This window comes from Nocardia sp. NPDC058176, assembly GCF_042883805.1.
In the GTDB taxonomy this organism is placed as follows: domain Bacteria; phylum Actinomycetota; class Actinomycetes; order Mycobacteriales; family Mycobacteriaceae; genus Nocardia.
This window is the reverse complement of the sequence record NZ_JBHVVA010000003.1, coordinates 287,827-345,497: the sequence shown is the minus strand read 5'-3', so window position 1 is coordinate 345,497 and position 57,671 is coordinate 287,827. Positions and strand designations below refer to the sequence as shown.

Genomic DNA, 57,671 nt, shown 5'->3' with positions numbered 1-57,671 from the left:
CGAACTGGCCGAGGGTGGTGTGCTGGGTGTCGGGGGGGCGCGGGGTGGGCGCGGTCAGCTGATTGGGGGTGCGGCTGCGGCGCTCGGCGCGCGCGGTGAGTTCGCGCGGCACGACGACGACCACGGCGGTGCCGCCGATGGCCGAGGGCCGGTAGGACACGGTCAGGTCGTGTTTGCGGGCCAGGTGACCGACCACCGCGAGGCCGAGCCTGGTGCCCGACAGCGAGGCCAGGTCGGTGCCCTTGCCCTTGTGGTCGCGGCCGGTGACGGCGGCTTCGGCGCGGCGCAGCGCCGAATCGCTCATGATCAGGCCGCTGTCCTCGATCGTGATCACCACACCCGCCGGTACTTCCGCGGCGTAGACGTGCACCTCGGTGGTGGGCGGGGAGAAGTTGCAGGCGTTGTCGAGCAGTTCGGCGAGGGTGTGCATCACGCCTTCGGCGGCATGTCCGGCGACGCCGACCTCGGCGACCGCGCGCAGCCGCACGCGCTGGTATCCGGCGACGCGGCCCATGGCGCCGCGCAGGATGGATTCCATCGCAATCGGTTTCGCCCAGCGGCGACCGGTGCGGGCGCCGCTGAGCACGGCGATGCTGTCGGCGAGGCGCCCTGCCTGGGCGGTGCGGTGGTCGATGTGCAGCAGGTCGGTGAGCACCCGCGGGTCGGCGTGCCGGTGCTCCATCTCGCGCAGTTCGGCCAGCATGCTGGTGGTCATGGCCTGGATGCGGCCCGCGGCACCGGCGAAGGCGGCCAGTGCCGCCGCGCCGCGCCGCGCGTTCTCCTGGGCTTCCCAGGCGTAGGCGGCGGAGTGTTCCTCGGCCTGGGTGATCCGGGCGCTCGCCTCGGCGACGGTGGTGGCCAACTGCTGTTCGGCGCGTTCGGCGGCGGCGCGGGCGGCATGGGCGTCGGCGCGCTGGCGCAGGGCGACGAAGACCGCGGGGCAGCCGATCAGGGCGGTGGCGAGTGCGGCGGCGAGTACCGGAATGCCGATGTCGTTCGGGGCGAAGACCGCGGTCACCGCCGCGATCGCGACCACGGCCACACCCGCGCCGAACACGACATATCCCGCCGAGCCCCCGGATTCACCGCGCGGGACGAACTCCCCCACCGGTGCCATCGGCCTGACTTCCGCAGTACTCACAGGCCCCCAACCGCCGATCGCTACATCGAACACGCAGCATGACAGCACGTTTCGATAACGCGGCAGAGCATATCGAGCCCCCGCCCTGCCTGCCACTCCTACGGAAACGGTTCATCGCCCGTTCGAATCCCGGTCAGCGGGAGGTCGGATCACCACCGTGCCCCCACCGACCGGCCCAGCGCTGGTCACGACCGTGCACACCTCTATGTCACACCTGGCCCCGCCCCCTATCACCGGTGCTCGACGTGCAATCGATCACGCTGGTGCGAACCCGCGTGCCGCTCAGTCGAGCACGGCGGTCGCCTCCACTTCGACCAGCAGATCCGGCTCGCCCAGCGCGGCGACGCCGATGAGGGTGATCGGTTTGACCGGGTCGACGCCGAGCTTGGCCGCGGCCCGCGCCACACCCTCCCCGAGCAGGGGGTACTTGTCCGGGCTCCAGTCGACGACATAGATGGTCAGCTTCGCGACATCGTCGAACGAGCCGCCGATCGCGGCGAGCGCGGTGCCGATGTTGAGATAGGCCTGTTCCACCTGGGCGGCGAAATCGCCCGTGCCGACCGGATTGCCCTCGGCGTCGCGCGCCACCTGTCCGGCGAGGAAGACCAGCCGGGAGCCGGAGGCGATCGAGAGTTGCCGATACACCTCCGGCTGGGGCAGTCCCTCCGGATTCACCAGTACCACGGCCATGTTCGCTCCCCTTCTTCGACGGTTTCGTTCGAACATAGCGGTGGGGTCCGACAGGTTTCGGTCGCTCAGCCGAGCGCGTCCACGGCAAGCCTGGTCGCCTCGGCGATGCTCTCGTTCGAGGGGTCGGCGTCCTGCTCGGACTTGGTGGACAGCACGGCGAGCACGATCGGCTCACGACCGGGCGGCCAGGCGATGGCGACATCGAGGGCGGTGCCGTAGGCCGGGGTGCCGGTCTTGTCGCCGACCGTCCAGTCTGCCGGCACTCCGGCCTGGATGCGCTTGCCGCCGGTGGTGTTGGCGCGCAACCAGTCAGCGAGTTGTGCGCGTTCGGGCTCGGCCAGAGCCGTGCCGAGGACGAGTTCGCGGTAGTCGGCGGCGATGGCGGCCGCGGTGGTGGTGTCGCGGTCGTCGCCGGGGACGGCCGTGTTGAGTTCGGTTTCCCAGCGAGCGAGGCGGGTGACGGTGTCACCGAGGGTGCGGACGAAGGCAGTGAAGCCCTCGGGTCCGCCGAGTTCGCGCAGGAGCAGGTTGCCCGCGGTGTTGTCGGAGACGGTGATCGCGGCATGGCAGAGCTCGGCGACGGTCATTCCGGTCTCCACGTGCTGCTCGGTTTCCGGGGAGTACTCGACGAGGTCGGCGGCGGTGTAGTGGATGACCTTGTCGAAGTAGCCGGTGTCGAGCGGATGGGCCTGCAGCAGCGCACCGCAGGCGATGCCTTTGAACATCGAGGCGATCGGGAAGCGCTCGTCGGCGCGGTGCTCGATGGTGGTGTCGGTCCCGGTGTCGATCACCGACAGGCCGAGGCGAACGCCGTATTCCGACTCCAGCTCGGCGAACGGCGGGGTGGCCGCCACCGTGGTCGTGGTGTCGGGGGCGGCGGATTCGGTGCTGGTCGAGCAGGCGGTCACGGCCACGGTCGAGAGGGCCATGACGACGGCGGCGAGGCGCCTGCGGATCGGGAATACGCGGTGGGCTGGGGCGAAGGTGGTCACCGGTGCACCACACCATCGTGGCCCTGCTCGCGGCCAATACCCGGCCCCGGCGCGTCCGAGTCGCGTTCGATATCGGCACAGGTCGGCAAGCCCGGAACCAACCGAAAGGTCGGGAGTGGACCAGCGGATTTCCGGTCGATCGACGTGGCGACCGGGATCGCGCTGGTTCAATGGCCGTCATGGATCTGCTCCGCCATCTCCGGTTCTTCGTATCCGTCGCGGACGAGGGCCATTTCGGGAAGGCGGCAGCCGCGCTGCGGATGACCCAGCCGCCGCTCTCGCAGGGGTTGCGCCGGCTCGAACAGCATCTCGAGGTCGAGCTCATCCACCGCACCAGTCAGGGCGCGATGCTCACCGAGGCCGGGCGGCAGTTGCTGCCGCGCGCCCGGCTGCTCGTCGACGACGCCGACCGGCTGCTCGCGGAATCGCGGCGGATCGCCCAGCTCAGCGGGTCGGTGCGATTCGCGGCGACGGCGGCGGTGCCCGATCGACTGGTCGCCGCGTGTGTCACGGCGTTGCGGGTGGACGGCGCCGAGGTGTCGACGGCACTGGGGACGACGGTCGATCTGATCGCCGAGGTGCGCGCCGGGGTGTGCGATCTCGCGGTGATCGAGCATCCCGCGCTGGTCGATGGTGTCGAGGCCGGGCCGGTGGTGAAGTTGCCGCGCTGGCTGGTCGTGCCGGCCGGACATCGCACCACCACCGCCGAGCGGCCCACTTTTCCGATGCTGGCGGGCCTGCGGTTCGCGCATCCACCGCGCGCGGCCAACCCGCCCGCCTTCGACAGCATGCGTGATCTGCTGCGCGAACGCGGGCTCGACGCCCAGCCGCTCGCCGCGACCGAGGACCGGGCGGTGCTCGCCGCGGTCGCCGCGGGGTCGAGCTTCGGCGTGACGGCGACCCCGCCGACGCCGACGCCCGGGGTGGCGTGGTTGACGTTGGCGCCGCAGTCGGTGGCCCTGCGGGTCAGGGTGGTTCGGCGCGCCGATGCCGCGGGGCAGGCCGAGGCGCTGGATCGGGTGCTGTACCGGGAGCGGCTGCGATGAACACGCCACGCGACCTCGACGACGGTGTCCGCCGGGCGCGGCGAAGTGGTGGCACCGCCGTCGAGGCGCGCGGGATCACCGGCCGTGGCGTCGAGCAGCAGCGCATCCAGGGGAATTCGCCCGGTGACGCGGTGGGCCGGATTCGTGGCGTCTTCGCCGATGCCGGGTGCAGCGGGTGGTTGCATGCCCGGCGGTGTGATGATTCCGGCGCCGAGGTCTGCGTGAACGGGCGGGACCGGGTGGTGCTCGCGTCGGTGTACAAGCTGGTGCTGTTGGTGGCGTTCTGTCGGCAGGTCGACGACGGCACCATCGACCCGTCGGCTCGGCTCACCATCGACCCGTCCGAGTGCACGCCAGGTCCCACCGGTCTTGCGGCACTGCATGATCCGGTGACTTTGAGTCGCCGTGATCTGGCGACGTCGATGATGACGGTGTCCGACAACGCGGCCGCTGATGTGCTGCTCGGCGAGGTGGGTCTCGCCGCGGTGACCGAGCTGGTCGACGAACTCGGCCTGACCGAGACACGGGTGCTCGGCGGGACCGCGGATCAGCATCGAAGCCTGGTGCGCGACACCGACACTCACAGCACCGCCGAGGCTTTCGCCGCACTGGCCGACAACGACGAAGCCTGGACCGTGGCGGCCTACGACCCCTCCTACGCGAGCGCGACGACCCCGGAGGAGATGACCCGGCTGCTGCGGCGGCTGTGGACCGGTCACGTGTTGTCCACTGCGAGTGGCGAATTCGTTCGTTCGGTGATGGGTAGACAGATCTGGCCGCATCGGATCGCCGCCGGCTTCCCGCATCAAGGGGTACTGGTCGCGGGCAAGACCGGGACCATCGGGGTGATCCGCAACGAAGTGGCGGTGGTGGAGTTCCCTGACGAAACCCCGGTCGCGGTGGCAGTTTTCACCCGTGCGGCCCGCGCCGACCCGACGCTGCCGGTGGTCGACGCGGCGATCGGCGAGGCCGCGCGCATCGCCGTCACCGAGTTGCGCCGTCCCCGCTGACCGACGCGGACCGGGCCGGCATGGCTAGCATCGGTCCTCGTGTGGGGAGATATTTCCGGCTTCGGCCGTGTGAAAGTGATCGGCATCGTAGCGGGGGTTCTCGGTGTGCTGCTGGCGGTGTCGATTCCGCTGCTGCCAGTCCAGCAGGAACGCGCGAGCCTGAATTGGCCGCAGCCGCAATCGCTGCAAGTCAGCGCGCCGCTGGTGAGCTATGTGCCATCGACGCTGGACCTGAGCGTGCCGTGTACGGCATTGCAGGGTCTGCGCGGGGGGACCGTCCTGTCCACGGTGCCGGCGCAAGCGCCGCGAGCGGGGTCGAAGGGTCTGGTCGCGCGGGTCGAGGAACGGCCCGAGTCGGGACCGAATCTCGCTGTGGTGCTGCGCGATCGGCTATTGCTGAGCGTGCCGGTGTCCGAGATCTCGGGCGGGGTGTCCGGGGCGGGTTCCGCAACTGGGCCGACAGGTAACGGGCAACCGCCGACGGGCGCCCCGGGTGCAGCACAGCCTTCCGGCGACGCTGCGCCTGGCGAGAACACTCCACCTAGCGAGACTGCTCTGCCTGGCGAGACTCCCCCGCCGGGCGCAACTCCCCCGCCGGGCGCAACTCCTCCGCCCGGTACAACTCCACAACCGGGGGCAACCCCTCCACCGGGGGCGACTCCTCCACCGGGCGCGACCCCTCCACCGGGGGCGACTCCCCCACCGGGCGCGACCCCTCCACCGGGCGCGACTCCCCCACCGGGCGCGACCCCTCCACCGGGCGCGACTCCCCCACCGGGCGCGACTCCCCCACCGGGCGCGACTCCCCCACCGGGCGCGACTCCGCTGCCCGGCGCGACTCCGCTGCTCGGTGCAACTCCCCCACCCGGCGCAACTCCACCGCTGGGCGAGACTACTACTCCACCTGGCGCCTCGCCGCTGCCCGGCGGGACCAGTGCGCCCGGCTCAACTGCATCACCAGGCGGGACTGCTGTGGGTGGGTGCACGGCGTTGACCGTGACTTCTACGGCGGCGGGTACGACCGCTGAGCTCGTCGGGATGAGTCGGGCGGATGGGTCGCCGATGCGGACGACGGTCGACGGGGATGTGCGGCCGCAGGTGGTAGGCGTCTATACCGAGCTGGATCGGGGGCGGCTCGGGGAGGCGTGGTTGCGGGCCGAGATCGATACGCGGTTCTCGTCGAGTCCGAGTGGGTGGAAGCTGGCGGCGATCATCGGTGCGGTGCTGTGTGCGCTGGTGGCACTGATCTGCCTGCATCGCAGCGATATTCGCGATGGGCGACGGGCGCGACGGGTGTTGCCCGCGCGGTGGTGGCGGATCACCGGGGTCGACGCCGTGGTGGCGGGGACGCTGGCGGTCTGGCATGTGATCGGGGCGAACAGTTCCGATGACGGATACATCCTGACGATGGCGCGGGCCTCGCAGGAGGCGGGGTACACCGCGAACTACTACCGGTGGTTCCAGGTGGCCGAGGCGCCGTTCGGCTGGCCCTACGAAGTGCTCGCGCTGATGACCCGGATCAGCGAGGCGGGGCTGTGGATGCGGTTGCCCGCGCTACTCGCCGGGCTCGTGTGCTGGCTGGTGCTCAGCCGGGAAGTGTTGCCGCGGCTGGGTTCCCGGGTGAGTGGGAGCGCGATCGCCCGGTGGACCGCCGCGCTGGTGTTCCTGTCGGTTTGGTTGCCCTTCAACAATGGGTTGCGTCCCGAGCCGCTGATCGCGGTGGGCGTGCTGCTCACCTGGTGCTCGATGGAACGGGCGATCGCGACCCGCCGTCTCCTGCCTGCGGCCGTCGCGGTGCTCATCGCGGCGTTCTCCCTCGCGGCCGGTCCGACCGGACTGATCTGCCTCGGTGCGCTGCTCGCGGGTTCGCGGCCGGTCCTGCAGACGATCATCGCCCGCGCCCGAACCGGTTCCGGCCCAACAGTAGTGCGCTACGCCGCGCTGCTGGCGCCGATCGCCGCCGCGGGCACCCTGGTCCTGATCGTCGTCTTCGCCGACCAGACCCTCGCGACCGTGCTCGAAGCCACCCACGTCCGCCAGCTCATCGGCCCCGACCTGTCCTGGTTCGAAGAGCGCACCCGCTGGGACTCGCTGCTGTCGGTGAACCCCGACGGTTCCCTGGCACGACGCTTCGGCGTGCTCGCCATGCTCCTGTGCCTGGCCGTCGGCATCCTGGTGACCCTGCGCCGCGACGGCCGCATCCCCGCCACTGCCCGCGGCCCGGTGACCCGCCTCCTCGCCGTGGTCGCCACGGCCCTGCTGCTGATGATGTTCACCCCCACCAAGTGGACCCATCACTTCGGCGTCTACGCGGGCCTGGCCGCCGCCCTCGCCGCGGTCACCGCAGTCGCCCTGAGCCGCAACGTGATTCGCGCCAACTACCTGCGCACCCTGTTCGCGTCCGCCGTCCTGTTCCTGCTGGCGATCAGCTTCACCGGCTCCAACGGCTGGTGGTACGTCTCCGGCTACGGCGTCCCCTGGCCCGACCGCGCCCCCACCCTCGCCGGAATCGAGATCTCCACCGTCTTCCTGGCGGCGACGGGGCTGACCTTGTTGGTCGCCCTGTGGCAGTACTACCGCGCACCGTACCGAACCACGCACGTCCCACCCCGAACCTCGCTCGCGAGTCGGACTTCCGCGACGGCACAACCGAATGGGCCACCCGGCGAGGACACTTCGCATGTTTCGCCCGCAGCATCGAATGGCGAAGCCACAGCGTCGATCGATGGAGACGCCACGCCAATCGGCGAAAACGTCACCACCGACGGCGATGTCACGTCGACCGGGGCTGCCACCCCAGCCGATGGATCGCATCATGCCGACACAGCGGGCGCGCCTACCGGCGAGACCGAGCGCACGGAGGGGACGGTGACCGCCTCGAGGCTGAGCACAGGCGCCAGTACAGAAGCCCCGACCGCGACGCCGACAGCCCAACAGCCCGGCAAGCCTGCGGCGGTCGCCCCTGTCGGCTCATCAGGCTCGATTGCCTCGCGAACCGACGGCACAAGCGATCCGCTGGACACCGAGCCGACGATTCCACCGACCGACATCGCAGCAGGCCCTGCCGAGACCGCCGCGTCGAGCGTGGGGAAACGCACCGCCGCAGGGCATTTCCGCTTTCCCGCCGTCGCTCCATTGACGGTGGCCGCCGCGGCGATGGTCCTGTTCGAGGTGGGTTCTCTTGGAGCAGCCGCCATTTCGCAGTATCCGGCCTATTCGGTCGGACTCTCGAATCTGCGGACGCTGGCCGGGAATCAGTGCGCCATGGCCGATGACGTGCTGGTCGAGACCAACACCGCGGACTCGCTGCTGCGCCCCTACACCGGCACCGTCGCCGAGGGACTCGCGGCCGAGAACAACGGCTTCACCCCAAACGGCGTCGGCAGCCTCGCCCCCGACCCGGGCCCCGGCCAATCCTCGGCCCCACCTTCAGGTTCGGGCCCCGCACCCGGCGGCCCCGGCGGAGCACCGGGTGGCCCAGGCGGGCCAGGCGGAGCACCCGGCGGCGTCGGCGGTACTGCACCCAGCGGAGCCAGCGGCGCACCTGGCGGTCCTGGCGGCACCGTGCCCGGCGGACCTGGCGGTATAGGGCCCGGTGTTCCCGCTGGGCCAGGAATGGGTGGGCCCGGTGGCGCTGGGGTGCCTGGGGTCAATGGCAGTACGGTGGCGCTTCCGTTCGGGCTTGTGCCGGAGCGGACGCCGGTGCTCGGGAGTTACTCGAGTGGGATGCCGCAGCGGAGTTCGTTGACCACGCAGTGGTATCGGTTGGATTTGGCTGCGGCGCTGGCGGATCCCGCGTATCGGGTGTTGGTGCTCACCGTCGCGGGGCGGATCGAGGGGGTGGCGCCGGATGGGCGGGTGATGCCGGGGCAGCGGGTTCGGGTGGAGTTCGCGCGGCGGGATGAGGATGGGACGGTTGCCGCGTTGGGTGACGTGGTGCCGCCTTCGGTCGGTGGGGCGCCGGGGTGGCGGAATCTGCCGGTGGCGTTGGAGCGGATTCCGGTGGGGACCACGGCGGTTCGGGTGGTCGCGGAGTCGGCCGAGCCCGATCCGATGCGGTGGCTCGCGGTGACTCCGCCGCGGCTGCCCAAGCTGTCGAGCCTGAGCACGGTGGTCGGTGAGACCGATCCGGTGCTGGCGGATTGGCATGTGGGACTGGCATTCCCGTGTCAGCGGCCGTTGGATCACCGCCGTGGTGTCGCGGAGATGCCGATCTGGCGGATCCAGCCGGACAAGCTCAACGCGCAGGTCTCCGAGACCTGGCAGGGCGAGACCGGCGGCGGGCCACTGGGCTGGACCGGGATGCTCATGCACGCCCGCACCGTCCCGGCCTACCTCGCCGACGACTGGACCCGCGACTGGGGCGAACTCCAACGCCTCACCCGCTACATCACCGCCCCACCCGCAACCCTCGGCACCCGGGTGGTCACCACATGGGGCTGGACGAACGAGGGTCCGATCAGAACCGGCTGACCGGCGGGCACTGCAGCGCGGTGCTGGGCTGGGTTCGTCGAGGGCAAGAAGCCGCCGCTACCGAGAACAGGTAGCGGCGGTTTCCGTTGTGCCAGAGCCTACTTCGGTGGTGCCGCCGCAGGCGGCGGACCACCGGCGGGCGGTTCACCGCCACCGGGCGGCGGCGGTTGCGCACCGGCCGGACGCGGCGCGCCGACCTTGGACGCGATATCGGGCAGGATGCGGTTGGCGACCTGCTCCCAGTTGCCCCAGTTGTGCACGCCGATCTCGGGGAAGTCGTAGGTGACGTTGTCGTAGCCGAGTTCGTTGAGCCGCGCCTCGAACGAGCGGGTGTTGGCCAGCGCGATGGCTTCCAGCGGCATGCCCTGGATGATCGCGTCGGTCGAGGAGAGGTCCTGCTCGGCCGGTTGACCACTCCCCGCGGAGATGTAGAGGCGGGTGTTGTTCTCGATCAGCCTGTGCGCGAACCCGTATGGGTCCATCCGCTGCCAGGTCTCGCTGCCGATCGGCGCCATCGAGTCGATGTTGTAGCCGCCCGCGGCGATCATGGCGCCCCGCAGCGCCTCGCGCATTCCCGGCGCCGACATGTGCAGATAGCCCGACAGCGAACCGGCGTAGCCGAACTGCTCGGGATGGTAGGCGGCCAGCATCAGCGCGGCGCTGCCACCCATCGACAGACCGAACACGCCGTTGCGGGTCTTGCTGAAGCCGTACCTGGTGTGCAGCGCGTCGGGCAGCGTGGAGGTGAGGAAGGTTTCCCACACGTAGGTGCTGGTCTTGCCCATCGTCTCTTCGAAACCCGAGACGGCGGAACCGGAATCGGCGCTGGGCAGTCCGTTCGCGTCGGGGTTGACGCCGAAGAAGTTGCTCGGCCCCTGCCAGTCGACATAGAAGCTGGACATGCCGCCGACCGGCATCACCACATTGATGTTGAACTTGGCCAGTGCGGCCGGGATCTTGGTGTATTCCTCCCAGCCGTTGAGATCGGCCTCGGCGCGCTCACCGTCGAGCAGGTACACCACCCGTTCGGTGTTGCCGTCGGCCGCACGCAGGATGCGGGCCTTGACCTGTCCCATACTGGAATCGACGTACACATCGATGCCCGCCGGGTCCGGTTCGTAGGGCCCGGGCGCGGCCATCGCCGATGCCCCGAACGGCAGCAACGCGACCACCACGGCGCCGACCACGGTGCGCCGCAACCGGCTCGCTCTGTGTCGGCGCTGCGGCGCCCCTCCCCCGATTACGCCACGCATGATCTTCGTTCGACCCTTCCGTCTGTGCGGCCACGCCGCTTCCCCACGCCCTCCGCCGCGGTTCTGACGACCTGCGGACGGACCCTGCCGGGCAGCATAGCGCGATGCCGAACCGCAGAACACATCGAATTGTGATGTGAGACAGGTCGCTTCGCGGCCCAGCGGTCAGCTGCTCGGGGCGATCCCGAGGACGCAGAAACCTTGCGCGACGTGGATCAGCGTGAAGGTGACCGATGTGGAGGTGCCGTCCACGGCGGACGTCGGCGCGTCGATCCGCACGACCGAGTTCGTCGAATCGCGCACGGTGAGCGCGTGCTCGTCGAAGCGCCGGATGCCGGTGAGCGCGGCGCCGGGATCGGCGGCGTCACACAGCAGCGGATAGTCGGTCTCGACATCGGCCGGATTCACCGGGTCACCGACGACACGGCTCAGGTACCGCTCCACGGTGTAGCGGGCGTGCTCGTCGCCGAGCCGGTCCATCGTCCGATCGCCGACAACCGGACACCCGTAGTCGGACTGTAGTTCGTTGGGCGACAAGCTGACTCGGGTCCGATCGTTCTGCCACACCGCGCCGTACAGCCCGGGAATCCCCGGCCGGGCGACGGCGTCGACGATCTCGTCCACCGCGCCGTACATCCGGGGGATCTCCGACGGCGGGTGCGTCCAGCAGTTCCGGACGAGAGTCTCCGTGTTTCCGGCGACGACATCGGCGAGCCAGGGCCGCAACGTATTCGCGGCATCCGGATTGTTCGGCACGGCACCGATCGTGACCGGGCTTGTCGTGGTCGACGACGTGGCGGTGGTGCCGGGGTCGAGGTTCGATGGCACCCGATCACCCCTCACGAAGGTCACGATCACCGCGACCGTCGCCGCCACAGCAAGCACCCCTGCACCCACCAGAATCGCGCGTTTCCTCGTCGACCCCGCCACCGACGACCCGGCCGCAGACGACCCGGCTACCGACGGCCGAGCAGACTCCGATGGCCGAGTGGACTCCCGGGTCGGAGCGGAATCTGCAGGATGCGGCGAAGGGCCTGTCGGCGACGACAAATCCGCCGTGGTCTCGTCACTCCCCCGCGTCGCCGCGAACGCCGCCACGGCAGCTTCGGCGAGCGCGGCACAGGTGGGAAACCGGTCGGCCGGGTTCTTGGCCATCGCCCGCGCGATCACCGCGTCGAGGACGGGTGGCAGTGCCGGATCGGCGAGGGAAGGACGCGGTGGGGGTTCGAGCAGGTGTGCGCTGATCTGGGCGGCCGGGCCCTCGCGGGGGAACGGCACGAATCCGGTGAGGAGTTCGTAGAGCGTGCAGCCGAGGGCGTAGATGTCGGTGCGCGCGTCGAGGGGGCGGCCTTCGAGTTGTTCGGGTGCGGCGTAGGCGAGGGTGCCGAGGACCGAGCCCGCCGAGGTGAGCGCGGTCGTCTCGCCCATGCTGCGGGCGATGCCGAAATCGGTGACCAGGACCGCGTCGGTGCCGTCGTCGGCGCGGGCGACGAGCAGGTTCGCCGGTTTGATGTCGCGATGCAACAACCCCTGCCGGTGCGCGTGATCGATGCCCCGGGCGGCCTTGCGCACGATCCGCACGGCGCGCTCGGCGGAGAGCACCGTCAGGCCCTGCCGCAGCAGCTGGGCGGCATCGGAGCCGTCGACGTACTGCATCGCGATCCACAGCCGGTCGCCGTCCACGCCGCGGTCGTAGATCTGCACGATGTTCGGATGCTGCAGCCGGGCCGCCAGATCGGCTTCGCGTTCGAACCGCGCGCGAAAGGTCGGATCGGCGGCGAGGCGGGTGTCGAGCACCTTGAGCGCGTCACGGCGCGGCAGCCGGGGGTGGCGTGCCAGATACACCGTGCCCATTCCGCCGCCACCCAGTGTGCGTTCGATGCGGTACCCCGCGAGGGCTGCCCCGGCACCGAGCTCCATGACCGTTCCCCCTTCGACCTCACGACACCGGATCAGGCTATCGGCCGTCGCCGCCGGATTCTCGGCGATCCTCCTCCCGGAGCCGGACGCTAGGCTGGGTGGTCGATTCGTGGTCGCACCCCTGGGCGACCCTGCCCAGGACGGAACCCCGTGAAGCTCGCTGTGCAACTGCTGTTGTTCTTGCTGGTCCCCGCCGTGATGTTCGCGGTGCCGTGGTGGACGCTGGTCGCGGCGCCCACCGGCGGCAGCGGACCGCTGTTCCGGATCGGCACCGCGCTGTGTGTGCTCGGCGTCATCGGCCTGCCCCTCGCGATGTTCCTCGGCCACGGGCCGATGCAGTCCGATCCGGCGTCGATCATCGGTGACACGGCGCTGGGCGTGCTGTGGGTGGTGTTCTGCTGGTCGGTCATCGGCGTGTTCGTGCGCGGCGTGCTCGCGGTCACCGGGGTCGACGGCAGGCTGGCCGCGAAGATCGTCGCGGTCGGCGTGGCGGTGACAGCGGTCTCGCTGAGTTCATGGGGCGTGTACGAGGCGCGCAAGGTGCCGCAGGTGCGCACGGTCGAGGTCGCGATCCCCGGCCTGGACGACGGCATGGACGGGCTGCGCATGGTCGTGGTCACCGACACCCACTTCGCCGCGCTGGACCGGCAGCGCTGGTCGGAGCGGGTGGTGGACGTGATCAACGCGCAGAAGCCCGACATCGTCGCGCACGCGGGCGATCTCGCGGATGGCTCGGTCGCCAAGCGCAGCGCGCAGGTCGACCCGCTGGGCAAGGTCGACGCACCGCTGGGCCGGTTCTACATCACCGGCAACCACGAGTACTTCGGTGACGCCCAGGGCTGGATCGACCACATGGCCTCGCTCGGCTGGCAGCCCCTGCACAACGAGCACCGCACCGTCACCCGCGGCGAGGACCGGCTCGTCATCGCAGGCATCGACGACCCGACCGGCAAGTCCCTGCCCGGCCACGGCCCCGATCTGCCGCGCGCGCTCAACGGCGCCGATCCGGACGTGCCGGTCGTGCTGCTGGCCCATCAGCCCAAGCAGATCGTCGACAGCGCCGCCGCCGGGGTGGCCCTGCAGATCTCCGGGCACACCCACGGCGGTCAGATCTGGCCGTTCCACTACCTGGTCCGGCTCGATCAGCCGGTCGTCGCCGGGCTGAGCCGCCATGCGGCGAACACGCAGCTCTACACCAGCCGGGGTACCGGGTTCTGGGGTCCGCAGCTGCGGGTCTTCGCGCCGAGCGAGATCACCGTGCTGGTCCTGCGGGTGGAGCGCAACGCCTCCTGACCAGCACGGCGGACCGGGTCAGCGGTGCGGCTGGGTGACCTCCGGCGGCAGCGGGTCGCTCATCGCGACGCCCGAGCCGGTCCAGGTGTAGGTGATCGTGGCGGGGCCGCCCTGGGGTGCGGCGAAGGGTTCGTCGCCGACGAGCCACTTGTACTCGACGGTGACCGCGTTGTTGTTCGCCCCGGCCACATGGGTGAAGGCGTAGGCCTCCGAGGTGGCCGTGCCCAGGTAGGCGCCGTCGTGGAAGAACATGATGTGAATCGGGGCGCCCGCGGAGTTGCCGCCGACGGCGCGGACCCACAGCAGTTGTCCGCAGTCACCGGGCTGATCGGGCGAGGCCTGCACCGCGACCCAGCCGCCGCCGAATCCGGCGAGAGCGTTCTGCACGCCGGTCGAGGCGGGATCGATGCAGCGATCGGGGCCGCTGATGTCGTTGCCGGGCTGGGGGCCGGGGTTTCCGGCGGTCGGGCCGGGGTTTCCCGCCGTAGGACCGGGGTTTCCAGCGGTGGGACCGGGGTTTCCGGCCGTCGGTCCCGGATTTCCGGCCGTCGGGCCGGGCTGCTCGGCGGCCGGGGCTTCGGTCTCCGTGCCGGGCGCGGGCTGGGCCGAGGTGCTCGTCGCCACGCGGGACGTGGATGTGCCGGTGGCCGAACCACTCTCGTCGCTGCAGCCGACGACCAATGCCGCGGCGACCGCGATCAGCGCACCCATTCGCACGGTCTTCTTCATGATGTCCTCGATTCTGTATCCCCCGCGCACAGCGCGCGTACTGCTCACTCCATCGGGACGCTCGACGGGGCCGTTAGGCGATTTTCCGGGATTCGCACCCTAGGGTGCAGAATCATCACCCCCTGACCACCCGCACCGGAAAACGACGAATCCGGCCGGGGCACACCGATATTGACGCGCCCGCGGGACAGCCACGACGGCCATACATAGATCTGCTAGGTTATGACCTAGTGGTTCTAGGTATAGGAGTGCGATGCGGATCGACAAAGACCTCGTGGCGGCCTCGGCGACGCCGCTGGTCCTCGGCATCCTCGCCGAGGGCGAGTCCTACGGCTACGCCATCCTCGAGCAGGTCAACCGGCTCTCGCGCGGGCGCATGCAGTGGACCGACGGGATGCTCTATCCCCTGCTGCACCGGCTGGAACGGCTCGGCCACGTGTCCTCGACCTGGCGCGTGTCCGAGGGCGGACGACGGCGCAAGCACTACCTGATCACCGAATCGGGGCTGGCCGCGCTCGCCGAACGCCGCGCGCAGTGGACCGTGGTGGCCGAGGCGCTCGATCAGGTCTGGCGCACCGCCACCGAGGGGCCGACCACGGCGAAGGGATGGGCGTGATGGACACCGAGCTGCAGGTCCACATCGAGCAGTGGCGCGGTTACGTCCAGCGCCACCAGGCGATCTCGGTCGCCGACATCGACGAGATGGAAGACCATCTGCGCGAACAGGTTTCGAGCCTGCGCAACGCCGGGCTGAGCGATGACGAGGCCTTCCTCGTCGCGGTCAAACGCATGGGCAGCTTGGACGCCATCTCGCGCGAGTTCGCGCGCGAGCACTCCGACCGGCTCTGGAAGCAGCTCGTCCTGCCGCCGGAGTCCGAAGGCGATGCGCGGCAAGGGCATCGGGAGTTGATCGTGGTTCTCGCCTTCGCCCTCGGCGCGGCGATCACGGCCAAGATCGGTCTCACCCTGCTCGACGACGCCGCGCTCGGACTCAACCTCAGCCTGTTCGTCCTGCCGTTCCTCGCCGGGTATTTCGCCTGGAAGCGGCAGGTGAGTGTGCGGATCGGCGCGGCGCTGGTGGTGCCGTTCGCGCTGGCCGCGCTGGTGCTGAACTTCTATCCGTTCGAGCCGGGCGGGTCGACCGAGGTGATCGCCGCGATCCACGCGCCGATCGCCCTGTGGTTCGCCGTCGGCCTGGCCTATACCGGCGGCGACTGGCGCTCGGACCGGCGGCGGATGGACTTCATCCGGTTCACCGGCGAGTGGTTCGTCTATCTCACCCTGCTCGCCCTCGGCGGCGGGGTGCTGATCGGGCTGACGGTCGGCGCGTTCGAGACCCTGGATCTCGACATCGAGCACATCATCACCGACTGGGTGCTGCCCTTCGGCGCCGCGGGCGCGGTGATCGTGGCCGCGTGGCTGGTGGAGGCCAAACAGAATGTCGTGGAGAACATCGCGCCCGTGCTCACCCGGGTGTTCACGCCGCTGACCATTCTCATGCTGTTCGCCCTGCTCGCGGCGTTCGCGACCACGCGCAGCGTGATCGACGTGGACCGCAGCCTGCTGATCCTGATGGATCTGATCCTGGTGCTCGTCCTCGGCCTGCTGCTGTACTCGATCTCCGCGCGCGACCCGCTGACCCCGCCCGGCTTCTTCGACCGGGTGCAGCTGGTGCTGGTGATCAGCGCGCTGGCCGTCGACGTGGTGATGCTGGCCGCCATGCTCACCCGCATCGCCGAATTCGGGTCGAGCCCGAACAAGATCGTCGCGCTCGGGATGAACGTGGTGCTGCTGGTGAATCTGGTGTGGTCGGTCCGGCTCGGCATCGGTTTCCTGCGCGGAGCCCGCTCCTTCGCCGATCTCGAGCGCTGGCAGACCCGCTACCTGCCGGTGTACGGCGCGTGGGCCGCCGCGGTGGTCGTCGTCGTTCCGCTGCTGTTCGTCTTCGCCTGATCGGTGCCGGTGAAGGTGGCGCGGTAGTCGTTCGGGGTGACGCCGAGCAGGCGCCGGAAGTGGACGCGGAAGCTGCTCGGGCTGGTGAAGCCGACATGGCGGGCGATGCGTTCGACGCCGTGCTCGGTGGTCTCCAGCAGTTCCTGCGCGTGCCGGATGCGCACGCCGGTGACCCATTCCATCGGGCTCTGCCCGGTTTCGGCATGGAAGCGGCGGTTGAGGGTGCGCACGCTGGTGTGCGCGGCGGTGGCGAGGTCGGCCAGCGACAGGTCGCGGTGGGCGTTCTCCTCGATCCACACGAGTACATCGGCCAGTGAATCCGTGGCGTAGGTGGGCGGATTGCGGACGATGAACTGGGATTGGCCGCCGCCGCGATGCAGCGGTGCGACGGCGATCCGGGAGGCATCGGCCGCGACGGCGGCACCGTGATCGCGACGGACCAGGTGCAGGCACAGGTCGACGCCCGCGGTGGCGCCCGCCGAGGTCAGGACGGCGCCGTTGTCGAGATAGAGCACATCGGCGTCGACCCGCACGGCCGGATACTGCCGGGCCAGCGCCTCGGCGGCGCGCCAGTGCGTGGTGGCCCGCAGGCCGTCGAGGAGTCCGGCCTCGGCCAGGGTGAACGCGCCGACGCAGATCGACGCGATCCGGATGCCCTCGGTCGCGGCGCGGCGCAGGGCGGCCAGGACCTCGGGTGGTGTCGGCAGGTGCGGTTGGTTGCGGCCGGGGACGATGATCGTGTCGGCCCGGTCGAGTTCGTCGAGGCCGGCGTCGGTCGAGATGCGTAGTGGTCCGGCGTCGACGGTGGGGGCACTGCCGCACACGACGACGCGATAGGCCGGTCTGCCGTCGGGCAGTCGCGCACGACCGAAGACCTCGATCGGGGTGGCCAGATCGAAGGCGATCACATCGGGCAGTGCCACGACCGCGATGGTGTGCATTTCGCGATGGTAGCTGGACCGATGACTGTCATCGCTGGGTGACAAGAGTTGGCCATATTCAGTTGGATGATGGCACTCAGGCCACTTTCCGATAGCCGCGAGCGCCCCGACGATGGGTGGGGTCAGGACAACGGAAGGAACCGCCCATGCCGGTATCGGCCCAGATAGTGCTGTTCGACGGGTTCGACCCGCTCGACGCCATCGCCCCCTTCGAGGTACTCGCCGCGGGCAGCGACGCGCTCGGCGGTGACCTCGAACTCGAACTCGTCTCCGCCGAGGGACCGCGCCCGGTCGTCTCCGGGACCAGGGGTCTGGTCCTGACCGCGACGGCGACACTGGACCCGGACCGGGCGGGCTACGTCATCGTGCCCGGCGCCTCCGGCCCGGTCGACGGCGATCCGGACGACGGGGTGGAGACCATCCCCGTGCTGCTCGCCCGCTTCGCCGACAGCGCCGCGGCCCCGCTGCTGCGCCGGGCGCTGGACAATCCCGAGGTCACCGTCGCCACCGTCTGCGGTGGTGGGCTCGCGCTCGCGATGGCGGGACTGATCGAGGGGCGCCACGCCGTGACCCATGTGCTCGGCATGGACGTCCTCGAGGCCACCGGTGTCGATGCCGTGCGCGCCCGCGTGGTCGACGACGGCGATCTGGTCACCGCGGGTGGCGTCACCTCGGGTCTCGACCTGGCGCTCTACCTGCTCGATCGCGACTTCGGCCCGGCCATCGCCCGCGCCGTGGAGGAACTGTTCGAGTACGAGCGGCGCGGCACGGTCTGGCGCGCCGAGGGTCGGGTGCCGGTCGCATGAGCAACCTTGCTGGAACCTGGGATCTCGCGTTGAAGACGCCCGTCGGCACGCTCGCGGTCGAATACCGCTTCAAGGATCTGCGCGGCACCGCGACGAGCAAGGCCGAGACCGTTCCCCTGATGAACATCGTGACCACCGTGGCCGATGGCGTCGAGCGCGTCACCTGGCAGCAGCGGGTCACCAAGCCGATGCGGTTGAACCTCGACTTCGAGGTCGAGATCGACGGCGACACGATGACCGGATACGCCCGCGCGGGACGACTCCCCCACACCCGCGTGACCGGCCTACGAAAGTCGGCCTGACCGACGACCATCTGCGCGAAACTGCCTTGACCGCAGCACCTTTCGCCGCGTGGCGCTGACATCGCGCGCGATCACAACGCAGCGGCGATAGGTCCGCGAAAGGTCTTGCGGTAGGCCGACGGCGTGGTGCCGATCGCCCGCCAGAACTGTTCACGCATCGTGACCGCACTGCCGAATCCACTGAGTTCGGCGACACGTTCGATCGGCTGGTCGGTGGTCTCCAGCAGCCGCTGGGCCATCGCGATGCGCTGGGTGGCGACCCACGCGGCGACGCCGGTGCCGACCGATTCGCGAAAGCGGCGGGTGAAGGTGCGGCGGCTCATGTTCGCGTGGGCGGCGAGCCGGTCGACGGCGAGGTCCTCGTGGAGGTGCTCGATCGCCCAGCGCAGGGTGGCGGTCAGTGGGTCGCGCGAACCCGTTGCGGGTAAAGGATGTTCGATGAACTGGGCCTGGCCGCCCGCGCGATGCGGCGGGGTGACCAGGCGACGCGCGACCCGGTTGGCCAGCTCGGCACCGTGCTGTCGGCGCAGCAGGTGCAGGCAGGTGTCGAGCGCGGCCGTGGTGCCCGCCGAGGTGACGATGTCGCCGTCGTCGACATAGAGCGATTCCCGATCCAGTGCGACATCGGGGAATCGGCGGGCGAACACATCGGCCCACTTCCAGTGGGTGGCCGCGGGGCGGTGGGCCAGCAGGCCGGTGTCGGCGACGACGAACGCGCCCAGGCACAGGCCGACCAGCCGTGCGCCGTTGTCGTGCGCGTCGCGGATCGCCTCGACGATCTCCGGCGGCGCGGGCAGTTCGGGGTCGGGCCAGCTCGGCACGATCACCATCGACGCACCGGCCACCTCGTCGAGTCCGTGCCCGGTGGAGACGGTGAATCCGGCGGTGGTGGTGATCGGCGCCGCACCCGGTGTGCAGACCCGGATCTCGCACGGCGGCAACTCCGCCGAGGGCTGTTCCTCGCCGAACACCAGACACGGCACCGACAGGTGGAACGGGTTGATCCCGTCGAACGCCACGACGGCGATCACATCCACGACAACTCCTCCTTGGCCCGATTCCGTCGATTGTAGGCACACGCGCCACTGTCGACCGGCGAGCAGCCACGAGATCGTTGTCGTGACCTTGATTCACCCCGGAAAGGAACCCGATGCGCCGCATCATCCACACCACGCTGGCCGTCTTCGCCGTCGCGGTCTCGGCCACCGCGTGCAGCGACGCCACCACCGCCGCGAGCCCGGCCACCCCGGCGCCCACCGGCCCCGCGATCTCGTTCCCGGCCGACGACCTCGACTGGCGCGAGCTGCCCGACACCGGCGGGGTCCGGTACGCGAACGTACGCGGCGACCTGGCCGGGTCGGGACCGTACGAGGCCTTCGTCGAATTCCCTGCCGGAAAGGACAATCCGCCGCACACCCACACCAGCGACCTGCCCACCGTCGTGCTCAGCGGCACCTTCTACGCCGTCTTCGACGGCAAGCGCGTCGAGTACCCGGCGGGCTCGTTCTACACCCTGACCGCCGACGTACCGCATCTGAGCGGCTGCGCGCCCGGACCGACCTGTCAGCTGTTCCAGTACCAGAGCGACCACTTCGACCTGATCCCCACCACCGACTGATCCGGCGCGGGGCGGGTCACAGGCGCGCGATCACCAACGCGACGCAACCGATCAGCGGCGGGGTCAGCTGGATCAGGGCGGCACGGGCCTTGTCCGGCGAGGAGATCAGCAGCACCAGCCCCGCCGCCACCATCGAACCCGCCCCGGCCAGCACCAGCGCCAGCCCGATGCCCGCGTCGCCGAAGGCGGTGAAACCCATGCCGACCGCGGCGACAACGGCCAGGAACAGATTGTAGAAGCCCTGGTTGAAGGCCATTTCCCGGGTGGCCTCCGCCTCCTGCGCGGAGATGCCGAAGGTCGCCCTGGTGCGCGGTGCGGTCCACTGCACCGATTCCATGACGAAGATGTAGCCGTGCAGCAGCACGGCGATCCCGGTGAAGACCAACGCGACTGCCGTCATCGATCCGCCTCCCGACGTGGCCCGGCGAACGCCGTGCGCTGATCGTGATTATGACCCACGGTGACCGGTGGGGTCCGGGTAGAATCGCTGCCAGATGGCCAGCGTCGGCCGGATGGTCGGGTGTGGTCACGGGAGTGGCAGATGAGCGCACACGGCGGATCCGCTTCGACACAGCTGCCGCGCGGGCTGCGGCGGTCATTGATCGCGGTCACGGCGTTCTTCGTGGCGCTGATCATCGTGCCGCAGCTGGTCGGCGCCTACATCAACTGGTTGTGGTTCGGGGAAGTCGGTTATCGCGCGGTCTGGGTGACCGTGCTGTTCACCCGGATCACCCTGTTCGCCGTGATCGCCCTGTCGGTCGGCGGCGCCCTGTTCACCGCGATGTGGCTGGCCTACCGCTTTCGCCCCGCCTTCTTCCCCCGCGCGAAATCCGACGACCCGCTCGACGTGTACCGCCAGCTCGCGGCCAAGTGGCCGCTGCGCATCGGGCTCGGCATCGCGATCGGGCTCGGGCTGATCTGCGGCGCGATCGGGCAGGGGCGCTGGGAGACCGTGCAGTTGTTCCTGCGCGGCGGCACATTCGGCCAGCGCGATCCCGAATTCGGGCTCGACGTCGGGTTCTTCGTCTTCGATCTGCCGTTCTACCGGCTCGTGCTCAGCTGGCTGTTCGTCATCGTGTTCTTCGCCTTCGTGGCCTGCCTGGTCACCCACTACCTGTTCGGCGGGATCTACCTGCGCGGCAAGGGCATCGGGCTGACGCACGCGGCCCGCATCCAGCTCGCGGTCCTGGTCGGGACGTTCTTCCTGTTGAAGGCGGTGGCCTATTGGTTCGACCGGTACGCGCTGCTCACGAGCAGGCGGCGGGAACCGACCTTCGCCGGGGCTGGGTACACCGATGTCAATGCCGTGCTGCCCGCGCGATTCATCCTGTTCGCCATCGCGCTGATCTGCGCGGCCGCGGTGTTCTCCGCGCTGGTGATCCGCGATCTACGGGTGCCGGCGATGGCCGCGGCGCTGCTGTTGCTGTCCTCGATCGTGGTCGGTGGAGTGTGGCCGCTGGCGGTCGAGCAGTTCTCCGTGCGGCCCAACGCCGCCGATATGGAGAGCCCGTACATCGAGCGCAATATCCTGGCCACCCGGCAGGCGTACGGGATCGGCAGTGATCGGGTCGAGTATCAGTCCTATCCCGGCGTCGGGTCCGCGCCGCCGCCGCAGGTGCCCGCCGACCGGACCACCATCGCCAACATCCGGCTGCTCGACCCGCAGGTGCTGTCGCGGACGTTCACCCAGCAGCAGCAGCTGAAGAACTTCTACAGCTTCCCGGACAACCTCGACCTGGACCGCTACACCCTCGACGGTGACCTGCGCGATTACGTGGTGGCGGCCAGGGAGCTGACGCCCAGCGCGCTCAGCGGCAACCAGGCGCACTGGGTCAACCGGCACACCGTCTACACCCACGGCGACGGGTTCGTCGCGGCACCGGCGAATCGGGTCAACGCGGCGGTCAGGGAGGCCGGGGACGCCTCGGCCAGCAACAGCGGCTACCCGATCTACGCGGTCAGCGACATCGCCTCCCAGCAGTCCGGCAACCAGGTGATCCCGGTCGAACAGCCGCGCATCTACTACGGCGAGGTGATCGCGCAGGCCGACCCGGACTACGCCATCGTCGGCGGCGGCGACGAGCCACGCGAATACGACACCGACACCACCAAGTACACCTACACCGGCGCGGGCGGGGTGCCGATCGGGAACTGGCTCAACCGGATCGCCTTCGCGGCCAGCTACGCCGAGCGAAACATCTTGTTCTCCAAGGCGATCGGGCCCGAGTCGAAGATCATCTTCCATCGCGATCCGAGCACGCGGGTCGAGCGGGTGGCGCCGTGGCTGACCGTCGACAGCAATCCGTATCCGGCGGTCGTCGACGGCCGGATCGTCTGGATCGTCGACGCGTACACCACGATCGACGGCTACCCCTACGCGGCGCGGACCTCCCTGTCGGCGCTCGGCGGAGACGAACCGACCGCGCCGGGCTCGCGCCGCGAGATCTCCTACGCGCGCAACTCGGTCAAGGCCACCGTCGACGCCTACGACGGCACCGTCACGCTCTTCCAGGTCGACGAGCAGGACCCGGTGCTGGCGGCCTGGATGAGCGTGTTCCCCGGCACGGTCGAACCCGAGTCCGCGATCAGCGACGATCTGCGCGCGCACTTCCGGTATCCGGAGGACCTGTTCGTCATCCAGCGCGAGATGCTGGCCCGCTATCACGTGGACGAACCGCGAGAGTTCTTCACCAACAACGCGTTCTGGTCGGTGCCGAGCGACCCGACCTCCGACACCAATCCCCAGCAGCCACCGTTCTACGTGCTGGTCGGCGACCCGACGCCCTCGTTCCGGCTGGCCAGCGCGATGGTGGGCTTCCGCCGGGAGTTCCTCTCCGCCTACATCTCCGTGCGTTCGGACCCCGAGAACTACGGCAAGTTCACCATTCTGCAGCTGCCCACCGACACGCTCACCCAGGGACCGCAGCAGATCCAGAACTCGATGATCTCCGATACCAGGGTGGCCTCCGAGCGCACGTTGCTAGAGCGCTCGAACCGGATCCAGTACGGCAATCTGCTGACCCTGCCGATCGCCGATGGCGGGGTACTCTATGTGGAACCGCTGTTCACCGAACGGATTTCGACGAGCCCGAACGGGTCGACCTTCCCGCAGTTGGCGCGGGTGCTGGTGAGTTATCGCGAGCCAGGCACCGGCGGGGTCAGGGTCGGTTACGCACCCACCCTCGCCGAGGCGCTGGACCAGGTGTTCGGCCCGGCGACGGGCAATCTCGCCACCGCGCCCGGCGGCAGTCCCGCCGCGCCACCACCGCCCGGCCGACCGGAGACGACACCGGAGGAACCCGGCGAGGACGTGCCGACGAGCGCGCCGCCGATATTGGACGAGGCGGCGATCGCCCGGCTGGAAGCGGAACTGGATGCCGCCCGCCGCGCGCTCGACCGGCTCGAGCAGCAACTTGGTGAGGTGCTGCGGCCCGACGAGTGAGGCTCCGCCGCGTCTGGTGCGATCGGATCTGGCCGACGAGCCGAACCGAGATGGCGCGGCGGTGCGGTCAGATCTGGCCGACGAGTGGAACCCAGGTGCGCCCGGCGGTCAGCTCACATCTACGAGGGGACTGGTGCGCGCGCCGGGCTCGGGCGGAGCAACGCCGTCAGCTCGGCGGCGACGGTGAGTGGGTCGGTGACCGGGCGGCCGAGCAGCTTCTCCAGGTCCGGGCTCGGGTCCGCCAGGAAGCCGTGGCGGATGCTGGTGGCGATCGAGACCAGCATGGGTGGCTGGAAGGGCAGCAGGCCGTCGACGGCGAGGACGCGCGCCCGGTAGGTGCCGAGGTCGACGGTCCGGTGGGTGGTGCCGAGACGGTCGGCGACCTGGTCGGCGGTGATCGGCGGCCCGGTCAGTTCGTAGATCTTGTGCGCGTGAACCGACGGCGCCGTGGCGACGACGGCGGCCGCGGCGGCCAGATCGGCGCGCGCCACCGCCGCGAGGGCGCCCGTGCCGAACGCCGATTCCAGGGTGCCGTCGGCGGTCCAGGTGAGCAGTGAACCGAACAGTTCGGCGTAGAGGCCGTTGCGCAGGATGGTCCAGCCGAGTCCGCTGTCGCGGATCAATCGCTCGGTGGCCCGATGTGCCAGGGCGAACGCGAGATGGTCGCCGTCGCCGATCAGGCTGGTGTAGACGAGATGGCCGACGCCGTCGCGCACGGCGGCATCGATGACCGCGCCGTGGCGGTCGACGACCCGATCGTCCTCGGCGTATCCGGCCGAGACCATGACCAGGGTCTCGACACCGGTCAGGTCGAGGGTGGTCGGCTCGTCGAAATCCAGCTGCCGGATGCCGTCGGCCGTGGTGCGGCTACCCCCGACCGCGTCGATGCCCTGTGCGCGGAGTTGGGCGAGAATGCCCGAGCCGAGCTGACCGTGCGCGCCGCTGACCAAGATCATGGAATTGCCGTCTCCCTGCGTGGTTCTCTTCGGTAACTACAGTGGAAATCGTCACCCGGCACGGATCGGCTCACAAGAAGGCAGTCTCATGTCACCGACGCACACCGAAGTAACCACCTCCGCCGATCTGGCGCCGTGCGGTCGCGCCGAGCACCCCGACTGCGGCATCCGGGACGTGCTCGACCGGGTGGGCGACAAGTGGTCGGTGCTCGTCATCGTCGAACTCGCGCGCGGACCACGCCGATTCCGCGAACTCCAGCGCGCGATCGACGGCATCTCCCAGCGCATGCTCACCTTGACCGTGCGCCGCCTCGAACGCGACGGCCTGCTCATCCGCACCGTCTACCCGACCGTGCCCGCCCAGGTCGACTACCGCCTCACCGAGACGGGCGCCGGCCTCACCCACCTCGTCGAAGCCCTCGCGACCTGGTCACTGGCACATCGTGATTCGATCGCCGAGTCCCGTCGTGCCTACGACGCCGAGCATCCGGGCAACGAGATCCGCTGACCGCTGGTGGGAAAACCAGTGGATCCGGCGTGACAAGATCGTTCAGTGCTGTTGACGATCTCCACGACCCACGCACCCGCGACCGATCTCGGGTACCTGCTGGTCAAACATCCCGACCGGGTGCAGTCGTTCGAGACGACCGGTGGGACGGCACATGTCTTCTACCCGCGCGCCGATGTGGAGCGCTGCACGGTCGCCCTGCTGCTCGAGATCGACCCGGTGGAGTTGGCGCGACCGGCCAAGGGCCACAACGGGTCCGCGCTGGGGCGGTATGTCAACGACCGGCCCTATGTGGCGTCGAGTCTGCTGGCGGTGGCCATGGGCAAGGTGTTCCGGTCGGCGCTCAACGGCACCAGCCGCGACCGCGCGGAGCTGGCGGACACCGCGATTCCGCTCGAGATCGAGGTGCCCGCGGTACCGTGCCGCGGTGGGGCCGAGATCGTGGAGCGCCTGTTCGCGCCGCTGGGCTGGACCGTCTCGACGACGACGGCCGCACTGGATCCTGAGTTCCCGGAATGGGGCGATTCGCCCTACGTCCAGGTGCGGCTGACCGGCACGCTCCGGCTGGCCGACGCGCTCAACCACCTCTACGTGCTGCTGCCCGTACTCGATGACGCCAAGCACTACTGGGTCGATCAGGACGAGGTCGACAAGCTGCTGCGCGCCGGTGACGGCTGGCTCGGCGGCCACCCTGACCGGGACCTGATCGCCCGCCGCTACCTGGCCGGACGACGCTCGCTGACCCAGTCCGCGCTCGAGCGGCTGCGCGCGGTCGATGAGCAGGCCGAGGACGCGGACTCACCCGCCGACGCGGTCGAACGCGCCGAAGCCGCCGAGCGCCGCACCCCGCTGGTGCGGCTGCGCACCGACGCCGTGCTCGCCGCGCTGGCCGAGTCGGGTGCGACCCGCGTCCTCGATCTCGGGTGCGGGCCCGGCGCGCTGCTGCTCGCCCTCGATGCCGAACCCCGCTACACCCAGATCGTCGGGGCGGATGTGTCCGCGGCCGCGCTGGCCATCGCGGAACGACGGTTGAAATTCGATCGCAAGTCCGACCGGCAGCGTGCCCGGACCACCCTGATCCAGACCGCGCTGACCTATCACGACGACCGTCTGCGCGGCTTCGACGCGGCGGTGCTCATGGAGGTGATCGAACACGTCGACGAGGCCAGGCTGCCCGCGCTCGAACGCGCCGTCTTCGGCCACGCCGCGCCCGGTGCGGTCATCGTGACCACACCGAACGTGGAGTACAACGCGCGCTACGAGACCCTCGACGGACATCGTCACCACGATCACCGATTCGAGTGGACCCGTGCGGAATTCGCCGCCTGGAGCACCCGCGTGGCCGAGACGTTCGGCTACACCGTCGACCTGCGTTCGGTCGGCGACCTCGACCCGCAGCTCGGCTCCCCCACCCAGCTCGCGTTCTTCCGGAGGGCCGCATGAATCTCGACATCCCCGAGCTCTCGCTCATCGCCCTGATCGGCATCTCCGGGTCCGGCAAGTCCACCTTCGCGCGCGAGCACTTCAAGCCCACCGAGGTGCTGTCCTCGGACTTCTTCCGCGGCCTGGTCTCCGACGACGAGAACGACCAGTCCGCGACGAAGGACGCCTTCGACGCGCTGCGCCACATCGCGGGAATCCGGTTGCGCGCGGGTCGCCGCGTCGTCATCGACGCCACCAATGTGCAGAAGCACGCGCGTGCCGAATTGGTCGCGCTGGCACGCTCTTTCGATGTGCTGCCGGTGGCGATCGTGCTCGACACCCCCGAGGCCGTGGCCTGGGAGCGGACCCAGGGCCGCACCGATCGCAGCTTCGGTCGCGGGGTGTTGAAGCGGCAGAGTCAGGATCTGCGCCGGTCGCTGCGGGAGCTGGGGCGGGAGGGATTCCGCAAGGTGCACATCGTGCGTGATCCGGCCGAGGTCGAGATCAGCTATCAGCGCGCGTGGAACGACCGGCGCGAGCTCACCGGGCCGTTCGACATCATCGGCGACGTGCACGGCTGCCGGTCCGAATTGGAGAGCCTGCTGGGCGAACTCGGCTGGGAACTGGTCCGCGACGAGGCCGGGCGGGCGATCGACGCCACCCATCCGGCGGGTCGCCAGGCGGTGTTCGTCGGTGATCTGGTCGACCGCGGTCCCGATTCGCCCGGGGTGCTGCGGCTGGTGATGGGGATGACGGCGAGCGGTAATGCGCTGTGCGTGCCGGGCAATCACGAGCAGAAGCTGCTGCGGGCGTTGCGCGGGCGCAAGGTGACGGTGTCGCACGGGCTGGCCGAGACGCTGGCCCAGCTCGAGCACGAGACACCGGAGTTCGTGGAGTCGGCGGCGCAGTGGATCGACAAGCTGGTCAGCCACCTGCGGTTGGACGGCGGGAAGCTCGTCGTCGCCCACGCGGGCCTGAAGGAGGAGTACCACGGGCGGGCCTCGGGACGAGTGCGCGATTTCTGCCTCTACGGCGAAACCACCGGGGAGACAGACGAATACGGGCTGCCGGTGCGGTATCCGTGGGCGCGCGACTATCGCGGCTCGGCCATGGTCGTCTACGGCCATGTGCCGACCTCGAAGGTGGAGTGGGTCAACAACACCGTGTGCCTCGACACCGGCGCGGTGTTCGGCGGTGAGCTGACCGCGCTGCGCTATCCGGAGAAGTCCTTCGTCGCGGTGCAGGCCGAGGACACGCACTACGAGCCGATTCGGCCACTGGCCGAGGTAGAACCCACGCGCGAGGACACAACGCTGGCCCTGACCGATGTCACCGGGCGCAGGCACCTGCGCACCGACTACGGCACGGTACTCGTCGACGCCGAGAGTTCCGCGGCGGCACTCGAGGTGATGAGCCGGTTCGCGATCGACCCGCGGGCGCTGCTGTGGCTGCCGCCGACGATGTCGCCGCCGTCCACCTCGACGGTCGAGGGCTACCTCGAATACCCGACCGAGGCGTTCGCCGACTATCGCGCCGCGGGCGTGGACCGGGTCGTGTGCGAGGAGAAGCACATGGGCTCCCGAGCCGTGCTGCTCGTCTGCCGCGATACCGGCACCGCCGCAACACGTTTCGGGATCGGTGACGGCTGCTCCGGCGCGATCTACACCCGCACCGGCCGCTCGTTCTTCGCCGATCCCGCGCTCACCGAGACGCTGCTGACCCGGGTGCGCGTGGCGGCCGGACCACTGTTCGACGAACTCGACACCGACTGGCTGCTGTTCGACGGTGAGCTGCTGCCCTGGTCGGCCAAGGCCGGTGGGCTGATCCGCACGCAGTACGCCGCCACCGGCGCGGCCGCACGCACCGCCCTGCCCGCCGCGCTCACCGCCCTCGATGCCGGGCTGGCACGCGGCCTCGACCTCGGCGCCCTGCGCGACCGCACCGCCGCGCGCGCCACCCAAGCCGACGATTTCGTCGCCGCCTATCGCCGATACTGCTGGCCGACAACCGATCTCGACGGCATCCAGTTCGCGCCGTTCGCTCTGCTCGCCAGTGAAGGCGCCAGCCACGCCGGACACGACCACGACTGGCACCTCGCCCTGAGTGACCGGCTGGTCGAAGCCGACCCGTCGACCTTCCGCCCCACCGGTCGTCGGGTGGTCGACCTGTCCGACCCCGCCGCCGAAGCCGAAGCCACCGCCTGGTGGCTCGCGCTGACCGAGGCCGGCGGCGAGGGCATGGTCATCAAGCCCTACGCCGGCCTGTCCCACCGCGCCAACGGCAAACTCGTCCAGCCCGGCATCAAATGCCGCGGCCGCGAATACCTCCGCATCATCTACGGCCCCGACTACACCACCCCCACCCACCTCACCCGCCTCCGCGACCGCACCCTCAGCCGCAAACGCGGCCTCGCCCTCCGCGAACACGGCCTCGGCCTCGCCGCCCTCGACGCCGCCGCCACCGGCGCCCCCCTATGGCGAATCCACGAACTGGTCTTCGCCATCCTCGCCATGGAATCCGTCCCCACCGACCCCCGCCTCTGACCACCAGCCGTGGTGCGGCGGATCCGCTAGGCGAATCCGGATTCGTAGGCGACGATGACTGCCTGGGTGCGGTCTCGGGCGCCGAATTTTGCCAGGATCGAGCTGACGTGGGTTTTCACTGTTTCCGAACCTACGTACAGGTCGGCCGCGATCTCCGCGTTCGACAGGCCTTTTGTCATCAGCCGTAGGACCGCCACTTCTCGTTGGGTGAGGTCGGCGCGTTCCAGTGTCGCGCGGGCGCTGTCGTTTCCGCGGCCCGCCGCCAGTGACCGGATGGCGGACGGGTAGAGCACTGAATCGCCTTGTGCGACGGTGCGTACCGCGTTCGCGATCTCGGTGGGGCGGGCGCGTTTGAGCAGGAAACCGTCGGCGCCGGCGCGTAAGGCCTCGTAGACGTAGTCGTCGTTTTCGAAGGTGGTGATGATCAGGATCTTCGGTGGGTTCGGGATGACCCGAAGTACCGTCCGGGTGGCTTCGATCCCGTCCAGCAGCGGCATTCGCACGTCCATGGCGATCACATCGGGGCGTAGTCGCTTGACCTCGGCGACCACCGACACGCCGTCGGCCGCCTCGCCGACCACCGTGATTCCTTCTTGCGCATCGAGAATCGCGCGCAGCCCAGCCCGCGCCAACGGTTCGTCGTCCACCAGCAGCACCGAGATGGTCACCGGATCACCCTAGGCTGTGGGTCGGTAGCCGAACCCAGGTCCGCCACTGCCCGTCCTCCGGGCCCATGCGAGCATCGCCGCCGAGGAGTTCGGCACGTTCCCGAATCCCGCGCAACCCGCTGCCGTGACCGGCTCGATCGGCCGCCGATTCGGCGGCAGGGACGGGATTCGACACCTCCAGCTCGAGCCATTGCGCGTCCGCGTGCACCCTGACCTGGACGGCGACCCGGCCCGCATGGCGTAGAGCGTTGGTGAGTGCTTCCTGCAGAATTCGGTAGCCCTCGCGCGAAATCGGACCGGAAACCCGGTCGATGGGTCCGGTGATGTCGGCATCGACGGTGGCTCCCGCCGAACGGGCCGAGTCGAACAGCCGGGAGGCCGCGGTCAGCGTCGGGCGCTGGATCACGGGCGTGCTCGGCTCACGCAGCACCGCGAGCACGCGCTCGAGATCCTCCAACGCGGTGCGGCCGGTGTCTTCGATCGCGGCGAGCGCGGTGCCGGTGAACTCCGGCTCACCCGTCGTGCGGGCGGCGCCGGCCTGCAACACCATCGCGGTGAGCGAGTGACCGATCGAGTCGTGCAGTTCCCGGGCGATCCGGTTGTTCTCCAGCAGCCGCTCGGTGCGTTCTTCCAGCGCGTGCAGCCGCGTCGAGGCCGAGGGTCCGAGCAACCACCGCGCACAGGCGGTGACCAACTCGCCGAGGCCGACGAGCAGGGCGAGCAGCACCAGAATCGGTAGCGGCGCGGCAAGCGCGAACCACCACCGCGGACCGTCGAGGTGGAGCAGCGTGTCCCCGGTGGGCCCGGCGCCCAGCGCCGCTCGCACGAGATCCGAGCACAGCAGGATCGACGGTACGCCGATGCCGAACAGCGCTGTGCTCAACACCAATCGGATCTCGAGCCACAGCACGGTCCGCCAGCGATCCGCCCAGTCGGCGGCGGGCGCCACGGCGATCGTGGCATCGGTGGCACCGCGTTCGTGTGGGGTGAGGAACAGTTGCGCCTGGATCGCCTCGGCCAGCCGCATTCCCGGGATCAACCCGATCGGTACGGCCAGCAGGAGCGGCACCCAGGGGCTCTGCTTGTCGATGAACAACCACAACGCCACCGCGGTCATCGGCAGGGCCAGATGCAGTCCGCGGGTGTAGGTCACCGACCGCGCCAGTGGCCGCAACGGTGTTGTGAACACGATGCCATCGTGCCAGCGTTCGGTGGCCGACGAATCCCCCGCACGGGGGAGGTGATACCCGCTCGGTGGGGACGTTTTGTCCGCGCGACCAGGCGATGGTGTGAGTATGACCAGTATCGAAGTCCGTGAACTCAGCAAGGTTTACCGACGCACCAGGGTTGTCGACGGGATCGACTTCTCGGTCCGCCCCGGGCGCGTCACCGGATTCCTCGGCCCCAACGGCGCGGGCAAGTCGACCACGATGCGGCTGATCCTCGGCCTGGATCGGCCGAGTTCGGGGACAGCGACGATCGGCGGTCGCCGGCTTCGCGACATCGATTGGCCGCTGCGCACGGTCGGCGCCCTGCTCGATGCCGCGGCCGCGCATCCGGCCCGCACCGCGCGGGACCATCTGCTCGCGCTCGCTGTCGGCAACCGTATTCCGGCCCGCCGGGTCGCCGAGGTTCTCGAGGAGGTCGGGCTGGGGGCCGTGGCAGGGCGTCGAGTCCGCACCTATTCGCTCGGCATGCGCCAGCGCCTCGGTATCGCGGCCGCGCTGCTGGGTGATCCACCGGTGGTCATGCTCGACGAACCGTCCAATGGGCTCGATCCGGAGGGGATCATCTGGATCCGGGAAACGTTGCGCCGCTTGGCGAGTGAGGGCCGTACCGTGCTCGTCTCCAGTCATCTGATGGGCGAGACCGCCGCGTTCGCCGACCAGCTGATCGTGCTGGGGCGCGGCCGGGTGCTCGCCGATACCGACCTGCAGACCTTCATCGGCGATCACGTGCAGCCGCGGGTCCGGGTGCGGACGACCGACGACGCGCGGTTACGCGAGGTGTTGGCCGGTGCCGGAATCGAGGCGGTCCAGGACGCCGGGCACTGGTTCATCCACGGCCAGCGCCTCGACCGGATCGGTCCGCTGCTCGCGGGCGCGGGCGTCCCGGTCCTCGAACTCGCCGACGAGCAGGCCTCGCTGGAACAGGCATACCTCGAATTGACCTCGGCCGACAGTGAATACACGGCCACCACCCCCGCACTCGAGAAGGCAGGACGATGACGTTCACCCCGGTACTTCACTCGGAATGGATCAAGGCTCGATCACTGCCATCGCTGAGCGGCATTCTGGTGCTGTTGTTCGCGGTGACGGCCGGACTCTCCCTGCTCGGCAGCGCCACGCTCGCGCACGAAGCGAAGGGCACGGCGGATTTCGATCCGGTGCTGCTGTCGTTCTTCGGCATCAATTTCGGGCAGGTCATCGCCATCGCCTTCGGTGCGGCCTGCGCCGCGGGACCGTACCGCGACAACGGCATGCGGGTATGGCTGACGGCCGTTCCCCGGCGGGGCCTGCTGTACTCGGCCAATCTGAGCGTGATCGGTGCGCTGACCTTCGGAGTCGGACTCGTCACCGGCGCGATCTGCTTGCTCGCCGGCCGGCCACTCATCGGTGACGGCGCGATCGGACTGGACGATCCGGTCGGCTGGCGCGCCGTGCTCGGTTGCGCGGTGTACCTGACGCTGATGGCGTTGATGGCCGCCGGGGTCGCCACCCTGCTGCGCAGTTCGGCGGCCACCATGGGCGTGCTGATCCCGCTCGTGCTGATGCTGTCGTTCGTGCTCGGCGATGTCACCCAGGGTGGGAGCGTCGCGGAGTTCCTGCCGGACCGTGCGGGCCGCCAGGCCCTGGTGTCCGACCCCGCCGGCGTCCTCGGTCCGTGGACAGGTCTCGCGGTCACCGCGTGCTGGGCGGCGGCCGCCATCGGAGTGGGCTGGATGGCGCTGCGCCGCCGCGACTCCTAGCTCGAACCGCTGGGCAGCAGGCCCGCCGAGCCGCTGCCCAGCTGGGGGTCTCCGGTGATCTCGACGACGAGGGTCTTGGTGGACGAGCCCTGCGTGGCCACGATCGTGTAGGTGCCCTTGGCCGGCGGGCGCCAGATGCCGCGCAGCGCGCTGCGCTCCCGGTCCGGGTAGTCCAGGCGCTCGGCCGACGTGAGTTCTTGGCCGTTGATCGTCAGGGTGGCCGGCAGTGCGTAGTCGGAGCCGAACATCCGGGCCATGACGGTGCAGTTGGCGTTCACGTAGTCGCACGCGACGGGAATCTCACTGTTGCCCCAGGCGGAGATGGTGATGTCCTCCACCTCCGCCGATGCCGCGGGAGCCAGAACGGCCGGAAGAACGAGTGCGCCCGCCGCGAGAGCGGTCAATCCTGCGATTCGCATGGGTTCGGTGATCCTTCGCCTCGGTGTGGTCGGCCCGGCGCTCGTCCGGGAACCTCGTGAAGCAGTAGCGTTCCACGGCTCACGTGGGGCCGGTAGCCCGAAAACCCAGGGCTTGCCGCTGCGCGGAGTCCTCGTCGACTCGCCATACATACAACTCGACGACTAGGTCGGCCAGGGTTGGGCTCCGAGTCGATTGTGGCGGTGAGTCGACTACCTTTTCGTAGTCAATGGAGGGTTTTCAGCATTGCTCCGTCGAAGGGGGTGATGGATTCGGTGCGGGTGGTGAGGGTTTTGGTGGCCCATTCGGGGTCGGCGATGAGGGCTCGGCCTACGGCTACGAGGTCGAATTCGTCGCGTTCGATGCGGTCGAGGAGTTGGTCGATGCCGGTGACGGCGGAGTTCTCGCCGGTGGCGAGGGCGCCGAAGAAGTCGCCGTCGAGGCCGACGGAGCCGACGGTGATGGTTGGTGTGCCGCTGATCTTCTTCACCCAGCCGGCGAGGTTCAGGTCGGAGTCGTCGAACTCGGGGAGCCAGTAGCGGCGGGTGGAGGCGTGGAAGACGTCGACGCCCGCCTCGGCCAGGGGGGTCAGGATGGTGTCGAGTTCCTGGGGGTTCTGCGCGAGCTTGGCGTCGTAGGCGCCCGACTTCCACTGGGACATGCGGAAGACGATCGGGAAGGCGTCCGAGACCGCCGCGCGGCAGGCCGCCACGATCTCGGCGGCGAAACGGGTGCGGGCGAGGATGTCGCCGCCGTAGGCGTCGGTGCGGCGGTTGGTGCCGGACCAGAGGAACTGGTCGATGAGATAGCCGTGGGCGCCGTGCAGTTCGATGCCGTCGAAGCCGAGGCGCTCGGCCGCGGCGGCCGCATCGGCGAACGCGGCGATGACGTCGTCGAGATCCCGCTGGGTCATGGCGCGGCCCTTGGGTTTGCCGCTCAGCGAGATCCCGGAGGGCCCGACCGGCTCCGCGTCGGCGATCGGCGGGGCGCCTTCGCTACGGGTGACGCCCACGTGCCACAGCTGCGGAATGATCGTGCCGCCCGCCCGGTGGACGGTGTCGACCACGCCCGACCAGCCCGCGAAGGCGTCGTCACCGTAGAACCGCGGGATCTGGTCGCTGGTGCCCGCCGAGGCGTGGTCGACGTAGGTGCCCTCGGTGATGATGAGCCCGACACCACCGGCCGCGCGTCGGCCGTAGTAGTCCGCCACGTCCTGGCCCGGGACGCCGTTCGGCGAGAACTGCCTGGTCATCGGCGCCATGGCGATCCGGTTGGGCGAGGTCAAGCCGCGCACGGTGAAGGGTCGCGCGAGCGCGTCGGCTGCCCGGCGGGCGTTCTCGTCGGTCACATCAGGTCCTGTTCGCGAGTCGGTTCGATCCTCTGCGAGCAACACCCGCGTGCGCCGACCGCATCCCGCGGCGCACCGATGTGACGGAGGTCTCCGCTCACCCGGCGACGAGCGAACCCGCCGGCGACCGGGTCGTGAGGAACACCGCGACGACCGCCACCAACGCCTCCGACGCCGCGACGACGAGGGTGATCGCGGTCAACGGGTCGAGTGCCGCGAGGCCGACCGGGTCGCCGTGCCCGGCGTGCCCGTGTGCCCCGCCGCCGACCATCGTGGCGTGGACCGCGAGCATGGCCAGGGTCATGCAGGCCACCAGCCCGAACGTCCCCGGCACCGGCCGCCGCCACAGCGCGGGAACGCACCGGAAGCAGGCCGCGGCCATGGCCACGAGCACGACGCCGACCGCCACACCGTGGGCAGGCGCACCGACCAGATGCAGTGCCGCCGACCCGATGGTGAGCACCGCCGTCGTGCGGCCGAGGAGCAGAGTCCACGGCCGCACGACCGAATCAGCCGCCATGGCAGGAGGATTCGCTCGGACCACAGTGCGCGCTCACCGTGGCGGGCACGTTCATCACCGGATTGGCGTCGAAGAACCCGTAGGGCTTGAGGGTGAAACCGCAGTAGTCGGTCGGCATGACGGGCCAGTCCTCGAGCCGCGGGAAATGGGTGAGGCCGAAGGTGTGCCAGACGACGATGTCGGTGCCGTCGACCGAACGATCCGCCGCCATGTACGCGGGCAGCCCGTCGCCGCCGGGATTCTGGTTCACCAGGTCACCCGCGGGATACCGCTCCTGCGGCGAGTATCCGGTCACCCACAGCTGCTTGGTGGTGAAGGCGGCCCTGGCGGCGATCGACGAGCTCGGGTCGGCGAGCAGCGTCGGCGTCTGGTCCGGATACAGCACGTACGCGGTGGGCGCGCCCATGCGATTGGTCTTCTCGGTGCTGACGATGTGCCACACCCGGCCCACTGCGGCGTCGGCATCGCGCGCGGCCTCGGATTCGCGCGAGATCCGGGTGGATTTGGCGGTGAACGCGTTGCCGTGCGGATTGCCCTCGCCGACCGGAACGCGCTGGACCTCGACCTCGTCCACGGCATTGGCCAGGCCGTCGACCATCATGTCCAACCGGGCGCTGAACAGGTGCTGGTGATAGGGCAGGCCGAGGCCGGGCGCGACCTCGCTCTGATACGGCGACCCCTCCGGCGGGTAGGCGGCGCTGAAGGCGACACCGGTCAGCTTGGACTCGCATTCGATGGTGCCGTCGAGGTAGAGGTACCAGTAGAAGCCGTAGTCGTAGTTGCCGACAGTGGTGAAGAAGCTGATCACCAGGCGCCGCTGACGGCGCACCTCGCTGACCCCGGTGAACATGTCGGTGTGCTTCCAGAGGGTGCCGTAGTCCTCCTCGTGCAGGCAGATGGCGTTCTCGATGGTGCGCGGCATGCCGAGCTCATCGGTGAGGGTGGCGTCGAAGTAGTGGATCTCGCCGAGGCAGTCACAGCCGAGGCGCAGCGAATTGGCGAAGCGGCCGAACAGGTATTCGCCGGTGTCGAAGTAGTTCTGCCAGAACCGGTTCGGCGACGGATCGCCGTAGGGGACCACCATTTCGGCGATGGAGGCACGGTAGACGATCGGGCGGTACTCCCCGCCGTCACGGAAGGCCAACTGCCGCAGGATCAGTCCCTCGCGAGCGTCGAAGCCGATGCGCAGTTTCCAGTTGGCCCAGGTGATCTGGTCACCGTCGACGGTGAAACTCGGCCCTTGCGGCTGGGTGATCTCGATGGGACGCAAGCCTTCCAGCGGCGGGCCCGCCTGGGCGGGGTCCTGGAAGTTTCCCGGCTCCTCGGGCACGTCGAAGATCCGGTAGTCGACGAGTTCGATGAGCTCGCGCGCGACGATGTCGACATAGGCGCACAGCCCGTCGACCGGATGCGCCCACGGGTGATCCTGCGGGTGGTCCTGCCGGAACGCGAACACCCGAATGACGCGGCGGCCCTGCTCGTTCAGGTGCTCGTAGGACCCGGCCGACAGCGGCACGCACACCACCGACTCCGGGTCGACCCCGCGGGTGCGCAGCGCGGCGCACCACCGCTCGTTCCCGGCCAGCACGGTGCCGACCTCTTCGAACTCCTCAACCAGGATCGGCACCTGACCGCGGGCGGTGTCGATCACCGAACTCGTGCGCACCGCGCCGTGGGTGAGTGAGACCAGGACATCGCGTGACACACCGGATGCCATGTCCAGCAACAGGACTCGGGCCAAGCGTTCGGGCGCCGGACCGGTGCCCGCCTGGTGGGCGAGTACCTCGGCCTTGTCGGGTTCGTCCAGCCCGACGTAGACGAAGCGGGTGGTGCCGGTGAGCAGGTCGGCGACGATCTCGCGGATCGCGGTGATCTCGGCGGCGGACAGATCCGCCAGCACGTCGACATCGGTGGCGGGGGAATCGAATTCGATCGTGGACATGGTCTCTCCAGGGTCGGGGGATCAGGAAGCGAGGGTGTCGTGGTGCCGGCGGCGCAGGACGGCGGCCTGGACGAATCCGGCGGCCGGGAAGGCCGCGGCGATGCACAGCAGGATGGTGGCCAGCGTGGTCGAGCCACCGATGAGCAGGGGGAAGTTGGCGATGATGATGCCCGCGGCCACGACGAGCCCGATCATCCCGAGCACCGGCGCGATCCGCGTGTGCCAGACCCGCGTATCCGCCTGTGTCCGAGCGAAATACACGATCACGGCCAGGCAGGTGGCGGCCATCAACACCGCGACGCCCAACGTGGCGACACCGGAGAACCAGGTGAACACCTCGAGTTCGGGGTCGAGGCCGAACAGGGCGAACGCGATCATCAACGTCGCGGCGGTGGCGGACTGCACCAGCGAGGACAGATGCGGCGACCGGTGCTCGGCGTGCACCCCGGCCAGCGGACGGGGCAGCACACCGGTGGCGGCCATCGAATGCTGGTAGCGGGTGACGACATTGTGGAACGACAGCACGCAGGCGAACAGGCTGGTGAGCAGCAGCACCTCGACGGCCACCGCGCCGACCGAACCGAGGTAGGCCGAGGCCGTGCGCACGATCATCCCGGCCGGATCCTCCGCAGCCGCGGCCACCACCTGATCGGGGCCCCACGCCATGACCAGCGCCCAGGTGCCGAAGGTGTAGAACACGCCGATGACCAGCACCGCCGCGTAGGTCGCGCGCGGGATGGTGCGGGCCGGATCCCGCGCCTCGTCGCGGAAGACGGCGGTCGCCTCGAAGCCGATGAAGCCGGCCAGCGCCAGCATCAGGCCGATGCCGGGCGAGCCGGACAGCGCCGCGTGCGCGGTGAACGGTTCGAGCGACAGGCCCGCCGCTCCCCCACGCGCGAGCACCACCGCGCCGAGCACGAGGACGATCCCGACCTCACCGATCAGCAACAGCCCCAGCACTTTCGAGCTGAGTTCGATGTGCCGGTAACCGAGGACGCCGACCACGGCGACCATCGCCACCGCGTACAGGTACCAGGGCAGCTCCGGCCCACCGAGCTGAGCGACCGACTTGGCCAGCGCCGAACTCAGGAAGCCGTACACCGCGGCCTGCACCATGGTGTAGGTCAGCAGCGCGAGATACGCCGCACCCAGCCCGGCGGGCCGGCCCAGCCCGTAGCCGACATAGGTGAAGAACGCGCCCGCCTTGGGTACATACCGGCTCATCGTGCTGAGCCCGACCGCGAACAACAGCAGCACGAGGGCCGAGACCACGAACATGGCCGGATACCCCGCGCCGTTGCCGATGAGCATGGCGATGGGCGCGGCGCCACCGATCACCGTGAGCGGCGCGGCGGCGGCCACCACCATGAAGACGATGGCACCCGGCCCGAGCGCACCGCCCAGGGCTTCGGCCGGTGGCGCGGCCGTGGATGTGGATGTGGGAGTCATTCCCACACTGTTGGCGGCGGGGTTTTCCGCGACGTCACCCAGCGGTAAAGCTCATCGGCGGCCCGAATGAGACCCCGCGCCGCGCGGCGGTCCCGTTTGCCGATCACCGATCGATGACGCGACAGCAACACCGTCGAAACATGCGCTTCCTAGATTTCCGGGCACATGAATCCGCCGCCCAGCGCGCTCGACCGCGCCATCGCCCATCCCGAACCCGTCGCGGGTGTCGGGCCGACCTCCCCCATGTCCGGGCTGGAGCGGCGCAGCCTCGGGTTCGGCGATGTGCTCGCGCAATCGGTGTCGGCCATGGCGCCGTGCGCGGCGGCCGCGACCATTCCGGCGATCCTGGCCGTGCGCAGCGGCGGCGACGGCCTGCTTGCGGCGGTGCTCGGTGTCGTGCTCATCCTGCTCACGGCGGCGACCATCAACCAGTTCACCCAGCGCATGGCGACCGCGGGTTCGCTCTACACCTTCACCGCCAAGGGCCTCGGCGCCACCGCCGGGTTCGTGAGCGGGTCGGCGCTGGTCCTGGGCTACGGGTTCATCGCCATGTACGCCCTGGTCTGCGTGGGTGCGCAGGTGTCGAATCTGCTGTCGTACTTCGGGTTCGCGCCCGACCCGACGGTCGTGTCGCTGGTGTGCGTGCTCGTGTGCGCGGCGGGGTGCGCCGTGGTGATGGTGCGTGGGGTGCGGCTCTCGGCCCGGGTCAGTCTGCTGATCGAGTCGGTGGCGGTGGCGCTGCTCGTGGTGCTGATCGTCGCGCTGTTCCTGCGCCAGGGTGGGGTCTCCGTGGCCGCGCTCGTGCCGCGGCAGGTGAGCGCGGGCCAACTCGTGGCGGGTGTCGTCATCGCCATGACCGCCTTCGTCGGCTTCGAGAGCGCCGCCTCGCTCTCGGTGGAGACCCGCAAGCCCTTCGCCACCGTGCCCCGGGTCCTGACCTGGTCACCGATCGCGGCCGGGGTGCTCGTGGTCGCCGCGACCGCGGTGCAGACCACCGGCTTCGAGGCCGCGAACGTGGCGCTCGACGGTGCGCCCGCGCCGGTCTCGACCCTGGCGAACTTCTACGGCGTCGCCTGGATCACCCCGCTGCTCGACCTCGGCGTCGCGGCCTCGTTCGTCGCCTGCGCCCTGGCCTCCACCACCGCGCTGGTGCGGGTGCTGCTCGCCCTCGGCATCGACGGGGTGCTGCCCGCGGCGGTCGGCCGCACCCACCCGCGGTTCAAGACGCCGCACATCGCCCTCTACGCGACCATGCCGGTGATCACCGCGGTGCCCGTCGTGCTGCTGCTCGCCGGGGTCACCTCCACGCAGACCTTCGGCATCCTGCTCGCGGTGTCGGCGGGCGGGTACGTGCTGGCCTATGCCCTGGTCTGCGTGTCCGCGGTGGCGTTCCTGCGCCGGATCGGCGAGCTGACCCTGCGTCCCGCGCTCACCGCCGTCGGCACCGCGCTGCTGCTGGGCGGCTGCCTGCTCGTCTTCCTGGTCACCGAGGCGCGGAGCCCGCGTGCCTGGGGCGTGTGGCTGCTGCTCGGCTGTCTCGCGCTGAGCCTGGCCTGGTTCGTCCGCGCCCGGCTGCGCATGGACCCGACATCCATCGGCACCCATGACATTCCGATTCACGACGAGGTACTCGGCGGAGTACCGGTCGAGCCCACCCGGCGGCCGTGAGGTGTCCGACCAGTTCGCCGGGCGACAGCCCAAAGCTGTGCTCAGCGCACTCGTGCTGCTCGAGGAGGTGGCCGCGTGCGGGCCCGGCGTCACCGCGCGCGAGATCAGCCGCAACCTCGGCATGCCGAAGGCGACGACCTACCGGCTGCTGAATCTGCTCGTCCAACAGGAGTATCTGGTCCGCACGCCCGATCTGAGCGGATTCGCGCTGGGCAGCAAGGTGACCCGACTGGCCGGGCTGGCCGCGCCGACCACCCTCCCCGACGGCGCGCTGACGATCCTCACCCAGCTGCGCGACCGCACCCGCGGTGGCATCCACCTGACCGGCTATCACCGCACCGACACCGCGCGTCCCCGGGTCCGCATCCTCGACGCCGATCCCGACTATCCGATCGAACACCCGAATCTCGTCGTCACCGATCTCGCCGCCAGCGCCATCGGACGCCTCGCCCTGGCCGAGACCGACCGGAACACCGAGGCCCATCGGCGCGGCTACGCCCTGCAACTCGACGAACTGCGTCCCGGCAACGGCTGCCTGGCCCTGCCCATCCGCGACCGCACCGGCACGCTCATCGCGGGCCTCACCCTCTCGGCCGCCTCGGCGCGCCTGCGCGACCCGCGCGCCGCCGTGGAATCCCTGCGGGCCGGGCGCGATCGTCTCGAACGGGAGTTGGCGCCGCGCTGAGCGTCAACGTCGCCGGATGACGACTCCGCTCATCCCGGAGATCGCACCGGCCAGCCGGATCGACTGCCCACCAGGACGTTTCGGCGGACCCGCCTTGTCCTTCACACTCGACCAGCCCATGGCGTCGACACCGCTGACGTCGATCTCGTGATCGGCGCCGAGCATCAACTTGACCGTCGACACCGACACCTGCAATTCGATATCGACACTCGGGCCGAGGAACTCGGCATTGACGAAGTTCAGATCGATCGTCCCCCACGACCCGGTGACCAGCAGCCGCGCGGGCACCTGCCAGACGCCCTTGCGCCGCACCGTGGTCCAGTCGGCCGCGATCTCGATCGGCTGCGCGCCGTGCGGAACAGGCACCAGCGCGGTCGAGCGCGGCACCGCATCGGGAAACAACTGCCCGGCAACGGGAAGCTGCGCCAGCACGGCGCGCAGCTCACCGCGCGTCCGCGCGCTGTACGCCACCGCCGACCGCTCCTCGAACTCGGCGATTTCCAGATACCCCGCCGCGAACGCGTCATTGAGCAACGCGATGGCGCGTTCACGCTCCGGGTTGCCGACCCGCAGGTCGTCGTCAGGGAGTGATTCGGCCATGGGTTACACCCTAACGAAGACTGTCAGCGCGCCGTGATGGTCCAGCTGCCAACAGGTTCGGCCGGATGAACAGCGATCGGCTATCCCCGGTTCGCGTTCTGTCGGTAGTGCCGTTGCTGGCATGCGCGCGAACAGTAGGTGCGGCGGCGGCCGCGCGGTGACCGGGTGAAGGGCGATGCACAGACGGCGCAGCGAGGTTGCGGAGCGGCATTTTCGTCACGCGGGGTGATTGTTTCATCACGTCGACCGCGGGTCGGTGTGCGCTGGGCGGCGGCGACGAGGCTCTCGGTGGCGGCGGGTCCGAGGGGTGTGTGGTTCCTCAACTCGTCGTCGAGGTCAGGGCATTCGTTGACGATGTCGTCGTCGGGGCACAGGAGCAGGTGCCGCAGGTAGGCCTGGGCGCTCCGCAGTTCCGCGATGCGCTTCTCGATCAGCTCGGCGTGGTCCTGCACGGTGGCCCGCCAGTGCTGATTGCGGCTGGTACCGGCGGTGACGACGGAGGCCTGGTCGAGGGGCATCGCTCCGGTGACGCAGCAGAGATAGGCCAGCCCGATCCGGCGGAGTTCGGGTTCGGTGTAGACGCGGCGGCCGTTGACGCGCGGCGGCTCGGGGAGCACCCGTTGGGATTCCCACCATCGCAGTGTCGACGGGGCCAGGCCGAAGAGGGCCGCCGCCTGGCCGATCAGGACACCGTCCGGCTCGTTCATGCCTCCATTTGACATCAAGTTGCCTTGAAGACTCAAGATGAGATCGAGGTTAGGCATGCCTTAGTTTGCCGACGAGCAACTCCCAGGAGGTCCCGAACTTGAGCACGACAGACAGACACGCGGTCGCCGCGCCGGCGGCCGAACCGTCGGCCGGACTCGCCGACCCCGGGGCGCTGGCGCGGCTGTTCGCCCCGATCAGGCCGTATCTGATCGTCTGCGGGATCCTGTCGGCGCTCTCGGCCGCGGCGGGGATCGTGCCCTACATCGCCGCGGCCGAGATAGCGCGGATCATGCTCGAGCGGTCCGGCGCGGCGGCCACCGCGGTGTGGACGTGGGTCGGGATCGGTGCCGCGGGAGCCGCTGTCTGGCTGTTCCTGCTCGTGCAGTCCTCGCGGCTGGGGCACTACGCGGACGCGAAGATCCTGCACGATCTGCGCGTGCGGATCGTGCGCCACCTCGGTGCGCTGCCGCTGGGGTGGTTCCGGGCCTCGGGATCGGGGCGGGTGAAGCGGTCCATGACCGGGGACCTGGAGGAGATGCACGAGGTCATCGCGCATGCCCTCGGTCAGCTGGTGGGCGCGGTCACGGTGATCGTCGTCGGGGCGGGCTATCTGTTCTTCATCGATGTTCCCATGGCGTTGGTCGCGCTGGGTGTCGTCGGTCTGATGGGGCTGTCCTACCGCGTCTCGATGCGGTCCATGACCGCGCACATGAACCGGCTGATCGCCGCCGAAGGGCGGATCAGCGCCGCCAGTGTCGAATACGCCGACGGCATCCAGGTGGTCAAGGCGTTCGGCACCGGCGGTCGCGTCCTGAACCGCTTCGACGAGGCCGTCGACGAGTACGCCGACGCGTTCGCCGCCTGGGTCGCCGAGGTGCGCTACAGCTCCGCGGCGACCCGGCTGCTCGGCTCGGAGATGGCCGTCCTCACCGCTGTGACCGCCGCCGGTCTGGCCTTCATCGCCCACGGCTCGCTCACCGTGGCCGATCTGGTGGCCTTCCTCGTCGTCTCGGTCGGCCTGCCCGCCTCGATCATCCCGGCCGTCACCGCCGCGCAGGGGGTGCGCAAGGGGCGGATGGGCGCGGCGCACATCGAACAGCTGCTGGCCCGCGCGCCGCTGCCCGAGCCGACGCGTCCGCTGACACCGGTCGGCCACGGGGTGGAGTTCGACCACGTCTCGTTCTCCTACGACGGTGTCGCGAACGCCGTCGAGGACATCAGCGCGGTCTGCCCGCCCGGCCAGGTGACCGCGATCGTCGGGCCATCGGGTGCCGGGAAGACGACGCTCACCAGCCTGCTGCCCCGCTTCTACGACGTCACCGGCGGCACGATCAGGATCGGCGGCGTCGACATCCGCGCCATCCGGTCGGCCGATCTGCTGGCGTCGATGTCGCTGGTGTTCCAGGATGTCGCCCTGCTCCGCGACAGCGTGGCGGAGAACATCCGCATCGGCAGGCCGAGCGCCACCGACGAGGAGGTCCGCCGGGCGGCGGTCGCGGCGCACATCCACGACGTGATCGAGCGGCTGCCCGGCGGATACGACGCTGCCCTCGATGCGGGCGGCGGCGGACTGTCCGGCGGTGAGCGGCAACGGTTGACGATCGCCAGGGCGATCCTGTCCGGCGCGCCGATCGTCGTCCTGGACGAGGCGACCGCCGCGCTGGATCCCGACAGCGAAGCCGCGGTTCAGGACGCGCTGGCGACGCTGGCCGTCGGCAAGACGGTGATCGTGATCGCCCACCGCCTGCACACGATCGCCGATGCCGACCAGATCCTCGTCCTCGACCGCGGCAGGCTGGTCGAGCGGGGGCGCCACGAGGAACTGCTCGGCCGCGACGGGCTCTATGCCCGCATGTGGGCCGCTCAGGAAGGGGTGCTCGCATGATCCGCCGTCTCTACCGGCTGTGGCCCGACCCGCGACTGCTGTCCCGGCTGTGGCTGCTCACCGCGGCGCAGGCCGTCCTGCAGGGACTGCTCCTGGCGCTGCTCGTCCCGATCCTGGACGCGGTCGTCCGGCCCGAGCCCGATGTCGCCGCCGCGACCCCGTGGCTCGTGCTCGGCGGAATCGGTGCGCTCATCTACGGAGTGCTGAGCATCATCGCCGACCCGGTGGGGTACGCGGCGGCCGGTTCGCTCGCGGCGCAGCTGCGGAAGCGGTTGATGCGCCATGTGAGCACGCTGCCGCTGGGCTGGTTCACCGCCGAGCACAAGGCACGGCTGGCCCGCGGCGTGACCGCCGATGTGGGCGATGCCGCGCAGCTGGCCGTGACGATCGGCGGGCCGATGATCACCTCGACGCTGCTGCCCACGACGGTCGTCGTCGTGACGTTCCTCGTCGACTGGCGGGTCGCGCTGCTGCTGTGCCTGATCGCGCTGCTCGCCTCCTTGGCCTTGCGGCGCGCCGCACGGGTCTCGGGCGAAGCGGAGATCGAGCTGGAACGGGCGGCGGCCGAGGTCGCGGGCCGGGCGATCGAGCTCGGGCAAGCCCAGCCGGTCCTGCGTGCGGCGGGACATGCCGACGGCACGCCCCGGATGCGCGCCGCGCTGGCGGATCATCGCGAGACCTATCGGGAGGGCATGCGCCGCGCCCGCAGCCCGTTCTTCGTCTACACCGGTGTGGTCGCGGGCGGGTTCGTCGCGGCGCTCGCGCTGATCGCCTGGTTGATGCTCAGCGCGCGGATCGAGGTCGCCGCGACGATCGCGTTGCTCGTGCTGGCCGCCCGGTTCCTGCAGCCGCTGGGCAATCTCATCGACCTCATCGGTGCCCTGCGCGCGATGACGAACAAGATCGGGCGCATCGAAGGGCTGCTCGCCGCTGCCGCGCTCCCCGTTCCGGCCGAACCGGCACGCGGGATCGAGAACGCCCACGTCGAGCTGTCCCACGTCACCTTCACCTATCCGGGCGGCGACACTCCCGCGCTCCGGGACGTCTCGCTGCACTGCCGACCCGGCACCACGACCGCGCTGGTCGGCCCGTCGGGCTCCGGGAAGACGACCGTGACCCGGCTCATCGCCCGGTTCTTCGACGTGGACTCGGGACACGTGCGCGTGGGCGGCGTCGACGTTCGCGAGCTGGACCCGAACACCCTGCTCGACGAGATCGCCATCGTCTTCCAGGACGTCTACCTGTTCGACGACACCATCGAGGCGAACCTGCGCCTCGCCCGGCCGGACGCGACCTGGGCCGAGCTCGAGGAAGCGGCGGGCGCGGCACGGCTCGACGAGGTGATCGAGCGGCTGCCCGCGGGCTGGCACACCCGCGTCGGCGAGGCGGGCGCTCAGCTCTCGGGCGGCGAACGGCAGCGGGTCGCGATCGCCAGGGCGATCCTCAAGCGCGCGGGCATCGTGCTGGTCGACGAGGCCAGCTCCGCACTCGATCCCGAGAACGAGGCCGCGATCACGCAGGCCATCGCCAATCTCGGCGACGACCCCGATCGCACCGTCATCGTCATCGCCCACCGTCCGGCCACCTTGGCCACGGCGGATCAGGTGGTCGCGCTGGACGACGGGCAGGTGGTCGAGGCCGGGACACCCGAGCAGCTGCTGCGCACCGGCGGTTCGTTCGCGCGCATCAGCGAGCAGTACGAGCGGGCACGGCACTGGCGCATCGGCCACGTCCCCGATACCGATCCACAGGAGAACACCCGATGAGCACCATTCCCCGTCGCACCCCGCTGCTGATCGTCCTCGCCGCGGTCGCGCTCCTGCTCAGCTCGTGTGGCTCCGGCGGCACGGGTGCCTCGGGCGACAGTCCGAGCGTCACCCTCGCCGGTGCCTATGGCGAGGTCGACATCGCCGTCACCGACGAGAAGGTCTGGGCTCTCGATCCGCGGACCGCGACCGAACTGCTCGCGCTCGGCGTCACCCCGACCCACTCGGGCAACTCCGCGCACAAGGGTGACGCCGCGTTCGTCGCCCGTGAGCAATTGCTGGCCGAGGCGGGCGTCGAACTCGTCGATCCAGGCCGGATCGAGCTGATCCTCCAGGCTCGGCCGTCACTCGTCGTCGGCGAGCAGACCCCCAGCAGTGACGAGCTGATCGACGAACTGTCGAAGATCGCGCCGGTGCTGATCATCGACGCCGCCACACCCTGGGACCAGGGCCTCGGGCTGCTCGGTCAGGCGACCGGACACCGGGACCGGGCCGAGGCGATCATCGAGCATCTCGACCAGGCGATCGCCACCACCGGAGCCGACATCGAGCAGGCGGGATCGGCCGGCGAGATCGTGTCGCTGATCTCCGCGTGTGGGGCGGGCACGTTCTGCGCCTACGGCAGTGGCCGGACCGCCGGGTCGATCCTGACCGACGTGGGCCTGCGTCGCCCCGCCGCGCACGGGCAGGACCGGGGCGACGCCAGTTACGGCTACACCACCGTGAGCGAGGAGAAGCTGAGCGAACTGACCGCGCCCGTCATCTTCGTCTTCACCGGGTCGGTCCAATACGGTGCGCCGAACCCACTCGACAACCCGCTGTTCGAGGTCGGCGATGCCCGCGTGGGCGAGGTCGACTTCGCGGCCTGGTACGGCTCCGGATCCTTCGATGTCCCTTGGATTCTCAACGACATCCGGGCCGTCCTCCTCGGCGAGGGCACGATCGCGGACCGGCAGCGCGGCACCGAACTCTTCCAGGAACTCCGGAAGGTCACCGCCTGATGCCACGTCGGATGGTGGTGAACTGCGTGCTCGCCTCCCAGGGATTTCCCTGGGAGGCGTGGCGCCACCACAGCATGGATGTCACCCGCGTCAACGATCTCGACTTCTACCTGGAGCAGGCCCGCCTCGCCGAGAACGGCCGTTTCGACGCCTTGTTCATCGTCGATCATCGCGCGCAGTTCCCCACCCCCGATGCCGCGCTGTTCTTCAACCTCGACCCGGTGCAGCTGCTCACGGCCATCGCCGCCCACACCACGCACATCGGCCTGATCGCCACGCTCGGCACCAGCTACTGGACGCCCTACGCCGCGGCGCGGCAACTCGCCACGCTCGACCATCTCTCCCGCGGCCGGGCCGGCTGGAATGTGGTCACCTCGGCATCCGAGCAGGAAGCCCGCAACCACGGCTTGACCGAGGTCGAGGACCGCGAGATCCGGTATGGACGGGCTCGGGAGTTCATCGATGCCTGTCTGCAACTGTGGCATTCGTGGGAGCCGGACGCGATCACGGCCGACCGGTCGCGATACACGCCGGTGGACACCGCGAAGATCCATGCCGTCAACTTCGCCGGTGAGCACGTCCAGGTCGCCGGACCGCTCGGCGTGCCGCGATCACCGCAAACGGTTCCGGTGATCTGCCAGGCCGGTCCCTCCCCCGCCGGACGCGAGATCGCCGGCGCCTACGCCGATCTCGTGTACGCCGCCTACACCGATCCCGAGGAAGGGCGCGCGTACCGCAGGGATCTCTCGGATCGAGCGGTGGCCTCGGGGCGCCCGGCCGACTCGATCAGGATCGTCCCGAGCCTGGTGCCCTTCGTGAAGAGCACCGAAGCCGAGGCCCTGGCCTTCCAGCGCGAACTCCTCGACCTCGCGCCCGCCGACTCGCCCGCGCTGCGGTCGCCGAACATGGTGGTCGGCACTCCCGAGCAGGTCGCCGACCGGATCGCGACGGGCTTCGAGAACGGTGCCTACGACGGGGTTTGTCTCGATGTCCCCACCCTGTCGAGTCTGGCCGAATTCGTGGAGACGGTGGTTCCGCTCCTGCAGGCACGCGGCGTCCACCAGCGCGAGTACGCGCCCGGAACGCTGAGAGACAAGCTCGGTCTGCCGTTCAGCCTGCCGGTCCCGCGCGAGCGCTGGACCCGGTTCTACGCCTCATGACCTCGGTGGTCGCCAGGATTCCACACGGAACACGCCGTTGGATCGGGCTGACGATCCTGGTCGCGGCGGTGCCCGCCGTCGCCGCACTCAGCGTGACGGTGGGAGCGGGCGGAATCCCGCCGGGGACGGTGTTCGACGTGCTGGTCCATCCCGACGGCAGCGAGGCGGCGATCATCGTCCACAACCTGCGCATCCCGCGGACGGTGCTGGCGCTCGCCGTCGGGGCGGCGCTCGGCATCGCGGGGGCACTGATGCAAGGTCAGACCCGCAATCCGCTGGCCGATCCCGGCCTGCTCGGCATCGAGGCGGGCGCCGCGCTGGCAGTGGTGCTCAGCATCGCGCTGCTCGGCATCGACACCATCGGCGGCTACCTGTGGTTCGGGCTCGCCGGGGCGGGTGCGGCGGCGGCCGCGGTCCTGGCCATCGGCTCGCGCCGCGGCGGACCGGACCCGCTGTCCCTCGTCCTGGCCGGTGCCGCGACCTCCGCCCTGCTGATGGCGATCACCCAGGCCATCGCGATGCGCGACGCCGACTCGATCCACGCCTACCGGGTCTGGGGTACCGGCACCGTGCTGGGGCGGGGGCTCGACATCTTCTACCAGTCCCTGCCCCTGCTCCTGCTCGGGGTGATTCTGGCCGCCGCAGGCGCGCCCGGGCTCAACCTGCTCCAGCTCGGCGACGACGTCGCCCGGTCGCTGGGGCAGCACCCGCTGCGCCAGAAGATCCTCGGTGTCAGCGCGATCATGGTTCTCACCGGGACCGCCACCGCGGCCTGCGGGCCGATCGGGTTCGTCGGGCTCACCGTTCCGCACGTCGCCAGGTACCTGTGCGGGGTCGATTACCGCTGGGTGACCGCGTACTCGGCCGTCCTCGGTGGACTGCTCCTGGCTTTGGCCGACACGATCGGCCGGGTCATCGCGCTGCCGTCCGAGGTCCACGTCAGCATCGTGATGGCGCTGCTCGGCGGTCCGATCTTCGTGCTGATCGTCCGTCGCCCCCGGCTGGTGCGGATATGAGCACCGGACACCTGGCGACGGTGCGGGTCGGCGGCGCGTCCTGGTTGCTCCCGCTGCGCGCGCTCGCCGTCACCCTCGCCGGTGTCGCGCTGCTCGTCCTGCTCGTCACCGTCGACCTCGCCTCCGGCGACTACAGCATCGGCCTCGGTGCGGCGCTGCGCGCTCTCGTCCTCGGCGACGATCCTGCCCATGCCCTCCTGATCAGGGAATTCCGGCTGCCCCAGACCACGGTGGCCGTCCTGGTCGGCGCCGCCCTCGGACTCTCCGGTGCGCTGACCCAGACCTTCGCGCGCAACCCACTGGCCAGCCCCGACATCCTCGGCGTCACCCGGGGCGCCGCGCTGGCCGCCGTTCTGGTGATCGCCGGGACCACGAGCGGCGGCTACGGTGCCGGACTGATCGGCGGCGGACTCCAGCGCCTCGGGCTCGCTCCCGCGGCGTTCGCCGGCGGCCTCGCCGCTGCCGCCCTGCTCTGGATACTCGCGTGGCGGCGGGGCCTCGACCCGCAACGGCTCGTGCTGATCGGCATCGCCGTCGGCGCGACCTGCACCGCCCTCACCCACTGGATCCTGGTCCGGGCCAGCATCGACGATGTCGCCAGCGCCCAGGTGTGGCTGCTCGGCAATCTCAACGGACGCGGCTGGGATCACGCTGTCCCCGTCGCGGTCGTCCTCGCGGCGGCATTCCCGTTCTCACTACTGCTCATCCGCCACCTCAACGCCATCCAACTCGGTGACGACACCGCCCGCGGCCTCGGCGTCGCGCTCCAGCGGACCCAGGCCCTCACCCTCCTGACCGCGGTGCTCCTCGCGGCCGCGGCCGTCGCGGCGGTCGGTCCCCTCGACTTCGTCGCCTTCGTCGTCCCCCAGATCGCCCTCCGCCTGACCGGCACCTCCCGCCCTCCGCTGGCCGCCTCCATGGTCTTCGGCGCCTGCCTCGTCGTCATCGCAGATCTGCTGTGCCGCACCGTACTTCCCACCGGCGTTCCCGCCGGGGTCGTCACCGCCTGCATCGGAGCGCCGTATCTGATCTGGCTCCTCCTCCGCACCAACCGGCGCCACTCGGCGTGACAGGAACCAGCTCGGTTCCACACTCGCGAAGGTCGAGGTGGCTCCTCCGTTTACGGCTCGGTAGTCTGTCGGCCAGACGGTAGGTAGAGGGCGCCGGGTGGTGGCGGTTCGACTGCGGAGCGGGCCTTCTACGAGTTCTTGGCTCGGCACAATTCGGTGACCTCTAGGAGAACCCGCGTGTCCGTATACCTGTATCGGTGGGGAAGATTCGCATTCCGCCGGAAGTGGATCGTGCTACCGGTCTGGCTCGTGCTCTTCGGAGTTCTCGGTACGGCCGGCGCCCTGTTGAGCACCTCGATGAGCGACGAGTTCAGCATGCCGTCGCTGCCGTCCGAACGTGCCACCGAGATCCTGGACAAACAGTTTCCCGGCATGTCCGCCCAGTTCGGCATCGACGCTGTCAGTGGTGATTACGTCTTCGCGGCACCCGCGGGAACCAAGCTGACCGACAAGGCCAATCGCGCGGCCATCGACGCGGTGATCGCCGATCTGCGGACGCTCACGGTCGACGGCAGGCCACTGGTCACCGGCGAAGACGGTGCGACACTGCGGAATCCGGTCGATACGGCCGAAGCGATGCGATGCCTGACCACGCCCGACCCGGCACAATGCTCCAGCGCCCCGCTCAACGTACTGAATGCGCACGCCCCGGCCACCGTCGCCGTGCTCACCGTGCCGTTCGACATCGCCTCGGCCATCGACGTCACCGCTGCGGAACGGGACGCCGCCTACCGGGTGGCCGACCCCGCCCGAGCGAGCGGGCTGACCGTCGAACTCGGCGGCGCGATCGCGCAGGAGCAGCAGCAGCCCGGCGGGCAGGCCGAGATGATCGGCATGGGCGTGGCACTGGTCGTGATGGTGATCGCCTTCGGCGCGATCGTGGCCGCCGTCGTCCCGATCATCACCGCCATCGTCGGCCTCGGCGCCGCGCTGTCGGTGATCATGCTCGGCACCGCGATCATCGAAGTGCCCAGCTTCACCACATTTCTGGCGTCCATGATCGGCATCGCGTTGTCGATCGACTACGCGCTGTTCATCGTCTCCCGGTACAAGCACGAACTGCGGGTGGCCGCGAGTCCCGAAGAGGCCACGGGGATCTCGGTCGGCACTGCCGGTTCCGCCGTGGTGTTCGCCGGTCTCACCGTGATCATCGCGTTGGGCGCGCTGAGCATCGTCGGCGTCAATTTCCTGACCTTCATGGGGCTCGGTGGCGCGATCGCCGCGTTCTTCGCCGTGCTCACCGCCATCACCCTGATGCCCGCCCTGCTCGGCGCGTTCGGCCGGATCCTGTTCAAGCCGAAGATTCCGCTGGTGGCTCGGCACGATCCGGAAGACGACACCTCCGTCACCTTCGGCATGCGGGTGGCTCGGCTGATCGGCAGGGCGCCCTGGGCCGCGCTGGTCCTTTCGGTGGCCGCATTGGCCGCGCTGGCATTGCCCGCGCTCGACCTGCAACTCGGTCTGCCGGGCGAGGACAGCTTCCCGACCGAATCCACGGTCCGGCAGGCCTACGACATTCGCACCGAGGGCTTCGGCGAAGGCAGCAACGGCATCCTGACCGTGGTCGCCGACCTCGAGAACGTGCCGCAAGGCGAACGGGTGAGCGCGGTCGACGCGCTGCGCGAGCGACTCGCCGCGTTCCCGCAGATGGACTACCTCAGCACACCGAAGTTCAGCGAGAACGGGCTCGGTGCGATGCTCAACGGCGTGCCGCGATCCGGGCCGAACGACCAGGGCACCAAGGATCTGGTGCGCGAGGCCCGGGCCGCCGAAGACGAGCTGACCCAGCGCTTCGGCATCGAGTACGGCATCACCGGCACCACCGCCATCTACGCCGACATGGACCACGTCCTGCTCGGCAAGATCGTCCCCTACCTGGCGATCGTGGCCGCCGCGGCCTTCGTTCTGCTGATCCTGGTGTTCCGGTCCATCCTGGTCCCGTTCACCGCGGCGCTCGGTTTCCTGCTGTCCATGGCGGCGACCTTCGGCGCCACCGTGCTGGTCTTCCAGGAGGGCGCCTTCGACCTGATCGCCGATCCGCAGCCGATCGTCAGTTTCCTGCCGATCATGTTGATCGGGTTGGTGTTCGGCCTCGCCATGGACTACCAGGTGTTCCTGGTGACCCGCATCCGCGAAGAATACGTGGGCGGCAAGTCGCCGAAGGACGCCATGATCTCCGGTTACCACCACGGCGCCCGGGTGGTCACCTCTGCGGCGATCATCATGATCTCGGTGTTCGGTTCCTTCCTGCTCGAGTCCGATGTCACCGCCAAATCCATGGGGTTCGCGCTGGCTGCCGGTGTCGCCATCGACGCTCTGCTGGTGCGCATGGTGCTGGTCCCGGCACTGCTGGTGATCATGGGCAAGTGGTCGTGGTGGATGCCGAAGTGGCTCGATCGGCTCCTGCCCGACATCGACGTGGAAGGCACGAAGCTGCGGCCCGATCACGCGCTGCCCGCGGACTCAACGGCATCGCACGCCGAGCCCGTACCAGCGATCGCCGACCGGTGGACCACGGTCGAGAACGGCCACGACGGGCACCGGGTGCACGGGCAGCAGATCCTCGGCGCGGCGACCGAACGGATGGTCACCACCGCGGACCGAAGCCGGATTCTCAGCGGCCGCGTCATCCGCGACAACGGGTATCCGGTGCCGGACGCGGCGCTGACCCTGATCGACGCACGCGGACATCAGGTTTCCCGGGCGACCGGCGACAGCGACGGCGCCTTTCTCATCGACCCGCCCACCTCGGGACGCTACGTCCTGATCGTCGCGGCGAACGGGCTGCAGCCGGAGGCGGTGCATGTCACGGTCACCGACGGTGGCGACCAGCACCTCGACCTGGCACTGCGAGCATCCGGCGAGCTGTCGGGAGTGGTCCGCACCGCCGTCGGGGAACCGGTGCCCGAGGCCACGATCACGGTGACCGACCCGCACGGCGAGGTCGTCGGTGCCGCGGTGACAGCGACCGACGGCACCTATGCCTGCCACGGGCTGGTCGCCGGGACCTACACCCTCGTGGTGGTCGCCGCCCAGATGCGGCCCACCGCGGCGACGCTGACCGTACCCGACAGTGGCCGACTGCGTTTCGATGTCGAACTGGCGCCGATGGCGATCCTGTCGGGCACGGTACGTGCCGACGGCCGCACGGTCTACGGCGTCCAGGTGACGGTGCTCGACAGTTCCGGCGCGGCGATGAAGACCGCCCGAACCGACGAGGACGGCCGCTACTCCGTCACCAACCTGCCCGACGGCGAGTACACCCTGATCGCCCGCAGCTATCCGCCGGCGACCAGCCGGGTGACCGTCTCCGGCCGCGAGATCGGCCACGACATGCAGTTGAGCTTCGACGCCGACGAAGGGTCCGAGCAGTACGCCCGGGAATCTCGCGACACCGCGGGTCGACGCGGTTTGTGATAGCACAAGCACATCGCGGGAAGTAGGCTGTGGCGCGATCGTCGCCACCGGGAGCCTGCGCCGTTCGACGGCGGTGGATTCGGGCGGCCGCCATGGCGACCCCGCAGTGTCGACCGAGGAGATGACGTTGGCAGATCAGCATGTGCACGACGACCCGCACGAACACGACCACAGTCACGGTGCGGCGACGCATTCGCATTCGCACACCACCCATGACCACGAGCATGTCAGTCACGAGCACACCCACACCCATGCCGACGGGACCGTGCATTCCCACTCGCACACGCACCAGTCGGATCTGCTCGACGAGCACACCCACACCCATCCGGGTGAACAGTCGCTCGACTGAAGTGACAGGCACGACCACTACGCGGAGGTGTCATGGACTGGGAACAGTGGCAGCACAGTTGGGATCGTCAGCAGGAGTGGTACATGCCGGACCGGGAGGAGCGGATCCGGGTGATGCTCGACCTGGTGGAAGCGGCGGCCGGACCATCGCCCAGGGTCCTGGATCTGGCCTGCGGACCCGCCACCATCAGCCGACGGTTGTTCGCCCGACTGCCCGCGGCCACCTCGGTCGGTATCGATCGGGACCCCGCACTGCTGCGGATCGCCGAGCGATCATTCGACGGTGATGTCCGCATCACCTTCGCCACCGCCGACCTCAACACCGCCGACTGGTCGGCGATCTTCGCCGACGAACCCTTCGACGCGATCCTCACCGCGACCGCCACGCACTGGATGACAGCGACAGCACTGGCCCGCCTCTACCGCGACCTAGTCAAACTGCTGCGCCCCGGCGGAATCTTCCTCAACGCCGACCACATGCCCGACCCGGCCAACCCGCTGCTCAACGCCCTCGACGACAAGGTCCAGCAAGCACACCGGAAACTGGCGAGCGAGAACGGCGCACTGGACTGGGACCACTGGTGGACGACCGCCGCCGCGGACCCCCAACTCGCCGAGGACGTCGCGGCCAGTCGTGAGATCCTGCGCGAACACACCACCGGCCAGGAACACCCGGCGGACTGGCACCTCACCCGCCTGCGCGAAGCGGGCTTCCTCGAAGCCGGAGTCGTCTGGCGCTCGGTCACCGACGCCGTCGTCGCCGCCATCCGCTGAGCGTCGCACGGACAAGTGACTGCCGAGGTGGCCGCGACGCATCGGCACCTGACCTAGCTGTACTGCCCAGGCAGGTTGGTCAACCGGGCCTTCGGGAGGTAGCCGGGTTCAAGAACGGGTCGGCCGAAGATGGAAGCGCTCGTGATTGTGGAAGCGGCTGTGGTCATGAATGCAACTGTGGTCGGTGACGCGCAACCCGTTGTGCACGCGCGTCTTCTCATCGATGCAGAAGCCGTCATCCCGAGTCGGCGGCACCTGGGCACTCGCCGTCACCGCACCGGGCGCCCCGATCGCCGCGGCGATCAGCGCTACAACCAGGGTGCGGCGTACCGGCGCGGCAGTCGCGAAAATTGTTCGCCTCATCGGGTTTCCTTCCGTCGCAGGAGATCTCACACCGTTCTATCAGCGCACGCAGCATGGCGACACCCGCCGATTCCAGGGGCAACTCGACGGCACCCGGAATTTCCGTTTCGCAGCTCGGCCGACTTCGGCTGGATACGGTTTCACCACCCCCGCCGAAGGATCATGATGTCTGATCAGAGTCTGCAGATCATCGCGCTCGTGGTGTATTTCGCCGTGATGATCTCCATCGGTTTCTACGCCTACCGCAAGACGGTCGACCACGAGGGATACATGCTGGCGGGACGTCAGCTTCCGCCGTGGACAGCGGCGTTGAGCGCGGGCGCCTCGGACATGTCGGGCTGGTTGATGATGGGCCTGCCCGGCGCGATCTACGCGGCCGGACTCATCGAAGCGTGGATCGCGATCGGCCTCACCATCGGCGCCTACCTGAACTGGCGGTTCGTCGCGCCACGCCTGCGCGCCTACACCGAGGTCGCGCAGAACTCGATCACGATCCCGAGCTTCTTCGAGAACCGTCTGCACGACGGCTCCCGGGCCCTGCGCGTGGTCTCGGGCGTGATCGTCCTGGTGTTCTTCACGTTCTACGTCTCGTCGATGATGGTCGCCGGCGGTGAGTTCTTCCGGCTCGCCTTCGACACCCCGTATCTCACGGGCATGCTGATCGTCGCGGCCGTGACCCTGGTCTACACGCTGATCGGCGGCTTCCTCGGCGCATCGCTGACCGACGTGGTGCAGGGCACGATGATGTTGCTCGCGCTGCTCATCGTGCCGATCATCGCGATGTTCGCGATCGGGGGGCTCGGCGACACCGCCGAGGCGATCCGCGAAGTCGACCCGAGCCGGCTGTCCCTGCTGGCCGGTGGCTCACTCACCGCGGCCACCCTCGTCGGCATCATCTCGGCCGCCGCGTGGGGCCTCGGCTATTTCGGGCAGCCGCACATCATCGTCCGATTCATGGCGATGCGCAGCGCGGCCTCGGCCGGACCGGCGCGGCGGATCGGCATGACCTGGATGATCCTGTCGCTGCTCGGCGCGGTCGCCTGCGGCCTGGTGGGTATCGGATACTTCCACCGCACCGGCAACGACCTGGGCAATCCCGAACACGTCGTGCTGGCGCTGTCGCAGCTCCTGCTGCATCCGCTGATCGTCGGCTTCGTGTTCGCGGCCGTGCTGGCGGCGATCATGAGCACGGTGTCGAGCCAGCTGATCGTCAGCTCGTCGGCCTTCGTCGAGGATCTCTACAAGGTCTTCGGCCGCGAGACCTCCGAACGCGGCCTGCTGATGCTGGGACGGTTGTGCGTCCTCGTCGTCGCGGTGATCGCGGGCCTGCTCGCCATCACCCCGAGCGGAACGATCCTCGAGCTCGTCGCCTTCGCCTGGGCAGGCTTCGGCGCCTCCTTCGGTCCGGCCATCCTGCTGTGCCTGTTCTGGCGCAAGCTCTCCAACTGGGGCGCGCTGGCCGGCATGATCGCCGGTGCCGTGACGGTCGTGCTCTGGTCCGAGTTCGGCCCGGACATCTACGGCGTCAGCCTGTACGAAATCGTTCCGGGCTTCATCGTGAACGTCGTCGTGTCGGTCGTCGTGAGCCTGCTGACCTACACCCCGAACGCGGAGATGTCGCGCGAGTTCGACCGTGCGGTGGAATTGGCCGGGGCGAAGAAAGACGCCACCGCCGATGCCGGCCCATCGAGTCCACCGCACGCCGGAATCAACGCTTGACGGCCTGCACAGCCATCCTGCGCGGGTCGCTTTTCGTCTGTCACGGTTCAGGTGTCCACACCGGGTGGGCGCGATCGCGGCCCCGCGTCCACGCATTTCAGCTGGCCACCCTCCGACCCGAATACCCAGCGGTCGAGCATCGGATCACAGTCCTTCCCGGCTGCGGGCGTCGTCGGACGCGGTGCGGCCGTGCTCGGCGCAACGGTGGTCGATTCGGTGGCAGCGGGCGGTGTGATCCGCAACGCGACCTGATCCAGTCCAGATCGGTCCCGATTCGTCCGGCAGAGTCGTATTCCTCGAAATGGGGAACGAGCGCGCCGGGTTTCGCAGCAAACTCTTCCTACCGAAAGGTGCAGCGTGGCTTATATAAAATTACTGCCAGAGGTACAGTGTTTTGCTACATGGAAATGCCAAGGAGCGGTCTGCGATAATATAAATCCAGAATCTCTCGGAATATCCGCACAGCTGACCAACGACTTGAACCAGTGGGCGGAGGAATGGGATTCCACATATGACCTTGCGAACGATCCAGGGAATCCAAGTTTTGAATCCGCCGAAGATGAGGAGCGGTTTTGGAAGACAGGGAGCGCTCTGGCAGACCGCCTTCGGACCGAAATTGGCGACCACTGGCCAATTGAATACTCGCCACCATTTTGAAATGGTGCCGCATCTGGCGGCACCAGGGCGACCGAGTGAAGCAGCCTCGACCGGATCGAGGCAGGCAGCTGTCAATCGTCGTACTGCAACCTGGATCGTGTTGACGACCTCGTCACCGAGCGCCGGGCTGCACGCCATCCAGGCCGGGAGCCTCGCCCTGAGGCGCGGCCACGGGCCTGAGACGGCCGCTGGCGTGGCGAGGAGCGTGCTGGAGCAACAGCTGCCAGAAACGACGATCGCCACCCCGAAGGGTGGCGATCGTCTGCGTCATAGGTTACTTCCAGTGGAGCTAAGGGGACTCGAACCCCTGACCCCCACACTGCCAGTGTGGTGCGCTACCAGCTGCGCCATAGCCCCGTGTTTTGTTGTTTCAGCGGCTCTCGCTGCTGCCTGAATGAAGTTACACCATGCTTCTCGGAGACAACAAATCGGCTGGTAGGCGGGGTTAAAGCGGAGTTGAGGGGGTGTGGGGAGGGAGGGACTT

Annotated in this window: 47 protein-coding genes, 1 tRNA gene and 2 pseudogenes (1 of these 50 running past the window's edge); 29 read left to right on the top strand and 21 right to left on the bottom strand. The window is 69.4% G+C overall.

Translation table 11 applies throughout. The features are described 5' to 3' along the window. From ACFVVM_RS19660 to bla, 3 genes are all read right to left on the bottom strand, one after another. Positions 1–1,141: the 5' portion of a sensor histidine kinase gene (locus ACFVVM_RS19660; RefSeq protein ID WP_387620022.1), read on the bottom strand. The gene continues 320 nt to the left of window position 1, outside the view; 1,141 of the gene's 1,461 nt are visible here — the first part of the coding sequence; the start codon lies at positions 1,139–1,141; its stop codon lies beyond the left edge, outside the window. A gap of 282 nt (positions 1,142–1,423) precedes the next feature. After that, entirely contained in the window at positions 1,424–1,831 is a 408-nt protein-coding gene (locus ACFVVM_RS19655; protein WP_387620020.1) for a RidA family protein, read from the bottom strand. Between the two features lie 65 nt (positions 1,832–1,896). Continuing rightward, a complete protein-coding gene (bla, locus tag ACFVVM_RS19650; RefSeq protein WP_387620894.1) occupies positions 1,897–2,760 on the bottom strand; it encodes a class A beta-lactamase in 864 nt (287 codons plus the stop codon). Positions 2,761–2,993: 233 nt separating this feature from the next. Here bla and ACFVVM_RS19645 point away from each other — a divergent pair, with 233 nt between their 5' ends. The 4 genes and pseudogenes from ACFVVM_RS19645 (at position 2,994) to ACFVVM_RS19630 (ending at position 9,352) form a co-directional block, all read left to right on the top strand. Further along, on the top strand, positions 2,994–3,869 hold the full coding sequence (locus ACFVVM_RS19645) for a LysR family transcriptional regulator (protein WP_387620017.1): 876 nt from the start codon (positions 2,994–2,996) through the stop codon (positions 3,867–3,869). Then, complete coding sequence (locus ACFVVM_RS19640) at positions 3,866–4,879, top strand: serine hydrolase (RefSeq protein WP_387620015.1); 1,014 nt, start codon at positions 3,866–3,868, stop codon at positions 4,877–4,879. Before ACFVVM_RS19645 ends, ACFVVM_RS19640 begins: the two co-directional genes overlap by 4 nt. Positions 4,880–4,918: 39 nt before the next feature. After that, positions 4,919–5,293: pseudogene (locus tag ACFVVM_RS19635) on the top strand (arabinosyltransferase); the annotation flags it as partial. Between the two features lie 558 nt (positions 5,294–5,851). Continuing rightward, the gene (locus ACFVVM_RS19630) at positions 5,852–9,352 is read left to right on the top strand and encodes an arabinosyltransferase domain-containing protein (RefSeq protein WP_387620891.1); all 3,501 of its coding nucleotides are present in this window, start codon (positions 5,852–5,854) and stop codon (positions 9,350–9,352) included. A gap of 98 nt (positions 9,353–9,450) precedes the next feature. On the opposite strand, the gene ACFVVM_RS19625 is transcribed toward ACFVVM_RS19630, so the two are convergent. Next, the gene (locus ACFVVM_RS19625) at positions 9,451–10,605 is read right to left on the bottom strand and encodes an alpha/beta hydrolase (protein ID WP_387620012.1); all 1,155 of its coding nucleotides are present in this window, start codon (positions 10,603–10,605) and stop codon (positions 9,451–9,453) included. A gap of 165 nt (positions 10,606–10,770) precedes the next feature. Continuing rightward, entirely contained in the window at positions 10,771–12,525 is a 1,755-nt protein-coding gene (locus ACFVVM_RS19620) for a protein kinase (RefSeq protein ID WP_387620009.1), read from the bottom strand. Between the two features lie 150 nt (positions 12,526–12,675). Between ACFVVM_RS19620 and ACFVVM_RS19615 the strand changes: the two genes are divergently transcribed. After that, positions 12,676–13,818, top strand: a complete 1,143-nt coding sequence (locus tag ACFVVM_RS19615) for a metallophosphoesterase (protein ID WP_387620006.1) — start codon at positions 12,676–12,678, stop codon at positions 13,816–13,818. Positions 13,819–13,836: 18 nt separating this feature from the next. Here the strand turns inward: ACFVVM_RS19615 and ACFVVM_RS19610 are convergent, their stop codons facing one another. Further along, positions 13,837–14,547, bottom strand: coding sequence for an LppP/LprE family lipoprotein (locus tag ACFVVM_RS19610; protein WP_387620004.1), 711 nt, complete (start codon positions 14,545–14,547; stop codon positions 13,837–13,839). 253 nt (positions 14,548–14,800) lie between these two features. On the opposite strand from ACFVVM_RS19610, the gene ACFVVM_RS19605 reads away from it, so the two are divergent. Then, positions 14,801–15,163, top strand: a complete 363-nt coding sequence (locus ACFVVM_RS19605) for a PadR family transcriptional regulator (protein ID WP_387620001.1) — start codon at positions 14,801–14,803, stop codon at positions 15,161–15,163. Next, positions 15,154–16,500, top strand: coding sequence for a permease prefix domain 1-containing protein (locus ACFVVM_RS19600; RefSeq protein WP_387619998.1), 1,347 nt, complete (start codon positions 15,154–15,156; stop codon positions 16,498–16,500). Before ACFVVM_RS19605 ends, ACFVVM_RS19600 begins: the two co-directional genes overlap by 10 nt. On the opposite strand, the gene ACFVVM_RS19595 is transcribed toward ACFVVM_RS19600, so the two are convergent. Further along, positions 16,428–17,441 (bottom strand): GlxA family transcriptional regulator, encoded by a 1,014-nt coding sequence (locus tag ACFVVM_RS19595; protein WP_387619995.1) that lies wholly within the window; start codon positions 17,439–17,441, stop codon positions 16,428–16,430. The genes ACFVVM_RS19600 and ACFVVM_RS19595 overlap by 73 nt on opposite strands. 146 nt (positions 17,442–17,587) lie before the next feature. On the opposite strand from ACFVVM_RS19595, the gene ACFVVM_RS19590 reads away from it, so the two are divergent. Beyond that, positions 17,588–18,247, top strand: a complete 660-nt coding sequence (locus ACFVVM_RS19590) for a DJ-1/PfpI family protein (protein ID WP_387619992.1) — start codon at positions 17,588–17,590, stop codon at positions 18,245–18,247. Beyond that, positions 18,244–18,549, top strand: a complete 306-nt coding sequence (locus ACFVVM_RS19585; protein WP_387619990.1) for a hypothetical protein — start codon at positions 18,244–18,246, stop codon at positions 18,547–18,549. Before ACFVVM_RS19590 ends, ACFVVM_RS19585 begins: the two co-directional genes overlap by 4 nt. Before the next feature lie 71 nt (positions 18,550–18,620). Here the strand turns inward: ACFVVM_RS19585 and ACFVVM_RS19580 are convergent, their stop codons facing one another. After that, positions 18,621–19,586, bottom strand: coding sequence for a GlxA family transcriptional regulator (locus ACFVVM_RS19580; protein WP_387619987.1), 966 nt, complete (start codon positions 19,584–19,586; stop codon positions 18,621–18,623). Positions 19,587–19,699: 113 nt separating this feature from the next. Between ACFVVM_RS19580 and ACFVVM_RS19575 the strand changes: the two genes are divergently transcribed. Further along, positions 19,700–20,167 (top strand): cupin domain-containing protein, encoded by a 468-nt coding sequence (locus ACFVVM_RS19575; protein ID WP_387619984.1) that lies wholly within the window; start codon positions 19,700–19,702, stop codon positions 20,165–20,167. Positions 20,168–20,183: 16 nt separating this feature from the next. Here the strand turns inward: ACFVVM_RS19575 and ACFVVM_RS19570 are convergent, their stop codons facing one another. Further along, positions 20,184–20,567: a DUF1304 domain-containing protein gene (locus ACFVVM_RS19570; protein WP_387619981.1), complete on the bottom strand. Its 384-nt coding sequence runs from the start codon at positions 20,565–20,567 to the stop codon at positions 20,184–20,186. A 141-nt stretch (positions 20,568–20,708) separates the two neighbouring features. On the opposite strand from ACFVVM_RS19570, the gene ACFVVM_RS19565 reads away from it, so the two are divergent. Further along, positions 20,709–23,609, top strand: a complete 2,901-nt coding sequence (locus ACFVVM_RS19565; protein ID WP_387619979.1) for a UPF0182 family protein — start codon at positions 20,709–20,711, stop codon at positions 23,607–23,609. Positions 23,610–23,728: 119 nt separating this feature from the next. Here the strand turns inward: ACFVVM_RS19565 and ACFVVM_RS19560 are convergent, their stop codons facing one another. After that, positions 23,729–24,565, bottom strand: a complete 837-nt coding sequence (locus tag ACFVVM_RS19560; protein ID WP_387619976.1) for an NAD(P)H-binding protein — start codon at positions 24,563–24,565, stop codon at positions 23,729–23,731. A gap of 88 nt (positions 24,566–24,653) precedes the next feature. Between ACFVVM_RS19560 and ACFVVM_RS19555 the strand changes: the two genes are divergently transcribed. From ACFVVM_RS19555 to ACFVVM_RS19545, 3 genes are read left to right on the top strand one after another with little or no spacing between them, the layout of a single operon-like run. Beyond that, a complete protein-coding gene (locus tag ACFVVM_RS19555; protein WP_387619973.1) occupies positions 24,654–25,073 on the top strand; it encodes a winged helix-turn-helix transcriptional regulator in 420 nt (139 codons plus the stop codon). Between the two features lie 45 nt (positions 25,074–25,118). Beyond that, complete coding sequence (locus ACFVVM_RS19550; RefSeq protein ID WP_387619970.1) at positions 25,119–26,516, top strand: 3' terminal RNA ribose 2'-O-methyltransferase Hen1; 1,398 nt, start codon at positions 25,119–25,121, stop codon at positions 26,514–26,516. Further along, positions 26,513–29,038: a polynucleotide kinase-phosphatase gene (locus ACFVVM_RS19545; RefSeq protein ID WP_387619967.1), complete on the top strand. Its 2,526-nt coding sequence runs from the start codon at positions 26,513–26,515 to the stop codon at positions 29,036–29,038. Before ACFVVM_RS19550 ends, ACFVVM_RS19545 begins: the two co-directional genes overlap by 4 nt. A gap of 26 nt (positions 29,039–29,064) precedes the next feature. Here ACFVVM_RS19545 and ACFVVM_RS19540 read toward each other — a convergent pair whose 3' ends face one another. Then, positions 29,065–29,706: a response regulator gene (locus ACFVVM_RS19540; protein ID WP_387619964.1), complete on the bottom strand. Its 642-nt coding sequence runs from the start codon at positions 29,704–29,706 to the stop codon at positions 29,065–29,067. A gap of 4 nt (positions 29,707–29,710) precedes the next feature. Continuing rightward, positions 29,711–30,895, bottom strand: a complete 1,185-nt coding sequence (locus ACFVVM_RS19535) for a sensor histidine kinase (RefSeq protein ID WP_387619961.1) — start codon at positions 30,893–30,895, stop codon at positions 29,711–29,713. 106 nt (positions 30,896–31,001) lie between these two features. On the opposite strand from ACFVVM_RS19535, the gene ACFVVM_RS19530 reads away from it, so the two are divergent. Both ACFVVM_RS19530 and ACFVVM_RS19525 read left to right on the top strand, forming a co-directional pair. Beyond that, positions 31,002–31,934, top strand: coding sequence for an ATP-binding cassette domain-containing protein (locus ACFVVM_RS19530; RefSeq protein ID WP_387619959.1), 933 nt, complete (start codon positions 31,002–31,004; stop codon positions 31,932–31,934). Beyond that, entirely contained in the window at positions 31,931–32,674 is a 744-nt protein-coding gene (locus ACFVVM_RS19525; RefSeq protein ID WP_387619956.1) for a hypothetical protein, read from the top strand. The genes ACFVVM_RS19530 and ACFVVM_RS19525 overlap by 4 nt, the downstream gene beginning before the upstream one ends. On the opposite strand, the gene ACFVVM_RS19520 is transcribed toward ACFVVM_RS19525, so the two are convergent. From ACFVVM_RS19520 to ACFVVM_RS19500, 5 genes are all read right to left on the bottom strand, one after another. After that, positions 32,671–33,093, bottom strand: coding sequence for a hypothetical protein (locus ACFVVM_RS19520; RefSeq protein WP_387619953.1), 423 nt, complete (start codon positions 33,091–33,093; stop codon positions 32,671–32,673). The genes ACFVVM_RS19525 and ACFVVM_RS19520 overlap by 4 nt on opposite strands. A gap of 224 nt (positions 33,094–33,317) precedes the next feature. Further along, entirely contained in the window at positions 33,318–34,439 is a 1,122-nt protein-coding gene (locus tag ACFVVM_RS19515) for an NADH:flavin oxidoreductase (protein WP_387619950.1), read from the bottom strand. Positions 34,440–34,536: 97 nt separating this feature from the next. Then, positions 34,537–34,959, bottom strand: a complete 423-nt coding sequence (locus tag ACFVVM_RS19510) for a hypothetical protein (protein ID WP_387619948.1) — start codon at positions 34,957–34,959, stop codon at positions 34,537–34,539. Beyond that, positions 34,949–36,901, bottom strand: a complete 1,953-nt coding sequence (locus ACFVVM_RS19505; RefSeq protein ID WP_387619945.1) for a primary-amine oxidase — start codon at positions 36,899–36,901, stop codon at positions 34,949–34,951. Before ACFVVM_RS19505 ends, ACFVVM_RS19510 begins: the two co-directional genes overlap by 11 nt. A 21-nt stretch (positions 36,902–36,922) precedes the next feature. After that, the gene (locus ACFVVM_RS19500) at positions 36,923–38,350 is read right to left on the bottom strand and encodes an APC family permease (RefSeq protein WP_387619942.1); all 1,428 of its coding nucleotides are present in this window, start codon (positions 38,348–38,350) and stop codon (positions 36,923–36,925) included. A gap of 165 nt (positions 38,351–38,515) precedes the next feature. Here ACFVVM_RS19500 and ACFVVM_RS19495 point away from each other — a divergent pair, with 165 nt between their 5' ends. Beyond that, entirely contained in the window at positions 38,516–40,018 is a 1,503-nt protein-coding gene (locus tag ACFVVM_RS19495) for an APC family permease (RefSeq protein ID WP_387619940.1), read from the top strand. A 1-nt stretch (position 40,019) separates the two neighbouring features. Then, positions 40,020–40,703, top strand: a complete 684-nt coding sequence (locus ACFVVM_RS19490) for an IclR family transcriptional regulator (protein WP_387619937.1) — start codon at positions 40,020–40,022, stop codon at positions 40,701–40,703. Positions 40,704–40,706: 3 nt separating this feature from the next. On the opposite strand, the gene ACFVVM_RS19485 is transcribed toward ACFVVM_RS19490, so the two are convergent. Then, entirely contained in the window at positions 40,707–41,303 is a 597-nt protein-coding gene (locus tag ACFVVM_RS19485; RefSeq protein WP_387619934.1) for a DUF1707 domain-containing protein, read from the bottom strand. A gap of 80 nt (positions 41,304–41,383) precedes the next feature. After that, positions 41,384–42,025: a MerR family DNA-binding transcriptional regulator gene (locus tag ACFVVM_RS19480; protein WP_387620888.1), complete on the bottom strand. Its 642-nt coding sequence runs from the start codon at positions 42,023–42,025 to the stop codon at positions 41,384–41,386. 83 nt (positions 42,026–42,108) lie between these two features. Between ACFVVM_RS19480 and ACFVVM_RS19475 the strand changes: the two genes are divergently transcribed. The 10 genes and pseudogenes from ACFVVM_RS19475 (at position 42,109) to ACFVVM_RS19430 (ending at position 54,448) form a co-directional block, all read left to right on the top strand. Continuing rightward, positions 42,109–43,896 (top strand): ABC transporter ATP-binding protein, encoded by a 1,788-nt coding sequence (locus ACFVVM_RS19475; protein ID WP_387619931.1) that lies wholly within the window; start codon positions 42,109–42,111, stop codon positions 43,894–43,896. Continuing rightward, positions 43,893–45,662, top strand: coding sequence for an ABC transporter ATP-binding protein (locus tag ACFVVM_RS19470; protein ID WP_387619929.1), 1,770 nt, complete (start codon positions 43,893–43,895; stop codon positions 45,660–45,662). Before ACFVVM_RS19475 ends, ACFVVM_RS19470 begins: the two co-directional genes overlap by 4 nt. After that, positions 45,659–46,663, top strand: coding sequence for an ABC transporter substrate-binding protein (locus ACFVVM_RS19465; protein WP_387619926.1), 1,005 nt, complete (start codon positions 45,659–45,661; stop codon positions 46,661–46,663). The genes ACFVVM_RS19470 and ACFVVM_RS19465 overlap by 4 nt, the downstream gene beginning before the upstream one ends. Continuing rightward, the gene (locus ACFVVM_RS19460) at positions 46,663–47,823 is read left to right on the top strand and encodes an NtaA/DmoA family FMN-dependent monooxygenase (RefSeq protein WP_387619923.1); all 1,161 of its coding nucleotides are present in this window, start codon (positions 46,663–46,665) and stop codon (positions 47,821–47,823) included. Before ACFVVM_RS19465 ends, ACFVVM_RS19460 begins: the two co-directional genes overlap by 1 nt. Further along, on the top strand, positions 47,820–48,839 hold the full coding sequence (locus ACFVVM_RS19455; protein WP_387619920.1) for a FecCD family ABC transporter permease: 1,020 nt from the start codon (positions 47,820–47,822) through the stop codon (positions 48,837–48,839). The genes ACFVVM_RS19460 and ACFVVM_RS19455 overlap by 4 nt, the downstream gene beginning before the upstream one ends. Then, entirely contained in the window at positions 48,836–49,909 is a 1,074-nt protein-coding gene (locus tag ACFVVM_RS19450) for a FecCD family ABC transporter permease (protein ID WP_387619917.1), read from the top strand. The genes ACFVVM_RS19455 and ACFVVM_RS19450 overlap by 4 nt, the downstream gene beginning before the upstream one ends. Before the next feature lie 177 nt (positions 49,910–50,086). Beyond that, a pseudogene (locus ACFVVM_RS19445) lies at positions 50,087–52,399 on the top strand (MMPL family transporter); the annotation flags it as partial. Positions 52,400–52,492: 93 nt separating this feature from the next. Then, entirely contained in the window at positions 52,493–53,326 is an 834-nt protein-coding gene (locus ACFVVM_RS19440; RefSeq protein WP_387620886.1) for a collagen binding domain-containing protein, read from the top strand. A gap of 127 nt (positions 53,327–53,453) precedes the next feature. Then, the gene (locus ACFVVM_RS19435) at positions 53,454–53,675 is read left to right on the top strand and encodes a zinc transporter Slc39a7 (RefSeq protein ID WP_387619914.1); all 222 of its coding nucleotides are present in this window, start codon (positions 53,454–53,456) and stop codon (positions 53,673–53,675) included. 32 nt (positions 53,676–53,707) lie between these two features. Next, positions 53,708–54,448 (top strand): class I SAM-dependent methyltransferase, encoded by a 741-nt coding sequence (locus ACFVVM_RS19430; RefSeq protein ID WP_387619911.1) that lies wholly within the window; start codon positions 53,708–53,710, stop codon positions 54,446–54,448. A 108-nt stretch (positions 54,449–54,556) separates the two neighbouring features. On the opposite strand, the gene ACFVVM_RS19425 is transcribed toward ACFVVM_RS19430, so the two are convergent. Next, entirely contained in the window at positions 54,557–54,811 is a 255-nt protein-coding gene (locus ACFVVM_RS19425) for a hypothetical protein (RefSeq protein ID WP_387619909.1), read from the bottom strand. Between the two features lie 165 nt (positions 54,812–54,976). On the opposite strand from ACFVVM_RS19425, the gene putP reads away from it, so the two are divergent. Then, positions 54,977–56,530 carry a sodium/proline symporter PutP gene (gene putP, locus ACFVVM_RS19420; protein WP_387619906.1) on the top strand — a complete coding sequence of 518 codons (1,554 nt, stop codon included), beginning with the start codon at positions 54,977–54,979 and terminating at the stop codon, positions 56,528–56,530. Between the two features lie 941 nt (positions 56,531–57,471). On the opposite strand, the gene ACFVVM_RS19415 is transcribed toward putP, so the two are convergent. Further along, positions 57,472–57,544 (bottom strand) — tRNA-Ala (locus ACFVVM_RS19415). Positions 57,545–57,671 lie beyond the last annotated feature (127 nt).

Coding starts and splice junctions, on each gene's coding strand:
- ACFVVM_RS19655 (WP_387620020.1), bottom strand. CDS start 1,831: ATGGCCGTGGTACTGGTGAATCCGGAGGGACTGCCCCAGCCGGAGGTG.
- bla (WP_387620894.1), bottom strand. CDS start 2,760: ATGGCCCTCTCGACCGTGGCCGTGACCGCCTGCTCGACCAGCACCGAA.
- ACFVVM_RS19645 (WP_387620017.1), top strand. CDS start 2,994: ATGGCCGTCATGGATCTGCTCCGCCATCTCCGGTTCTTCGTATCCGTC.
- ACFVVM_RS19640 (WP_387620015.1), top strand. CDS start 3,866: ATGAACACGCCACGCGACCTCGACGACGGTGTCCGCCGGGCGCGGCGA.
- ACFVVM_RS19625 (WP_387620012.1), bottom strand. CDS start 10,605: ATGCGTGGCGTAATCGGGGGAGGGGCGCCGCAGCGCCGACACAGAGCG.
- ACFVVM_RS19620 (WP_387620009.1), bottom strand. CDS start 12,525: ATGGAGCTCGGTGCCGGGGCAGCCCTCGCGGGGTACCGCATCGAACGC.
- ACFVVM_RS19610 (WP_387620004.1), bottom strand. CDS start 14,547: ATGAAGAAGACCGTGCGAATGGGTGCGCTGATCGCGGTCGCCGCGGCA.
- ACFVVM_RS19605 (WP_387620001.1), top strand. CDS start 14,801: ATGCGGATCGACAAAGACCTCGTGGCGGCCTCGGCGACGCCGCTGGTC.
- ACFVVM_RS19600 (WP_387619998.1), top strand. CDS start 15,154: ATGGGCGTGATGGACACCGAGCTGCAGGTCCACATCGAGCAGTGGCGC.
- ACFVVM_RS19595 (WP_387619995.1), bottom strand. CDS start 17,441: ATGCACACCATCGCGGTCGTGGCACTGCCCGATGTGATCGCCTTCGAT.
- ACFVVM_RS19590 (WP_387619992.1), top strand. CDS start 17,588: ATGCCGGTATCGGCCCAGATAGTGCTGTTCGACGGGTTCGACCCGCTC.
- ACFVVM_RS19585 (WP_387619990.1), top strand. CDS start 18,244: ATGAGCAACCTTGCTGGAACCTGGGATCTCGCGTTGAAGACGCCCGTC.
- ACFVVM_RS19575 (WP_387619984.1), top strand. CDS start 19,700: ATGCGCCGCATCATCCACACCACGCTGGCCGTCTTCGCCGTCGCGGTC.
- ACFVVM_RS19570 (WP_387619981.1), bottom strand. CDS start 20,567: ATGACGGCAGTCGCGTTGGTCTTCACCGGGATCGCCGTGCTGCTGCAC.
- ACFVVM_RS19565 (WP_387619979.1), top strand. CDS start 20,709: ATGAGCGCACACGGCGGATCCGCTTCGACACAGCTGCCGCGCGGGCTG.
- ACFVVM_RS19560 (WP_387619976.1), bottom strand. CDS start 24,565: ATGATCTTGGTCAGCGGCGCGCACGGTCAGCTCGGCTCGGGCATTCTC.
- ACFVVM_RS19555 (WP_387619973.1), top strand. CDS start 24,654: ATGTCACCGACGCACACCGAAGTAACCACCTCCGCCGATCTGGCGCCG.
- ACFVVM_RS19545 (WP_387619967.1), top strand. CDS start 26,513: ATGAATCTCGACATCCCCGAGCTCTCGCTCATCGCCCTGATCGGCATC.
- ACFVVM_RS19530 (WP_387619959.1), top strand. CDS start 31,002: ATGACCAGTATCGAAGTCCGTGAACTCAGCAAGGTTTACCGACGCACC.
- ACFVVM_RS19525 (WP_387619956.1), top strand. CDS start 31,931: ATGACGTTCACCCCGGTACTTCACTCGGAATGGATCAAGGCTCGATCA.
- ACFVVM_RS19520 (WP_387619953.1), bottom strand. CDS start 33,093: ATGCGAATCGCAGGATTGACCGCTCTCGCGGCGGGCGCACTCGTTCTT.
- ACFVVM_RS19510 (WP_387619948.1), bottom strand. CDS start 34,959: ATGGCGGCTGATTCGGTCGTGCGGCCGTGGACTCTGCTCCTCGGCCGC.
- ACFVVM_RS19505 (WP_387619945.1), bottom strand. CDS start 36,901: ATGTCCACGATCGAATTCGATTCCCCCGCCACCGATGTCGACGTGCTG.
- ACFVVM_RS19500 (WP_387619942.1), bottom strand. CDS start 38,350: ATGACTCCCACATCCACATCCACGGCCGCGCCACCGGCCGAAGCCCTG.
- ACFVVM_RS19495 (WP_387619940.1), top strand. CDS start 38,516: ATGAATCCGCCGCCCAGCGCGCTCGACCGCGCCATCGCCCATCCCGAA.
- ACFVVM_RS19485 (WP_387619934.1), bottom strand. CDS start 41,303: ATGGCCGAATCACTCCCTGACGACGACCTGCGGGTCGGCAACCCGGAG.
- ACFVVM_RS19480 (WP_387620888.1), bottom strand. CDS start 42,025: ATGTCAAATGGAGGCATGAACGAGCCGGACGGTGTCCTGATCGGCCAG.
- ACFVVM_RS19470 (WP_387619929.1), top strand. CDS start 43,893: ATGATCCGCCGTCTCTACCGGCTGTGGCCCGACCCGCGACTGCTGTCC.
- ACFVVM_RS19465 (WP_387619926.1), top strand. CDS start 45,659: ATGAGCACCATTCCCCGTCGCACCCCGCTGCTGATCGTCCTCGCCGCG.
- ACFVVM_RS19460 (WP_387619923.1), top strand. CDS start 46,663: ATGCCACGTCGGATGGTGGTGAACTGCGTGCTCGCCTCCCAGGGATTT.
- ACFVVM_RS19455 (WP_387619920.1), top strand. CDS start 47,820: ATGACCTCGGTGGTCGCCAGGATTCCACACGGAACACGCCGTTGGATC.
- ACFVVM_RS19450 (WP_387619917.1), top strand. CDS start 48,836: ATGAGCACCGGACACCTGGCGACGGTGCGGGTCGGCGGCGCGTCCTGG.
- ACFVVM_RS19440 (WP_387620886.1), top strand. CDS start 52,493: ATGGTCACCACCGCGGACCGAAGCCGGATTCTCAGCGGCCGCGTCATC.
- ACFVVM_RS19430 (WP_387619911.1), top strand. CDS start 53,708: ATGGACTGGGAACAGTGGCAGCACAGTTGGGATCGTCAGCAGGAGTGG.
- ACFVVM_RS19425 (WP_387619909.1), bottom strand. CDS start 54,811: ATGAGGCGAACAATTTTCGCGACTGCCGCGCCGGTACGCCGCACCCTG.
- putP (WP_387619906.1), top strand. CDS start 54,977: ATGTCTGATCAGAGTCTGCAGATCATCGCGCTCGTGGTGTATTTCGCC.